Here is a 57,188-nt window from a genome sequence, read left to right as displayed (position 1 = left end):
GCAAACCCCGAGGCGGAAGATGCCAAACCGGCCGCCGTCGGAATTGTGTTTCTGGTCGAAATCATCAGTGGCACATCGCGCCCGCCGCGAAACAAATCCGCAAACGCAAGCGCCTTGCGCGCGAACCCCGAGGTCGGCGGCAAAGGCTGACCGTCCAGCAAGACCTGATCCGACCCGCTCTGGGATGGCTCGACTGTTGTATGAGACCCCCATTCCGCCAAAGAGATCGACAAGGAACTGTTGAGCGGCAGATTCAAGGCTCTATCCCGTTTGCCCCAATATTTCGACAACGCGATGTTGCTTGGGGCATAGGCGCTGAAGGTTTGAGCCTCGCCCGCCTCTCGCATCGCTTGGTCAATGAGGGTCTGAACGGCGTCAGTCATGTATGATCAGTCCTTCGCTGGCCAGTGTCACCGGAGTGAACCCGTCAGGCGGCGCTCCTATGGCCAGAACGCAATCGCCCAAGCCAGAGCCCGATATCTTGGCCGCCATGACACCTTCGGCCTGTCGGGCTGATGTGATGATCTGGTTCAAGGTTTCATCGCTCACGCCCAAATCCTCCATCCGGGTTTGGTAGTTTGTGAGGGCGTCTGCGAACGCCTCCCAATCGCGGTCCTTCGCGGCGCTGATTGCGTGATCGGCCAAGCCGCCCATAACCGCATAAAGTTCGTCGAACTCGGCCTCTCTTCCGATCATCCGTTCCGCAACCTTTTGCAACACGACCGAGGTGGGTGTCTTGTAGCCGCAGTATCGCAGGCTGATCGTCGGAGGGTGGGGCAGTGCCACCATCTCTGGATTTGGCGGGGCGCGATAGGCCAGCATACCACCCTGCAAGCTGGCTGCTAAATCGGCGCCACTGCCACGGCCCTGAATGTCCTGAATGATCTGATAGGCCTTGGAGTGAATACCGTTCAGCGGCTGACCCGTGAAGGTCAGAACGGCCCCCAACGCGGCAATGGTCACGGCGGCAGATGACCCAAGCCCGAGCGTCGGGTCAATCTCCGACGAGATTGAGATATCCATCCCAGTGTCAATCGCATCCCGGTGCATGGCGATTGCGGCGAGGACAAACTTGTACGGCCCCACTGCTTGCAGTTGATCCAAATCGACCATTTGCGTTTCGGCAATCTCGGAGGACAGACGCACCAATTGATCGGTACGTGGTCGCAGCGTCACCGTTAGTCTTTGTTCAATCGCGACCACGATGGCTCTGGAGCCATAAACGACCGCATGTTCTCCGGTAATCATGACCGATCCCGGTGCGCTGGCCCGTATCATGGACTGGCCTCGTCTGAGCTGTGATTAGGTGCCCTGCCCATCGCTGCACCAGTCGAGGTCAGACGCAACGCGGACCATTGCATCTGAGGATAGCCCGACATGAAATGGGCCATTTTGTCATGGTCTTCCAAATGTACCAGAACCACCCCGCCAAAATCACCTCGTACAGACCCCGCGCCGCAGATTTTCGCCGCGCCACCAATGACTTCGATCTGTCTGATAAAAGTTTGGCACAGGTCTGGCACGACACCGATCATCTCCAGCAATCGCTGGTTTTCCGAAATCGCGTCGTCCGGGTCATGCCCCGAGGCGATCGCGGTCAAAAACGCGGTCGTACAGTCGCCAAAGCGTTGCCAAAGGGCGTCGTTCTGCGCGTGTTCGGCCTTGACCGCACTGACGCATTCGCCTGTGCTGCTTTCGGGCCGACCGTGCAGGACCCAATACCACCCGTAACCCGTCAGCAAACCATGATCCGACGGCAACTCCGGCGCCGCGATATCGGTTTCGCCTGCACGCACAAGGCCGCCGCGGACAACTGCGGCGGCATCAATCGGCCCCGCGCGCCCGTGCTTGAGACGCTCGCAAAACCGGACCCGCTCATATCTCTCTTCAAGCGTTTTGGGCCGCTCCAACAGGTTTTCAAACAACACCGTTGTTGCCGCGACGATGGCGGCAGACGACCCCATACCCGCGCCAATCGGCAGCTCTGACCTACTGGCTAGCTGTCCGGGGGCCAGTTTGCTGTACATCGCACCAATGCCGGGGATCGTAGACCCGGGCGTTGCGAGGCTGTCATGCAGCAGCGAGGCAAGCGTATAGACCGCCAGATCATCAGGGCGCGTTAGGATCTTGTGGACATCCAACTCACCGCGCGTGAATTGATCAAAGCGCTGATCCAGTGACGCCTTGAACTGAGACAACAGTTTCAGAGGGTAGTATTCGCCTGACGATAGGTTCTCGAACGCGGTTTTCAAACCTTCCCCCAAGCCCAGCGGCTGAAACGACACTTCGGTGTAGCGGGCCACGGCCATTGCCAGTGCAGGCATGCCATACAGAACCGAATGCTCTCCGGACAGGATCAGCTTACCGGGCGCGTGGGCCCAGACTTTATCATGCGGTCCGGTCAACGTAGATGCGCTTGTTGTCGTCAATGCTTGCCAGTCTGTAGCGCCCTTTTGCCTCATCGGGCATGGGGGTGTCTGTCCCGTCCTCGCCATTCCTCGCGTGCCAGAGGGCAACATATTCATCATATGAGAGGGCGGTCCGGTCCTCCAGAATTTTCCGGTGGCGGGGGGCAAACAGATGGTCTTGGTAGCCTTCGACCACCTTGGCATCAAAGAACTCACCGGTCGCGCCGGACCCGTAGGAAAACAGTCCCAAGGACTTGCCCGCCAGATCGCTTTCACTGTTCTCCAGCGTTGACAGGATCGCGAGGTACATCGAGGCAGTATAGCTGTTCCCGACCTGACGATTGTAGATCATCCCCGGTAAAGCGGCCTGCATATCCGCCTCGGCTTTTGCCTCTTTCGCCAGACGCAGATGCGCCTTCTCGCCCATACGCGAGAATGGCAGGTGATAGCAGAACTGCGCAAACCCATCATAGGGCAAGCCGCCATTCGCCTGATAATCGCGCCAGGACTCCACCAGCGCCCCGAGATAGCGCAGCGCCGAGTATTTACCGTCAACCAAGGGTGTGCGCCGGTGGTTGGGGCGCCAGAAATCCATGATGTCTTCGGTAAACAGGCCCGAGACTGTACCGATCTCCAACAGCGTCGGATTGGCCGTGACCAGCATCGCAACGGCAGAGGCCCCTTGCGTTGCCTCGCCCGAGCTGTCCAGATCATAGCGCGCTATATCCGAGGCGATCACAAGCACCTTGCGATCCGGCTTGCGCGCCACATGGGCGCAGGCCATTTGCAGGGCGGCGGTGGCAGAATAACAAGCCTGCTTCAGCTCCACATTGCGCAGGTTCGAAGGCAGCCCGAGAAGCCGCTGCACATAGATACCCGCCGATTTCGACTGGTCGATCCCTGTTTCCGTTGCAAACAAGATAGTGTCGATCCCGTCTGCGCCAAATTGATCAATGATCGGCTTCGCGGCCTCGGCGGCCAAGGTCACAACGTCTTCGTCATGCCCCGGCATAGCGATCTTTTCCTGCCCGATCCCGCGTGAGAACTTGGCCGGGTCGATGCCGTGGTGCTGGGCCAGAGTGTCCAGCGAAATATAGCGATGAGGCGTAAAAAAGCTCATCGCGCTGATACCAGTAGAGATTACCAAAACTTTGACCTTGATCGGATCAGTGAGACATTTGCGTTCAGCTGAGATACATCGGCGCAGCCCAAAAGAAACATCGCCGTCTGAAATTCGCGACGTAACTTTTCAATTTGGCGGATGACCTGCGCGCTCGATTCCTGCGCTGCGGCCAAAAACGGCGCGGCCATTCCGCACAGATCTGCGCCCAGAATAATAGATTTGGCCATGTCCACACCGTCTCGTAAACCGCCGCTGGCGATGAGTGTTGTTGGATCGGTCTTTTTGACCAAGACGTCCCGAGTTTCAAGCAGACTTTCGACCGTCGTCAGGCCCCAATCCTGAAAAACCAGCCCTAGATCGTCCTCCTCATCCGCGCGGCGGTGATATTCGATCCGGCTCCAGGACGTGCCGCCGCGTCCGGCCACATCGAAATGGCGAATACCGGCGGCATAGGCCAGCTCGACATCGGAGCTGGACAGCCCGGCACCGACCTCTTTGATCAGCACGGGCACCGGCATATTCGAAACGAGATCAGAGATCTTGCCAGACAGATTGGAAAAGTCGCGGTCCCCTTCGACCTGCACGGCCTCTTGCAGCGGGTTGAGGTGTAGATACAGCCCGTCGGCTTCAAGCGCCTGAACGGCCTGAAGACAGTGGCCTGCATTTAGCCCCGCGTTCAGCTGCACGGCGCCGATATTGCCGATCAGAGGTATGCTCGGCGCGGCATCGCGCAGTTGAAAACTGCCCTTCGAGGCAGGATCCGTGAACAGCACGCGTTGTGAGCCGACCGACATTGCCACCCCGGTCGCCTCGGCCGCCTCTGCGAGGTTGCGATTGATCCTTGCGATCTCGTCCCCGGTTCCGCCCGTCATCGACGAAATCAGCAGTGGAAAGCTTAGCGGCTTGTCCAGAAACCGGGTGCTGGTGTCAACCGCATCCAGATCCAGTTCAGGCAAGGCGCGATGGGTCAGAGAGATCGTGTCAAACCCGCTGCGCCCGCGTTCGACATCGGGGTCCTCCAGAACGGCGCGCAGATGGTCCAGCTTTCGCCCGGCCACGCTGCGGTCGGCGGGTTTGGGTTTGGTCATCGTTCCAGTTCCATATGGGTGCGCACAAGCTCTCCGGGATTGGTTTGCGCGGCCATCAAGGACAGCTCACCGCACAGCACCGCACCGGCACAGATGCCAGCCAAGCGACGGGCGTTTTCGCCCGCCTCGCGTTCCTCTTTGCACCCCATCAGGCGCAGGTTTTCTTCGACCTGTTCATTGCCTTTTCCCGCCCCGACCGAACCAACGATCAAGTTCGTCAAAGTACATGAGAAATACAGGTCTTCACCGCGCGCTTCGCAATGAACGATACCTTGGCTACCCTCAATGATATTCGCAGCGTCCTGTCCCGTGGCCAGATAGAAGGCCAACAGAATGTTTGCGAAATGCGCATTGGCGCTGCGCAGAGACCCCGCGAGATTTCCGCCAATCAGGTTCTTTTCGAGATTGAGCGTGACCATCTGCTCGGGCGTTGTGCGCAACATGCGCCGCAGCAGTCGACCCGGGATTTCCACTTCGGCAATGACGTATTTGCCCCGCCCCAAAAGCCCGTTCGCAGCGGATGCCTTCTTGTCGGTACACAGGTTGCCAGAGATCGACGCGTAGGCCAAATGCGGCTGGTCATCCAAAACCCAATTCAACACCGCCTCGGCCGCCTTTGTCACCATATTGTGACCCGAGGCGTCCCCGGTGGAACACTCAATCCGAATATACAGCAGGTTCCCGGCGATCTGACGATTCAGCTTGATCAGGCGGGCAAAGCGGCTGGTCGAGGAGATGATCTCGGCCACCTTGTCCGTCTGTGCCTCGATCCGTTGCCAGGCTTGATGCGCCGAGGCCGCGTCCTTCGCACGTACAGCGATGGAGCGTGTCATCCGCTCATCAACCAGGGTGACCTGAATGCCGCCTGCATGTCGTGAGACACCCGCGCCGCGCGCTGTGGAGGGCCATAGTGGCGTTTCGAACGTCGCCAGAGGGACGCTGACCTCACCGGACACCAGATCCCCCCTGAACAGAATCGGCCCAACCCATTGGGTTGGAAGCGGGGTCACGAACGTAGATTTGGCGCGCACCTGGGTTCCCTTTTCAGTTTCGGTCAACAAAAGCGTCTGATCCGATGAGGGGTATCACCAGACCAAAGGGCCAATGTCAAACTGCGAAAGCCAAACATAGCGGCCATCGCGGCGATCCCAACGGGTAAACTCATCCCGCATCGGCGACATGATGTCGTCGCGCGCTTCCAGTACTGGTAATCAGCCCTCGGCTAGGCGGGCCGACAAGACCTCGATCCCTTGGACCAGATCGTCATAGGTGTTGCGATCGGCCATGTACTCTCGCAACTGCTGGTTCAGCCCGCCCGGCGTGTTCAACGAGTCGACAAGATCGGCCATCGCGTTCTCGGTCTCCATCGGCGCGGCCATGATCGACCCTCCGATCAACAGGCGCAGGAATTTCTCAGCCTCATGGGCGCTGCCAGTTTTGCGGCCCAGCCAGTCAATCCCGACGGCCAGCGATTTCGCCACCACCGACAACAGGGCTTGAGCGGCCAGAAACTCGTTGAAATCACTCTCGGACTTCATGGTGATCACAGTGTTTGAACCACCATAGAGGGCCTCAACCGTTGGCGACGCAGGAAAGACCAGAACCGGAGATCCGCCCGAGGCAATGGACGGGAACGGGATCATCAACGTCTCGAACGTGGCCGGTGCAACGAGGTCCTGAACCTGTTCCGGCGAGATACCAACCATAAACGAGATCACCTGCTGGCCTTCGCGAAACCGCAGCGCGGACAGCATCGCCTCGGCCTGTTCGGCGGTTGATCCGACAAAGACCACGTCGCTGGCATCCAAGACACCTTGATTGTCGGCCACGGTCACATTGTCGAAGCGTTCCGCCAGCTCGGATGAGTTGGCCCGGCTTCTTTCGCTGACAACAATGTCATGCCCATCGTTGACCAGACCCTCGGCACAGGCGCGCGCAATGGTTCCAAACCCAAGATAGCCAAGCCTCATGTTTGCCTCCTGTTTTCCGGCAAGTGGTCGAGTCACCCCGTTGATCGCGCTATTTGACGCCGCACGCAAACCAATTCTCCACCGACCAGACATCAAATGGATGGAACACATGGGTTCTTGTCCTGAGTGATTGACGATCAGTTTCCCTGATGCTCAAAAGTTGGAATGATAAAGAACCAAGTCACGCTCAAACAGCTCGAAGCCTTTACCTTCGTGGTCGATATGGGAACCTTCCGCGCCGCGGCCAACGCGCTTGCGACGACGCAGCCTAATATCTCGTCACGCATCGCCACGCTGGAAGATGCGTTGGGCACAAAGCTATTGTATCGCGATGCAGGCTCCGTGCGTCTGACAGCAAAGGGAGAGGCGCTGTTGGAGAAAACCAGAATTGTTCTCCGCGCGACCGAAGCCCTATTGGAGGAAGCCGACCGACAAGATCTGATTCAGGAGCGGCTGCGTCTTGGCGTCACCGAATTGGTCGCCTGCACATGGCTGCAGGACTTTCTGCGGAGCCTCAAACAACACTATCCCAATCTGAGCGTTGAGCTTGTGGTGGACCTGTCCGGCACGATTGATGAAAAGCTGCTGGAAGGGCAGCTTGATCTTGCGGTGCAGAACGGGCCATTCAAAACGGAACTGGACGGGACAAAAGAACTGACCGGCGAAGACTATGTGTGGGTGGCCAACACGACACTCGCCACAGCCTTACCCGAAGGGCCAAGCGTCGACCGGTTTTTCGCATTCTCCGTTCTGACCCATGCCCGCCACACAATTGCAGGGCACAGCCTTCATGCGATGGCGCAGGAACGCGGGCTGGACGCACAGAAAATCGTGCATTCGAACGCTTTATCCGCTTGTGTTCCGATGGTCTCGGAAGGTCTCGGGATCGCGTTGCTGCCGCGCCCTCTGGTCCAGCGCGAGATCGACGCTGGCGCCCTGCTGGAACTTCAATCCGATTGGACGGCCGAGCCGCTGCGGTTTTTCGCCCGCTATGATCCAACGCGGGCCGCCCGTTTTGTGGAACACGCGGCGGAAATCGCCGCGCAGCTCAGGCCACACGCACGATAAAAAAATTCGATCAGTAGTAGAAATTAAAGCAATTTGATTTTTCGTCCCGGGCTGGGTTTTAGTCGCGTTTGACAGGTACTCTTTCAAGCGGGCACGGGCATGACCTCACACTCTATCCGATTGGGCGTTGATATCGGCGGCACCTTTACCGATGTGGTTCTGGAAAAGGATGGACAGACGTTTTCAACCAAAGTGCTGACAACCTATGCCGCGCCAGAAAACGCGATCATCGACGGGATGCAGCAGGTTTGTGCCAAGGCCGGGATCACTCCGGGCCAGATTGACCAGATCATCCACGGCACGACGCTGGCAACCAATGCACTAATCGAACGCCGGGGGGCGAAAACGGCGCTGATCACAACGGAAGGGTTCCGCGATGTGATCGAAATGCGCACCGAAAGCCGGTTTGAGCAGTATGACCTGAACCTCAAACTGCCTGACCCGCTGCTGCCGCGCCACATGCGCTTTACCGTTCCCGGCCGCGTCGATGCCCGAGGCGAGGTTCTGGTTGATCTGACCCGCGCCGATGTCGAAGCGGTTGTGGACAAGATTGCCCAAGCCGGGTTTGAATCGGTGGCGGTGGGTCTGATCCACTCCTACCTCAACCCATCACATGAGAATCTGGTGCGCGAAGTTCTGGCCGAGAAACTGCCTGACGTATCGGTTTCGATCTCGTCCGAGGTTTCGCCTCAGATGCGTGAGTATGAACGGTTCAACACGGTTGTTGCCAACGCCTATATCAAGCCACTGATGGCCTCATACCTGGGTCGGCTCGAAGATCAGTTACGCGCGCAAGGCGTTCAATGTCGGATCTTCCTGATGCATTCGGGTGGCGGCATTATCTCAATCCAGAATGCCGCCGAATTCCCGGTGCGGCTGGTCGAAAGCGGCCCCGCTGGGGGCGCGGTTTTCGCGGCGCATATTGCGGCACGCTACGGTTTGGACAAAGTGCTGAGCTTTGACATGGGCGGCACCACGGCCAAGATCTGCCTGATCAAGAACCAGACGCCCAAAACCAGCCGTGTGTTTGAGGTCGCGCGGACCTATCGGTTCAAGAAGGGTTCGGGCATGCCGATTTCGATCCCGGTGATCGACATGGTCGAAATCGGCGCGGGCGGCGGCAGCCTGGCTCATGTGGACGGGATGCGCCAGATCCGCGTGGGTCCGGAAAGCGCGGGGTCCGAGCCCGGCCCGGCCTGTTACGGGCGCGGTGGCACGCGCCCCGGTGTGACGGACGCTGATCTGGTTCTCGGCAAGCTGGACCCGAACAATTTCGCCGGTGGCTCGATCGTTTTGCACCCGGACAACTCCAGATCCGCGCTGACCGAGCACGTTGGCAGTACGCTAGACATGGACCCGGTTGAGGCCGCCTTTGGCGTGGCCGAAGTGGTGGACGAGAACATGGCCAACGCCGCACGCGTTCACGCCGTCGAGAATGGCGAGGACCTGAGCGACTACACCATGATCGCCTTTGGTGGCGCGGCCCCTCTGCACGCCGGGCGTCTGTGTGAAAAGCTTGGGGTCGAGCGCCTGCTTGTTCCGCCGGGGGCCGGGGTCGGCTCGGCCATCGGCTTCCTGCGCGCGCCCTTCAGTTTCGAGGCCAACCGCTCGGTCTATATGAAGCTCAGCGATTTCGACGCGAACCGGATCAGTCAGCTTTTGTCCGACCTGAGGGACGAAACAACTGGCTTTGTGCGAACCTGCGATGCGACCAGCCCGATCCGGACCGATTTCAAAGCCTATATGCGCTATTCCGGTCAGGGATGGGAAATCCCGATCGAACTGACCGAAGAACAGGCGATGAACCCCAACGCCGCCGCCTATCAGGCGCGGTTCGAGGAAGGCTATACCAAGCTTTTTGGCCGCCCGGTCGCGGGCATGGATATCGAGATCACCGTCTGGTCCGTCAACGCCAGCACCCCGCCCGAAGAGGTCACGCCGATTGCCGTCACGGGCGCAAAAGGCCCGGCTATGTCCGAAGGCACGCGACAGGTATTTGACGCTTCATCCGGTCGCTACCTAGACGCGGATACTGTCGACCGCGCTAGTATGCAGAGCGGGCAGCGCGCCCTAGGGCCCGCAATCGTAACCGAGCATGAAACAACCATCGTTGTCCCCGCCAGCCGGGACGCCATCCGTCAGCCCGATGGCTGTATCGACGTTGTGACAAAAGGAGCCGCGTGATGAGCAACGAGCAGTCCAAAGTCACCTATCAGGTCATGTGGAACCGACTGATCTCGGTTGTTGAGGAACAGGCGCAGGCGTTGGTTCGAACGGCGTTCTCAACCTCGGTCCGTGAGGCCGGGGACCTGTCAGCGGGGGTCTATGACACGCACGGGAACATGCTGGCGCAGGCCGTGACCGGCACGCCAGGTCACGTGAACGCGATGGCAGATGCGGTCGCACATTTCATTCGCCGCATTGGCCGGCAGAACATGCATGAAGGCGACGTCTACATCACCAATGACCCATGGGAGGGCACAGGCCACCTGCATGACATCACCATGGTCACCCCATCCTTTCACAAGGGCGCGCTGGTCGGGTTCTTTGCCTGTACCGCGCATATCGTGGATATCGGCGGGCGCGGCTTTGGGGCTGATGCGCAAAGTGTCTATGAGGAGGGGCTTTACATCCCGATCATGAAGTTTGCCGACCGCGGCGATGTGGATAAAACACTGGTGCGCCTCATCCGCGGCAATGTGCGCGAGCCCGATCAGCTGATCGGAGATATCTACGCTCTGACCACCTGTAACGAAATCGGCCACCGCCGCCTGATCGACATGATGGAGGAGTTCGACCTCGAAACCCTCGATGGGATCGCCGCGTTCATCCTCGACAACTCCCGCCGAGCGACGCTGGAGCGTATCGCTGCCCTGCCTCAGAAAACCGCTGAGGGTGAAATGACGATGGACGGGTTTGATACTCCAATCACGTTGAAGGTCAGGATCAGCGTCGAAGGCAACAAGATCGTGACCGATTTTTCCGGCACTTCGGGGGTGGACAAAAAAGGGATCAATTGCCCACTGGTCTATACCAAAGCCTATGCCTGCTACGCGCTTAAGGTCGCGATTGCGCCCGAGATCCCCAATAACGCCGCATCGCTGGCCCCGTTTGAAGTCTCCGCGCCCGAGAACACCATCGTGAATGCGCTGCACCCGGCTCCGGTCGCACTGCGCCATATCGTGGGCCATTTCGTGCCCGATGCGGTCTATGACGCGTTCGACAAGATCGTTCCCGGCCTCGTCCCCGCCGAAGGCGCGGGATGTTTGTGCAACTTTCAGGTTAGCCTGCGCCCCCGCACCGATGCTCCGGCCCCTGAAGGGGCCCGCCGGTCCGAGGTGCTGACCTTCAACTCGGGCGGTTCTGGCGCGCGGCCGGAACACGACGGGATGAACGCCACCGCCTTCCCCTCGGGCGTCATGACCATGCCGATCGAAGCCACTGAACACGCGGGCCCCGTCATCATCTGGCGCAAGGAACTGCGCCCAGATAGCGGTGGCGCAGGGAAAACGCGCGGCGGGTTGGGCCAGTATATGGAGGTCGGCGCGCAAGAGGGGTACGAGTTCGACATTCAGGCCATGTTCGACCGCAGCCAATACCCCGCGCGTGGTCGGCGAGGAGGGAGAAATGGCGCACCAACAACCATCGCTCAGGACGACGGGTCCGACATGCGGGTCAAAGGTAAACAGTTTGTACCACACGGGCGCAAAGTCGTGATGGCGTTCCCCGGCGGCGCTGGCTACGGTGACCCGTCGGAACGGTCAAAACAGATGGTTAAGCGTGATCTGGCGCTCGGCTATATTTCAGACGAAACAGCATCGCGCGACTATGGCTTGACGGCATCCGAGATCTCCGAGATCCACCGTGCCGTTGCAAAAGGAGAATACGAATGAGCAACCAAAGCCCGGCCCGGCAGAGCTATGACGTGGTGATCATAGGCGGCGCGATCATGGGGGCCTCGACCGCTTGGTTCCTGTCGGACAATGCCGATTTCAATGGTTCGGTTCTGGTGATCGAACGCGACATGAGTTTCGCCTCATGTTCGACCGGGCATACGAATTCCTGTATCCGGCAGCAATTCTCGGCCGAGCTGAACGTGCGGATCAGCCAGTTTGCCGCCGACTTCGTGAAGAACCTACGCGGCTACATGGGCGGTGATGACCGGATACCCGAGCTTTCGATCCATTCCTTTGGCTACATGTATCTGGCGGACAACGAAGGCTTTGCCAACGTGCTGCGCGAGAACCAGAAAGTACAGTTGGCGGCAGGTGCGGCAACGCAACTGATGAACGCGGATGAGATCAAGGCGGCCTACCCGTTCTACAATGTCGATGACATCGTTCTGGGCTCGATCAATCTGATCGACGAAGGCTATTTCGACGGCGCGGCCCTCGATCACTGGTGGCGGCGACAAAGCCGTGATCGGGGCGTCGAATGGGTCCAGAACGAAGTTGTCGAGATCACCCGAAACACCGCAGGCACCAAGGTTGAAAGCGTCACGCTCGCCTCGGGCGAAGTCATTGCGTGCGGACAGGTGGTCAATGCGTCCGGTCCTCGGGCCGCCAGAACCGCTCAAATGGCTGGGATTGACGTGCCGGTTGAACCGCGGAAACGCTATTCGTGGATTTTCAAAGCAGAACAGCCATTAAACCGCGACTTGCCGCTGACCATTGACCCCTCGGGCGTTCATGTGCGCGAGGTCGGGGGCGGCACGTATCAATGCGGTGGGCATTCCGACATCGACCCGGCTGTGGATTTCGATGATTTCAACATGGATCACGCTTTCTGGGAAAACCACGTCTGGCCCGTCCTCGCCACCCGTATCCCGCAATTCGAAGCGATCAAACTGCAAAGCGAATGGGCCGGGCATTATGCGATGAACACCTTCGATCACAACGCGATCATGGGTCCCCATACCGAGTTGTCGAACTTCATCTTCCTGAACGGGTTCTCGGGCCACGGGCTGCAGCAATCTCCGGCGATGGGGCGTGGCACGGCCGAGTGGCTGACCTATGGCGAATACCGCGCGCTGGACATGACGCCCTTCAACTACCAACGTATCCCGGCCGGACAACCAATCATCGAAAAGGCAGTGATCTGATGGAGCTAATACGCAACCGTTTCACCCATGCGATCGCAAATGGCGACAAACAAGTTGGTGTTTGGGTCAGCCTGTGCAGTAACAATGCAGCCGAAATCATAGCCACAGCAGGCTATGACTGGGCGCTGATCGACATGGAGCACAGCGCGAACGACTATCACAGCGTGTTGTCGCAGCTGCAGGCCTTTGAGGCGTATCAGACCACCGCGCTTGTCCGCGTCGAATGGAATGACGCGGTTGTGGTCAAACGTCTGCTTGACCTCGGCGCGCCGGGGCTTCTGTTTCCGATGATCCAATCGGTGGAAGAAGCCGAACGCGCCGTCGCGGCCACGCGCTACCCGCCGCGGGGCGTTCGTGGGATGGCAGGCGCAAGCCGCGCAACGGGTTTTGGGCGGATCAAGGACTATGTGACGCGCTGCGAACACGAGCTGACAGTTCTGCTACAAGTGGAATCCCGCGCCGCTTTGGAGCAGGCCGAGGCTATCGGCACTGTCGATGGTGTCAGCGGCATCTTCTTCGGTCCGGCGGATATTGCCGCCGATCTTGGTCATGTCGGCGACCCCATGCATCCCGAGGTCTGGTCCGAGATCAGAAAGGCCGCGCAGAAACTGATCGCACGCGGGGTGCCCGTCGGCACCCTCGTCACCGACCCGGCCTTTGCGGCCAAGCTGTTGAACGAAGGGTTCACCTTCGTTGCGAACGCTATTGATACGGGCCTTCTGGCGCGTGCGGCTGACACGGCGCTGGCCCAAACGAAAGATCACCTGAAATGAGTTTTGCTGCCTCGCGCCTTGCATTCGTGAAACCCTCGGCCTCGGCTTGGGTCAGCCAGGCCGCGAAAGAGGCCCGCGCGCGGGGTGAGGATGTCATTGATCTGGGCCTCGGAGAGCCTGACTTCGACACACCCGACCACATCAAACACGCCGCACATCAGGCCGCTCTGGCGGGTGAGACCAAATACCCGCCCACCAACGGCACCCTGACCATGCGGCAGGCCGTTACCGACAAGCTGCAGCGTGAAAACGATCTGACCTACGCCCCCGATGAAGTCATCGTCTCGAACGGGGCCAAGCAAGTGCTGTTCAACGCCTTCATGGCCACGCTGGAGCCGGGCGACGAAGTTCTCCTCTGCGCGCCTTACTTTGGGCAGTACAAGGACATCGTGCTGATCCTTGGCGGTACGCCCGTCACCATCGAATGCCCGGCTGAAGAGGGTTTCCGCCTGACCCCCGACAGGCTGGCGGCCGCGATCACACCCAAGACACGTTGGCTGTTGCTGAACCAACCGTCGAACCCTTCCGGCGCAGTCTATTCGGACGCTGAGATTGCGGCCCTTGGCGCGGTTCTGGAACAACACGACCGCATCCTGATCCTGTCCGATGAGATCTACGAACACATCCTGTTCGACAATCGCGTCTTCCGGTCTTTCGCCGCCCTGTGCCCGACGCTAAAAGATCGAACACTGACGGTAAACGGGGTCTCCAAGGCCTATGCAATGACCGGGTGGCGCATCGGCTATGGCGCAGGACCGAAAGAGCTGGTCGCCGCGATGACCAAGGTGCAAAGCCAGATTTCCTCAGGCGCTTGCTCGATTGCACAGGCCGCGGCGGCGGCTGCTTTGAACGGCCCGCAGGATGAGGTACGCCGCTTCTGTGCCGCGTTCGAGGCCCGCCGCGACCTTGTGGTCGAACGCATCCGCGACATTCCTGGCCTGACGCTCGACCCGCCGGGCGGAGCGTTCTACGGGCTGATCGGCTGCGAGGGCCTGATCGGGGCCACGACGCCGGACGACGCAACCCTGACCTCGGATGCCGATGTAACCGCCTTTTTTCTCAGCGCGGCCGGTGTGGCGGCTGTTCCCGGTAGCGCCTATGAGCTGTCGCCCTTTTTCCGCATTTCGACAGCCGCGTCCGAAGACGTTCTCAACACGGCCCTGAACCGCATCGCCGATGCCGTTGCCAATCTGAAAGGAGTTCGCCCATGAAGAAACTAGTCCTCACCGGCGCAGCAGGGCGGCTTGGATCATACTTGCGCGGGCCGCTATCGAAGCTATGCGACGAGCTGGTCTCCTCGGACATTGCCGACGGCGTACCCAACCTTGCGCCGAACGAAAGCTACGTGAAGGCCGACCTTGCCGATCTTGAAGCCATGACAGAGCTGCTGGAAGGCGCGGATATGGTGGTTCATTTCGGCGCCATCGCGGACGAGGCCCCGATGGATGTGCTTTGGGGCCCGAACTTCTACGGCGCCTATACCGTGTGGGAGGCCGCCCATCGCAACAATCTCCGGCGGGTGGTCTATGCCTCGTCGATCCATGCGGTCGGCATGCACAAAAAGACCGATTTCATCGGCATCGACGCGCCACACAGACCAGACACGTTCTATGGGCTTGCCAAATGCTTCGCCGAAGACCTCGCCTCGCTTTACTGGGACAAACGAGGGCTTGAGGCCGTCTGCCTGCGCATCCTGTCCTGCGCGCAGGTCACGAACAGCCGCGCGGTGGGAACGTGGCTCAGCTATGATGACCTGATCCATATGGTGGAACAGGCGGTCAAGACCCCGGTCACCGGTTTCAGCATCGTCTATGGCGTGTCTGACAATGACCGCGCGCCGGTCGACAATTCCAAGGCGCGGCATCTGGGTTTCCGGCCCAAGGACAATGCCGAGCAATTCGCCGATGAGATCTTTGCCAAGGACGGCCCGCTTGATCCCCTTGATCCTGCCAACATCCATCACGGCGGCCCTTTTGCAGCCGTTGATCTGGGCAGCAGCGGTATGGCGCATCTGAACCTGAACGCAGACGATACGGCAAAGGAGTAAGCGCACGCTCGTCCTTCCAGCCACTTTCTGTCCTAATCACACCGGGCCCAATTTTCTGAATACGCCAGTTGCAGTGGGAGCATCGCAATGAGCAACGATCCACTTCTGCAGCCATACCAGTTAAAGCACCTCACCCTGCGCAATCGGATCATGACCACCAGTCATGAACCCGCCTATCCCGAAGACGGTATGACCTCGGTCCCGCCGACGCATCATCACGAAACCGCGCATCGCTACAATCCCAAACTTATGGAGGACTGGGACATCGCGCGGGTCATTCAGGACTATGGCGACGCCGCTGAACGCATGAAGGCGGGCGGCATGGACGGGCTGGAAATCGAGTGCTACGGCCACCTGCCCGACCAGTTCTGGTCCCCGCTGACGAACTTGAGGGACCGTATGGTCCGCAAACGCTGGAAAGCCGCACCCGTTTCGCGCGTGAGGTCCTGGCTAGCATGCGCAATAAGGTGGGTGATGAGTTCCTTCTGGGTGTCCGGTTCTCGATGGACGAAACCACCCCCGGCGGCGTGAGCAAGGAAGAGGGGTTCCGCATCGCGCGTCTTCTCAGGGATGAGGGGCTGGCCGATTTCCTCAACGTGACGCGCGGGCGAATCGACAGTGATGCCGCGGTATCAAAAGTGATACCGCTGCAAGGGTCTCCCGCTGCACCGCATCTGGATTTCGCGGGCCGAGATCGGCCTGCCCACCTTCCACGCCGCTCGCATTCCGGATGTCGCCACCGCCCGCCACGCCTTGGCCGAGGGGCGTCTGGACATGGTCGACATGACTCGCGCTCATATGGCCGACCCGCATCTGGTACAAAGGATCGTCGAGGGGCGCGAGGATGATATCCGGCCTTGCGTCGGGGCCACTGTCTGGATTGCATCTACGAAGGTGGCGACGCGATCTGCATCCACAACGCCGCAAACCGGGTGCGAGCTGACGATGCCGCATGTGGTCCCAGTGGTCGAACAGGGGCAAATCGGTCTAGACCGTTTGGTGCCGCATCGTCGCCAGATGGCGGTACGGAACGGGGATATCCATAGGCTCGCAGATAAACCCGCCCGCCATGTGAAAGCTGGGGCAGGCCTGTGTCAGGCGGGCAAAATTGATCACATCCGCCTCGGTGGTTGACCGGCGGAGGCCATCCAGATCGCGGGTGAACGGCGCGCCCTTCGTGGTGCAAAACACACTCGTGTCCCCGCCCATCGTGAACCCGGTCGAGGGCCCGCGCCCCTGTACCACAAATCTATTGGGCGCTTTGGCGACAAGTTCCATCAGCAGAGCCTGGTCTATCCTCACCCGATCTCCATCGACATCCGCGCCCGGCGCGGCTTTTTACACGCGACATGACACACCACCATCCACAGTGATTTCGGTACCTGTAATGTATGACGCCTCATCGCTGGCCAGAAATACGGCGGCATTGGCCACATCCCAGGGCGTGCCGACACGGCCCAGCGGAATCCGCGCCGCCCGCTGGCGATCCAGAGCGTCCCAGTCGATGGCGCCTGGGTCTTCCGAGTTCTGAACGGTGATGTCCCGCGCCATGGGCGTATCTATGAACCCCGGCAGGATCGCGTTGGCGCGAATGCCATGCGGGGCCACCTCGGCCGCAAGATTGCGCGTATAGGAAATGATCGAACCCTTGGTGGCGTTATAGCCGATATAGGGCGTTCCCAGATAGCGCAGCCCTGCAATCGAAGAGATATTGGTCACCACCCCGGCCCCGCGATCCACGAAGTGGGGCAGGACATGTTTGGTCGGCAAGAAAACAGCCTTCATGTTCACATGAACTAGCGCATCCCAATCCTCGACCGTGCTGTCCATGGCCCCGCCGGTCTTCAGGATGCCGACGTTGTTTTGCAGAATGTCGATCTGCCCCAACGCGCTCAGGCAGTCGGCGACGGCCTGCTTGACCTGATCCTCGTGCGTGACATCTGCAGACAGGGCGATGGCTTTGCCGCCGTCGGCGCGGATGATCTCGCAGGTTTCCTCGGCGGCGGGCAGATGCAGGTCCAGCGCACAGATCGTGGCCCCTTCCTGCGCCAGCCGAATGGCCGTGGCCTTGCCATTGCCCATACCCCCATTCATCGCGCCCGCACCGGTGACCAGCGCGACCTTTCCATACAAACGTGCCATGGGTTATTCCTCGTTCGATTGTAAAAATGCGTTCATGCCGCCATCAACCGCCAGAAGCTGACCATTGATGTAAGAGGCCCCCTCGGACATCAGAAATGCCACTGGCGCTGCGATCTCAGCGGGATCTGCCCAACGTGCGGCCGGGGTGCGGTTTTCGATGCGGCGGACAAAACCCGTATCGCTTAGGATTTTCTTGTTCATCTCAGTCAGCACATAGCCCGGCGCAATGGCATTGGCGCAGATCCCATCGGCCCCGAAATCCGCGGCCAGAGACCGCGTCAGCCCTGCGATAGCCGCTTTGGAGGACGCATAGTTCCCAACCCCCGGCCTCGGGTGGGTCGCGGCGATGGACGAAACCGACACGATCCGCCCCCGGTGCGGGCCGGGATTGGCCAGCATCACCTTGCCCGCCGCCTGTGACAGCACGAAGGGGGCTAAGACGTGCAGGTCATAGATGCTGCGATAGTCCTCGACGGTCTGGTCAAGGACATGCCCGTGATTGGTGATCCCCGCATTGTTGATCAGCCCCCAGATACTGCCGGCCTGGGTTGCAACCTCTTGCACCCACTGCCGACAGACGTCGAAATCCGTCAGGTCAAAGGCGGTGGCCTGCGCATCGGCGCCCTGCCCTCTGAGCGTTTCCGCCGTGCCCTCAACGGCCTCGGCGTTCAGATCCTGCAGCCAGACCTGCGCACCCTGATTCGCGCAGGCCTTGGCCATAGCCGCCCCCAACCCGCGCGCCGCGCCGGTGATCAGGATCGGCTTTCCGGCCAGCGAGAACAGCCCCGCCATCAGGAGGCAAGCGCTTTCTTGTCTTCCTCAAGCGCCGCTTTTACTGCGGGCATTACCTGATCGCAAAACTGCTCGAGCGAGCGCAGCGTGTTGGCAAACGGGATCGAGGCGATCTGCATGAAGACGCTCAGATGCGTGATCCCGAATTCGCGCGCCTCGGCGACGATCCGGCGGGTGACCTCTTCGACGTCACCGATGATGGCCCGCTGCATCACTTCGTCGAGGGTGGGTTCGTTGTCGAAAGGCACGATGTTCAGATCCGCGCCCTGCATCAACGGCTCGGGGCGGCGCATGTTGTTCGCCATGCGGGCATGGATCAGAACCTGCTCGGCCGCGGCGCGGGCGTCGTCTTTGTCCTTGGCGATATACACATAGCGCTGCACGGCAAAGGGATAGTCACTGCCGCTCAGCCCGTTTTCCGTGCGGGTTTCGGTGTAAAGCCGCCGCGCCGTCGACACGATCGAGTTCGGCCCGATGGCCGGAGTGGTCAGCGGCTCGGCCCCATAGTCGATCATCTTCTGACGCATTTCTGGCGCGTTGCCCACCGCCAAGGTGCGGATGCGCTCCTGTACCGGTGCGATGGACAGCGCGGCATCGTTGATCTGGATATGTTCACCCTGATAGTCGATCACGCCGGAATAGACGCCCTGTTCGATACAATCCCAGATCTCAAGGCCGCGCATCAGGCGGTCGTTGATCTCGAACCCGAATTTCTTGAACTCGCGCGGCTGATAGCCGGTGCCCAGACCCAGCACCAGGCGGCCTTCGGTCAACTGGTCGGTCAGGCAGATATCCTCGACCAGACGCAGGGGTTCATAGAAGGGCATCACAACAACGGCGGGGCCGACATTGATGCGTTTGGTGTGGGCGGCCATATTCGCAGCCGTCATCAGCGGAGACGGAGAGATGCAGTAATTCGACAGGTGATGCTCGGCAAACCAGGCCACATCGAACCCCGCCTCGTCGACCATCTGCGTCATGTTGCGCATCTGGTTGAACACGTCGGCATGGGTGGACCCGTCAACGGGTTTAGTCATCAGGTTGAAAAGCGAGAATTCCATGGCGGCAAGCTCCGAGGTTATCCGGGTGAATGTGTTTCCTCCACATTTCCTCAATCCTGCCAAACTTCCAAATGGCGAATCCTAGGTCATTGCCAAAGAAATTCTTATGCGCCCGACGCCTCCTGCCGCAACCAGTGTAGAAACGCCTGAACCCGAGGCTGGTTCAACCGGCTGTGGGGGCACAGAAAATGATAGGCAAACGGGCCTTCAACCGCCTCAAACGGCAGCTCGATCAGAGTACCGTTGTCCAGAAAATGCTGTGCAACGACATCCCGCACCACGCCAACTCCGCCGCCAAACGCGATTGCGCCCAGCGTGGCGCTGGAATCGCCGAAATAGGCCCCGTTTTCGAACAGTTCCGGATTGCCGCCATTGCGTTCGATCACCGCGCGCCATTCCGTGTGGTTGGTATCCCTGAAAAACGGGAACCCGGCCAGATCATCCACCCGTTTCACTCCGGCCAACTGATCCCGAAGCGCGGCTGAGGCCACAAGGATATGGCGTTCACCGAACAGGCGTTCCTCATAGACATTCGGCGTGCCGCCCGGCCCCCAGCGAATGGCGACATCCGCATCCTCCTGCCCAAAACCGGTACAGGCCACGGTGGACAGGGTGATCAGATCGATCTGCGGATGGGCCTCAAGAAACCGGGTCGCGCGGATCGCAAACCAGGTCGACCCGAAGGAGGGCAGCAGGCTGACCGTCAACATGGTGCGCCCTGCATCCGGCGCGAGATCCTGAACGCTTTCACTCAGGCTGTCCAACATCGCCCCGACAGAATCGGCGAACTGTTCGCCCTGCTCGGTCAGACTGATCTGGTTGTTCGACCTGCGAAACAGCCGGATGCCAAGGCGATCTTCCAACAGTTTCACCTGCTGGCTGACGGCGGGCTGCGTCAGGTTCAATTCCGACGCGGCGAGGGTGAAGCTCTGCAACCGCGCGGCAGCCTCGAACGCGATCAGCGTCTGCAAGGGCGGCAATCCCCGCCGCATCCGGTTGCTGTCAAAACCAACGGGTTCCATTCGGGACAAAGCGCCCGGACCCAGTTGGTTCAATCGTGTTCTTAAAGCGCGTCGCATGGTGATCCTGCATAAGGAGGGCTTGGCCTGACGGCAAGAAATTCATTCTTGTGATAAAACCTGCCTAATGCAAGCTCTGAGCACCCCAATCCCGGAGCGTAAGATGCTGACCTCGACTGAATTCATCTCGGCCATGCGCAAAGCCCCGACGCCGGTGTCGATTGTCACCACGTCGGGCGAGCATGGTCCCCATGGCGCGACCGTCAGCGCTGTGTGCTCGCTGACGGCGACTCCGCCTGCTGTGTTGATCTGTCTGAACAAGAACAGTCGCATTCTGGGCATGATCGAAGAGCATGGGGTCTATTGCGTCAACTTCGCCGCGCAAAACCACATCGACATGGCGCTGGCTTTTGCCGGTGACCCCGCGCTTGCGGAGCTTCGTACGTTTTCCGAAGATGTCTGGGACATGGATGAACACACCCACTTGCCTGTCCTGAAGGGCGCCTCGGCCATTTTCACCTGTCTGCATATCCAGACGGTTCCGTTCGGCTCTCACCGCATTCTCATCGGCAAGGTCGAGCGTGTGGAGGCCAGCGACAATCCCCCTCTGGCCTATTGGGATGGCGGGTTTCAGTGGCTGCAAGAGCCGCAGGCCTGAGGTTTCCAACACCCATGCAAAAAGGGCGCATGCTCCGATCAGACCATGCGCCCCTTCAATCTTGTGATGCTGCGCGCGTCAGAGAAGCGCGCGCACTTTTTCCAGCAGTGCGGCGTTTACGGCAACGCCTTCGGTTGCTGCCCGCTCGCGGCAGGTGCGGCGGCCGTCGCCCGGCAGGCGCGCGCCATCTTGGTCGCGGAACGAGGCAATCAGCTCACCCAGCTTCTCATGGAAGGCTCCGACCGAGGTCGCCTGCGGATCAATCGCGATGAAGAACTGACCGGTTTTCGGCGGGCCACCCGCCGTGCCCGAGAACGGGCTGGCGACCGAACCCAGTGTTGCGCCGGTCATCGCAGCGGCCATCAGTTCAACCGTCAGGGCGATACCCACGCCTTTGTAGCCGCCCGATGGGACCATGGAGCCTTTCAGGCCAGCCTCAGGGTCTGTGGTGGGCTGGCCGTCCGCGTCCAAAACCCAACCTTCGGGCACGGGCTTACCTTCGCGGGCATGTTTCATGACTTCGCTTTTGGCGATGGTGCTGGCGGACTGGTCGATCAGAAGCGCCGCGTTTCCATCCGCATCGGGGGCCGAGATCGAGAACGGGTTGGTGCCGATGACCGGCTTTGCCCCACCCGACGGTGCGATCGAGGCCGGCGCGTTGGTGAACCCGATCCCCATCAGGCCTGCCTGCGCCAAACGCTGGGTATGCACGCCCAGAACGCCGCAGTTATACGAGTTGTTGATGGCCAGAACCGCAACACCCTGCTCGCGCGCTAGCGGGATCAGCTTTTCGAAGCCAAGATCAATCGCGCTGTGAGCAAACCCTGTGGCTGCATCAACGGTGACAACTGCCGGACGCGGCTGAGCAACTACGGGCTTGGCGGCCCCGTCAACCTTGCCGCATTCCACGTGCTGCGCATAGATCGGGATATAGGCCAACCCGTGCGAGGCAACGCCATCCGCTTCGGTCATTGCGGTCGCAACGGCAAGAGGGCGGGCGTTTTCCTCGGATGTTCCGGCTTTGACAAGGGCGCGGAAGGCCAGATCTTCGATCTCGGCCAGAGACAGGGTTTCGGTGGCGGTCATTCTTCTTTTCCGTTCGTATCTATGTGCCCCTTGTCGCAAGGGGCGAAGTTTCAGTCGTTGTCGCTGAGGCCCGCGCCAGCACCGCGCAGGCGGCTTTCTTCGGTCGCAGGTGCGAATGTGCGGTGGGCAAAGGCGCTGAGCCTGCTCCAGTCTGCCTCGGACACCTCCGCGCGCAGGACCGGCTCGCGGCGGCCTGTCATTTCGGCGGGCGCGCTGAAGACCATCTTGTCTGCGTGGCGGGTCTCAAGCGCCTCGGGCGTGGCCTGCACGCAGATCTGCCGCCCGTCCGTTGCCAGACGCGCGCCTTGCCATTCGGCCGCGACCGGTACACCCAAACGCAGCGCAGCCCCCCCCATGAAGGGCACGGCCAGCAAGGGCAGGCTAACGTTCTCCATCGTGATCGAGCCGCGATCCATCAAACGCACCGCGCAGTCGCTAAGCGAGGCCCCGGCGATCAGCGGGCTCATCCGGCGCGTGGGCGCATGCCAGATCTCGGCGCTTAGCGAGACGGGCGAGACGTCGATCGACGGGATACGGTCGTTCATCTCCAACAGATCGGCCAGCAATTCGGCGCCCGAAAACCCAAACGCCGCCAGCCAGCGCGTTCCCTTGGCGGCCTCTTCGGCCAGACCCCAGGACAGGCCCGCGCCGCGTGCGGCGCGTTTGCTCATAGCCTCGATTTCGTTCAAAGAGTGGCTCATGCAGCGGCCCCTTCAAGTTCCGGGAAGACCCAGAAATCGGCGTTTTCAGATGTCAGTTCATGCGGCAGGGGCGCGTTGCCATACATGCAGATGCGCACCCAGCGATCCGAGCGGGGATCGAACTTGGTCGCCCCAAAGAAGGACAGTTTGCAGCGCAGCATGTCGATGGGCAGCACCCGGTCCGAGATCGTGTTGTCTCGGATCTCGGCATAGGGCGCGCGCCCTACGATCTGAACGCGGCGCAGCACGTGGCGGTGTTCGGGGTGGCGCAACAGGAAATCAGCGACCTGAGCATCATCCGACCAATGGGCCAGCGCCTGAAACAACTGCGCGGCATCCCGACCGGGAGCCAAGGGCTGCTCGTATTCCTCGATCGGTTCCTCGAAACGTTCGCCCAGACGCGGCTCTAGCTTTTCTTCCGAGACATACCAGGCGCGGGCCTTGCTGGCGGGGGTGGCCCAATCGGTCTCAATGGCCCAGCCATAGATATCCTTGAGAAGCGCCCGCAGGTCACCAATCTTCATCGCTCCGGCGATGCGGAACGTGGCGGTGTTGTCTGCCGCCATACCTTCTGCAAAGGCGTCGACCAGTTCCCCATAGGGTTCCAGAATCAGCGAAGCGATCCATTCTTGACCCTCAAGGGTCAGCGACTGCTCGGCCCAGGTATAAAGCGCATCCCAGGGGTGATCCGCGCCAAGATCCGCACTGGAGAGATAGTCCTGCAGCTTGGCGATATCGGCCCGCAGGGCAGCGAGTTTCTCGATCTGGATCGGGTGTTCAGACTGCCAGGTCTCGACGATCTGCATGTTGCGCAGCAGCACATCACGGAACACTGCGATTTCTGCATCGCTGGCCTTTTCGACCCCGCGCACGACCTGAATTGCACCTTCCCGTGCCGCCATCCAGTTGTTGAACAGCACCGGATGGTTCAGCAAGAACGGCGCCATCCCCAGACCGGTTGAGTTGCCGATCCCCATCGACCGTGCAATCCCTGCGTCCAACTTTGCGGCCTGCACTCCGTTGGCCGCAGCGCGGGTATCGGCCATATATTGCACCAGATCGGTCACGAACCAGCGGGTCAGGTAGACCGACAGCATCTCAACCTGGAACGGAGCGCGGAATTCCGGACGGTCGGCAATCATTTCGCGATCCGCAGCGCCCAGCTTGCCGGACCCGTAAACCGCAGTGGTCCGCATAAGGTAACCCACGGCGTCAATCTTCTCGGTCGAGGGCTGACGGCCTTCGGCCAGTTCGCTCACCACATGCTCCCACAAACGCACCGAGCGATTGGCGCGGGACACTGACAATTCAGACCCTGTCACGCGCCCGGCTTCCTGAACGGGGATATTGTGCGAAAGACGCTCGATATCGGCGTCGGTAGGCACACCGTCAAACAGGGTGAAGGTGGCATCCCAAGCCTCGGCGATCACTCGGTCCGAGCGTTTCTCGGGCGGCAGATCATGGGCATAGGCGATCAGGGAATAGGACCGCTCGGGCCCATGCGCGGTATAGACGGCATGGCCAACACCGGTGCTGTCAATCTCGAACGCAGTTTTTTCAAACCGCCAGTTTTCCCGAGCCAGTCGTCGCGTTAGGATACGCATGAACGAAAGACGCGACTGATGCATTGAGCCAAGACGGGCAAGGCGCATCACCATTTTCGGATCACGACGGGAAACGTCTGCCATTCTGTTCACCCTTCTCTGATTGGTAGACTGGTCAAGTTGTACCAGCTTTGTCCGATGACGTCTGCGGTTTGAAGTTCTCGTCAAAGAAACGGTACCAGTTGCGACCCATGATGCCATCAACCTCTTCGTCGTTCATGCCGGTTGCGCGCAGGCCTGCCCGGATGTTGCCGAAATCACGGTTGTCGTTGAACCAGCTCGGCATGGGCGGGAAACCAGGGGCCGAGGCTGAGCCTTCGCCATAGTCGATTTCCTTGGTCCAGCGACCTACGCGCATCCATTCCACGATACTGTCGGGCTGGTCCTGACACAGGTCAGTGCCGATCCCCAGATGCTGCGCACCGTATTTCTCAGCCGTGCGCGCGATCATCTCGCAAAAGCTTTCCAGCGTGCACTCGGACTTGTCTTTCAGGTGGTGCGGGTAAACCGAGAAACCCAGCATGCCGCCGTTTTCCGTCACTGCGCGGATCACCGCGTCACGCTTGTTGCGCAGGGCGGGCGACCAGTCATAAGGGTTCGCATGGGTGATGGCGATGGGACGTTCCGAGATCTCAGCCGCTTCGATGGTCGAGCGGTCGGCCGAGTGGCTCATGTCGACAACAAGGCCCACGCGGTTCATCTCTTTGATGACCTGTTTGCCCATGCGGGTGATGCCGGAATCCTCGGCCTCATAGCAGCCGGTCGCCAGCAGCGACTGGTTGTTATAGGTCAACTGCATGAACCGCGCGCCCAGCGTGTGCAGGATCTCGATCAGGCCGATATCGTCTTCCATCGGGCTTGGGTTCTGGAACCCGAAGAACACCGCTGTCCGGCCGGTTTCCCGCGCTTTGTCGATGTCGCTGGCCCACTGCCCTTTCATGATCAGGTCCGGGTATTGTTCGAACCAGCGGTTCCACTGTTCGAAATTCAACACCGTTTCGCGAAAGTTCTCATGATAGGCGATGGTGACGTGGATCGCGTCCACGCCCCCCTCGCGCAACTGGCGGAAGACCTTTTCCGACCAGTTCACATATTGCAGGCAATCGATCAGCATCAGACGGGGCCTGCGCTGATATAGGCGGTTTTGACCGTGGTGTAGAATTCGGCCGCTGCCTTGCCCTGCTCACGCGGACCGTAGGAGCTGTCGCCACGGCCACCGAAGGGCACGTGATAGTCGGTGCCGGCGGTGGGCAGGTTCACGGTGACAACACCGGTGCGCGCGTTGCGGCGGAAATGCGTGGCGCGGGCCAGCGACTTGGTCACGATGCCCGAAGTCAGGCCAAAGCTGGTGTCGTTGACCACGCTCAGCGCTTCGTCATAGCTGCCAACCTTGATGACGCTGGTCAGCGGCGCGAACATTTCCTCGCGGTTTATCGCCATGTCGTTGGTGGTGTTCAGGAACACGCCGGGCGACATGTAGTACCCGTCATGCGGCATCTCGAGACGCGCACCGCCACAGGCCAGTTCCGCGCCCTCGGATTTGCCCAAATCGACATAGGCCAGGTTTTCGCTCAGCTGCTGCTGGCTGACGACGGGACCCATCTGAACGCCCGCCTCCAGCGCGTGGCCCACTTTCATCGCCTGCGCACCCGCAACGAGCTTTTCGACAAAGGCGTCATGAATGGCAGAGTGGACCACGAGCCGGGAGGAGGCCGTGCATTTCTGACCGGTGCCACCGAACGCACCGCCCAGAGCCAGCGTCACCGCCAAATCCAGATCGGCATCGTCCATGACGGCCAGAGCGTTCTTCGATCCCATTTCCATCTGAACTTTGGTCAGGTTCTGGATGGCGGCAGCGGCGATATCCTTACCAACCGGAACCGACCCGGTGAAGGAAATCGCGTTGACCTTGGGGCTTTCCACCAAACGTTGACCGATGGAGCGGCCCGAGCCCATGACCAAGCTGAACAGACCTTTGGGGATGTCCTGACGGTTGATGATCTCGGTCAGCGCCACAGCCGAAGCCGGGGTGATGTTGGCGGGCTTCCAGACAACCGCGTTGCCATAGCACAGCGCAGGAGCGATCTTCCACGACGCGGTCGCGGTGGGGAAGTTCCACGGGCTGATGATGGCCACAACGCCCACGGCCTCACGGCGGACATCGACCTCGATATCGGGACGTACGGAATCCGCGTTCTCACCGATCTGACGCAGGCATTCGGCGGCGTAGTAGGTGAAGAACTGACCAGCGCGGAAAACTTCGCCTTTGCCTTCGGCCAGCGGCTTGCCTTCTTCGCGGCTCAGCAGCGTGCCCAGTTCCTCGGCGCGGGCCATCAGCTCATTGCCGATCGCGTTCAGAACAGCCTGCTTGCGCTCCAGCCCATAGGCGGCCCACTCACGCTGAGCGGCACGCGCCTGATCCAATGTTGCCTCAAGCTGATCCGCGCTGGCCTGTGCAAACATGCCGACCAGATCGCTCAGGTCCGATGGGTTGCGGTTTTCGATCTCACCTTCACCGGTGACCCACTCACCAGCGATCAGGTTCTTTTGAATGTCAGCCATAGCCGTTTGCCCCATAGAGAATTTGCTGAGCGGGTATGGACTCTTTTTTGTCAATCAATCAAACTAAAATTATTGAAGTTTACTTCAGTAAGATTGAAGCTTCCAACATGACACTCAAGATCGAAATGCTTCGCGGCTTTGTCGCGGTTGCCCGCACCGGCAACCTGACGGATGCGGCCGTTGTCCTGAAACGCACCCCTTCCGCGGTATCGATGATGCTGAAACAGTTTGAAAAGCATCTGGGCGAGCCGCTGTTCGAAACCGACCGCAAGAACAAGCTGACCGCATTGGGTGAGTTCGTGTTCGAGCAATCACAGCTGGAACTACAGCATTTCGACAATACGGTCCGGGCCATTGAAAACTTTGCCGATGCCAGTATGGGACATGTCAGAATTGCGACGGTTCCATCGGTGGCAGGTACGATCATACCACGCGTTTTTTCCAGAAATACCAAGGCTTACGAGAAAGTGAGGGTGGAACTGCGCGACATGGACTCCAAGTCCGTCCTGCACGAGCTGTCGCGGGGGCGCATTGATATCGGCATCGCGACACTGCGGGGAAACGGGTCGGGTCTGCACAGCCAGCTTTTGCTGACCGACTGGTTCGGCGTGCTGCTGACCCCGGACCACCCGCTGGCCCGTGACACCGGCCCCATCGACTGGGACGCGCTAGAGAATGAGCAGCTGATCGCCAACAGCCTGTCCGAAAGCATCTCCGGGCCCGAGGCGGAAAAACTGCACGCGGGCTCTCGGTTTTCGGCACACAACATCACCTCTATTCTGGGCATGGTTCGAGCCGGGATCGGGGTCACACTCCTGCCCGAGATGGCAGCAATTTCGGCCGGGCAATCCGATCTGGTCTTCCGCCCTCTGGCGGACAAGACCGCCAAGCGGCAAATTCACCTAATACGCAAGGCTGATTCTGCACTGTCACCTGCTGCCCGGAGACTGGAAAATGACATTCTCGAAACTGTCGAGGACCTAGTGAAAGAGCAACGCTCATGAAAGATCAGGTCGAGAAAATTTCGCTGGGCATCCTGATCTTTCCGGGGTTCCCGATGGCATGCCTGACATCCTGTATCGAACCGCTGCGCGCGGCGAATGAGATCTCGGGGCAGGAGGCGTTCAGCTGGCATGTCATTGCCGAGCAAGACCAACCGATCCAGTCCTCGGCCGGGGTCACCTTTTTCCCCGACAGTACCTTGGCCGACGCCCAATCCCTGACGCATCTGCTGTTTGCCTCAAGCCCGAACAGCGTGTTCGACAACCCCTCCAAGGCGAATGCAGCGCTTCAGCGTCTGATGCGGAACAAGACCCGTATTGGCGCAATCAGCGGCGGTGTCTTCCCCCTTGCCCGCACCCGGCTGACCCGCGACAACCCTTTGTCGGTGCATTGGTGCTACGAGGCCGCTTTTCAGGCTGAATTTCCCGAAATCCCGATCCATGGGACAGTGATCTGCGAAGAAGGGGCCTTTAGCACGATCTCGGGCGCCTCGGCCGTGTTCGACCACATGCTGGCCCTGATCGAAAAGCGGCTGGGCGGTGATGTCATGGCCGAGGTCGCGTGTTGGTTCCAGCATCCCTTCATTCGCAGCGGGACCGTTACGCAAAAGGTGCCCGCAATCTCGACCGCGCAGAGTCAGGATCTTTTGCCCAAACAGGTCGCAAAGGCCATTCAGCACTTTGCCGAACATATCGGAAACCCCATCCAGATCAGCGAAGTCGCCGATGCGGTGGGCCTTTCCGCGCGGTCACTGGAACGGAGTTTCAAAAAGGCGACCGGGCACAGCCCTTTGACCTACTATCGGCGGATGCGGATGAACCAGGCGCGGCAATTGGTGCTTTATACGAACGACCCAATTGCCGAGGTCGCATACATGGTCGGTTACGCCACACCCAGCGCCTTCATGCGGCACTATCGTGAGACGTTCGGGGTCACGCCGATCAGCGACCGGCGTGCCAAGAACTCGATGCGGGTGGGCAGCGACGATGTGCTGCCCTCGGGCTAAACTTCAGGCGATGGATTTCGCGGCGGCCAGCAGGCCGTGATGCAGCGACGCCGCCGAAGAGCGCGGGCCAAGAACGGCCATGTGATCCTCGGCCAGACGCCATAGGAAGACGCCCAGATGCTCCGCCGTGGTTCGGATCGCCGTGCCCGACCCCATCGTGCGGACCGGCGCGTTGCTGAGCCGTTCGAACAGATCGCACAGACCCGCGCCCTGCACGTCGAACCGGCACCAGCCATCCGTCTGCTCGGAAACCGATGCGGTATCAGCGACGATCTGCTTCAACTCGGCGGCCAGCAATTCGTGACTGTCATGCGGGGCCATGACCATCCATTGCTCCGGCCCCATCCAGAGCGCGGCATAGGGCGCAGCCTGAGAGGATTGACCAACCTCGGGTAAGCTCAGACCGATCTTGTCGGCCAGCGCCTTTTGCACGGCACCAGCCTGATCGTTGCGGGCCGCGACCGACGCCAGCGCCTGATCCACGACCTCGGTGATCGTGATCGAACCGACCGTATCGACACGCGGCGTGTCGCCGCCCAGCGGGGTGATGGGTTTCAGTTTATGCACGAAGCTTCTCCCCTTCCGGGTCCAAGAAATGAGCGCTGACGATTTCAACCATGACTTCCTGGCTTTCCAGGGGGTTCACCAGTCGCAGTTTTTCACCCATCCGGTCAGAGCCACCTTTGACAAATCCGAGCCCGATTGAGCTTTCCAGAATTGGCGAATAAGCAGCCGAGGTGACATAGCCCTGATCATGTGCCGCATCGACCGGGCCGGTCGCGTTCATCAGGTGCCCGCCCGCCGTAACGGTCTCATTCGTGTCCACTGGTTTCAACCCCACCAGAGCCAATGCGTCCGGGGTGTTCAGCCCTTCCCGACGGCTGAGAACATTGCCGATGCAGTCCTTCTTAGCGCTGACCATGCGTGCCATGCCAAGGTTCAGTGCTGTGGTCGTACCGTTCAGCTCATTGCCGGTCGCATGACCCTTTTCGATCCTCATGACGCCTAAAGCTTCGGTGCCATAGGGCACAACGTCGAACTCCTCACCCGCCTCCATCAGCGCGCGCATCAGCCCGTCGCCATAGCGCGTGGGTACCGCGATCTCATAGGCAAGCTCGCCCGAGAACGAGATCCGGAACAGCCGGGCCCGCAGGCCACCGCAGACAGTGATCTCTCCGCACCCCATGAAGGGGAACGCCTCGTTCGAGATGTCAAAGTCAGGGTCTACGATCTTTTGCAGCAGTTTGCGGCTGTTGGGACCGGCCACGGCATATTGCGCCCAGGCCTCGGTGGTCGAGATCAGCTGCACGTCCATATCCGGACACAGGCATTGGCGGACGAATTCCATGTTGCGATAGACCAGAACCGCGTTGGCGGTGGTGGTGGTCACGACGAAATGGTCCTCGGCGAAGCGCGCGGTGGTACCGTCGTCATAGGCGATGCCATCCTCGCGCAGCATCAGGCCATAGCGCACCTTGCCCACGGGCAGTTTGGCAAACGCATTAGAGTAGACCATGTTCAGGAACGCCGCTGCATCCGCGCCTTGAACGTCGATCTTGCCTAGCGTCGTCACATCGCACACACCGACCGAGTTTCGGGTCTGCAGCACCTCGCGGTCCACCGATTGGCGCCAATGGGTTTCGCCCTTGCGCGGGAACCATTGGGCGCGCAGCCAGTTGCCGACCTCGACAAACACAGCACCCTGTTCCTCGGCCCATTTGTGGCTGGGCGTCAGGCGGGTCGGGTGGAAGTCCTTACCCACTGCACGGCCACCGAACGCACCCATCGCCACCGGCGTATAAGGCGGGCGGAAGATGGTTGTGCCGGTGTCCCGAATGGACTTGCCGGTCAGTTCGGCCATCACCGCCAAGGCACCCACGTTCGAGGTCTTGCCCTGATCGGTCGCCATGCCCAGCGTGGTATAACGCTTGAGATGCTCGACCGAGGTAAAGTTCTCTTGGTGAGCCAGCTTGACGTCTTTGACGGTCACGTCGTTCTGGTAGTCCAGCCATGCGCGTTTTGCGCCTTTGACGTGCCAGAACGGGCTGATCGAGACCGGCGCATCGGCTGCCGCGGGCAGATCAACGGGGGATGCAGTGATCCCCAGATCACCCAAAGCGGCCACAGCCGCAGCCGCACCGCCCTGCAGCGCCGCTTCGGTACTCATCTCACCCTTGGCCGCGCCTGCCACGATCTGGCCAACGGGTAGGCCCTCACCCGGAACAAAGGCGTGGATGTCCGCGCTCCAGACCGGGCGACCGCGCTGATGGCAGGTTAGGCCCAGGTTCGGGTTCCAACCGCCGGACATCGCCAACGCCTCGCAATAGAGGTCCGTCGTATAGCCTTTCTCGGTGCGCACCTGCACCGAGGTCAGGCCCAGGCGGCCCGAGGTATTGATAATCTCGGCCCCTTTCAGAACTTCGATGCCCTCGACATCCGCAGCATCCGGGCGCGTATCCACAATGGCGGGGACCTTAATGCCTTGCGCCATCAGATCGCGTGCCGTCTGGTGCGCGTCGTCATTGTTGGCAAAAACCACAACCGATTGCGCGGGCGTCGCGGCCCAGCGGTTGGCGTAAGACCGAACCGCTCCGGCCAGCAGGATACCGGGGCGGTCGTTATTCTCAAAAGCGATGGGGCGTTCGATGGCCCCGGTCGCGATCAGCGCGCGCTTGGAGTAGATGCGCCACAGAGTCTGGCGGGGTTTGTCCGCTTCAGGCGCGATAAGGTGATCCGCGTTGCGTTCGACCGCACCGTAAATACCGTGGTCGTAGGCCCCGAACACGGTTGTACGCGGCATCACCCGTACGTTGTTCATCGATGCGAGCTCGGCCAGAGCCTGATCGACCCAGTCCGCGCCGGAGATATCGGCCAAAGCGCCAGTCTCAGCAATCAGACGCCCACCCATGCGGAAATCTTCATCCGCCAGAATAACCTGAGCGCCCGCACGTCCTGCGGTCAGCGCCGCCGCCAGACCGGTCGGACCCGCGCCGATGATCAGCAGATCGCAATGCAAGAAGCCCTTGTCATAGTGATCGGGATCATCCTCACCCGTCAGGCTGCCCAGACCGGCCGCCTTGCGGATGATCGGCTCATACAGCTTCTCCCAGAACGCCTTGGGCCACATGAAGGTCTTGTAGTAAAACCCCGCGGTCAGGAAGTTCGAGAACCGGTCGTTGATCGCCATGAAATCGCGTTCCAGCGACGGCCAGCGGTTCTGGGAATTGGCGCTCAGCCCGTCATACAGTTCGGCCACGGTGGCGCGGGTGTTCGGCTCCTGCCGTCCGCCCGAACGCAGCTCGACCAAAGCGTTCGGCTCTTCGCTGCCCGCGGTAAGCGGGCCGCGCGGACGGTGGTATTTGAAGGACCGGCCCATCAGGCGCACTCCATTGGCCAACAAGGCCGAAGCCAGCGTGTCGCCCTCATAACCTTGATAAGACTTGCCATCGAAGGTGAAGCTGAGGCTGGCGTCCCGGTTGATCAGCCCGCCATTCAGTCGATTGCTCTGTGTCATTGTGCAGCCTTCCCTGCCGCTTTGGCCACATCACGGGCCAGTTCGACCTTCAGGATTTCATGGGTCAGCGTGTTGCGCGTGACCACCAGCCACGACCGGTCGCCCTGTTCGTGATACCAAAGCTCGCGATGCTCGCCCGCCGGGTTGTCACGCAGGTAAAGATAGTCGTGAAACGCTTCCGCCGCGTCCTCGGCCTGCCAGTCGGGACGATTGAGCAGTGAGGCATCGCCCAGATAGGTGAACTCCTGCGCGTCGCGCGGGCCAAGCAGGGGGTGATTGATAATCATCGGATACGCCCTCTCAGTGCAGGTTTGGTTGGGCGCCCTGCCCTTTTTCGTCGATCATGTGACCGGTCATGAACCGGTCCAGCCGGTAGGCCGTGGCGGTTTCATGCGGACGGTCGGTTTTCAGAAGATGCGCAAAGCAATAGCCAGAGGCAGGCGTTGCTTTGAACCCGCCATAACACCATCCACCGTTGAAATAGAGCCCGTCGATGTGCGTCTTGTCGATGAACGGAGAGCCATCCATCGACATATCCATGATCCCGCCCCAACTGCGTAGCAGGCGCGCGCGTCCCAGTGCAGGGATCAGCGCCATACCGCTTTCGATCACATCCTCGACCACTGGCAGGTTACCGCGTTGGGCGTAGGTGTTGTACATGTCGATGTCTCCACCGAAGACCAGACCACCCTTGTCGGACTGGCTGCAGTAGAAGTGCCCCGCCCCATAGGTGATGACGCCGTCGATGAATGGCTTCAGTCCTTCGGAGACGAAAGCCTGCAACACGTGGCTCTCAATCGGCAGGCGCATTCCTGCCTTCTCCATCACGCGGCTGGAACTGCCCGCAACAGAGACACCGACCTTTTTGGCCCCAATAAAGCCGCGGGTGGTCTCGACACCCAGGACTTTGCCATTTTCAATGCGGAAACCCGTCACCTCGCAGTTCTGGATGATATCCACGCCGCGCATATCCGCACCGCGCGCGTATCCCCAAGCCACCGCATCGTGGCGCACCGTGCCGCCGCGACGGTGTAGCAGGCCACCTTTGATCGGGAACCGGGCGTCGTCGAAATTCAGGAACGGGTACATGGCGCGAACGCCGTCGGTGTCTAGCAGCTCGGCATCTGATCCATTCAGAATCATCGCATTGCCCCGCCGCCGCGCCGCATCCCGTTGCGCATCGGTGTGGACCAGGTTCAGAATACCGCGCTGGCTGACCATGGCGTTATAGTTGAAGTCCTGTTCGAGGTTTTCCCAAAGCTTCAGAGAGAACTCGTAGAATGGCTCATTCCCGTCCAGCAGATAGTTCGAGCGGATGATCGTCGTGTTCCGACCCACATTGCCGCCGCCGATCCAGCCTTTTTCCAGTACCGCGATACGCGCGGCACCGAATTCCTTGGCCAGATAGTAGGCTGTGGCCAGACCGTGGCCGCCGCCGCCCACGATGACATAGTCATAAGCATCCGCAGGCTCCGGGTCGCGCCATTGCGGGCCCCAGCCTTTGTGGCCGGTCAGGGCCTCTTTGAAAAGTCGCAGCGCCGAGAATCGCATGTAGGCTCCTATTCGTTGCAGCTTACTTTATGCACCCAGGTCGCCCACGTTTTCAGTGTCGATTTCGGACAGAAGCTATCTCAGATGCGACAGATGCCATCAGAGTGTCGCCGTTTTGGCGTTTCAAGCTCTAACAGCGGCCTGATGCAAAATTAGGTAACTTTTCCTTATCTGTTTTTTATTGTTCATCATTATTCTTTACCGTTTTGAGAATCACGGCTACGACACCCCAAAGCGCGATACAGGAGGAGCGAGAGATGTTCGACGCCAGCACCACGGATAAAGTTGTTTTGGGAGTGATCGGCGCAGATTGCCATGCCGTAGGTAACAAGATCCTCGACAGCCTACTGACCCGGGCCGGGATCGAGGTCGTTAACCTCGGCGTCATGGTCAGCCAGAGCGAATTCGTCGCCGCAGCCGTTGCTCAAAAAGCCGATGCGATCCTTGTCTCATCCATTTACGGGCACGGTGAGATCGACTGTCAGGGCCTGCGCGACCGGTGCGAGGCTGCGGGGATCGGGAACATCTTGCTCTATGTCGGTGGGAACCTCGTGATCGGCAAACAGGATTTCGCAACCGTCGTCACCCGCTTCAAAGAGATGGGCTATGACCGCGTCTTCCCGGCCTCGGCCAATATCGACGAGGTCGTGGCACTGCTGAAAGACGACATCGACATGAATCGTCTTCCGAATATCGGCCACAACTCGGGCGCCTTCGCAACCGGGTTCGCCGACTGGGCCGCAATCTAGCAAAGGCAGATGGTGACATGACCGGCACGCCAGAAATCACGAATTCCAAGCTGCCCGATTCCATTTTCGACGCCGAGCGTGAGGGCGTTCTGCAATCCTGGCACACCGGAGCCGATGTGGATTTTGACGCGGGCCTTGCCCGTCAGCATGCGCTGCCCTCGGAAAAGCGGTTCTCGGCGGCCTTGGCGGATGCGGATGAAACCGGCAAGACTCTGCTGCAACCCCGTGCGGGCGTTGCGCTGTTGCGCGAGCACACCGCACTGATGGAGGGGCTGGCCCCCTATTGCGATGTGCTGCCCACCACCATCGACGCCTATACCCGTCACAACCGATATGATGAGGCGCAAGAAGGCATCGACCGGTCCCGCGCGGCGGGCACTTCGCTGCTGAACGGGTTCCCGGCGGTCAACCATGGTGTGGAAGGCTGCACACGGCTGGTCGAGGCCGTCTCAAAACCCATTCAGGTCCGGCACGGCACACCGGATGCACGCCTGCTGGCCGAAGTGACACTCAGTTCAGGTTTTTCGTCCTACGAGGGCGGCGGGATTTCCTATAACATCCCCTACGCAAAGAACATTCCGCTGGAACAGTCGATCCGCCATTGGCAATATTGCGACCGCCTGGTGGGCCGGTTCGAAGAACATGGTATCCGCATCAACCGCGAACCCTTCGGCCCTTTGACCGGGACGCTGGTGCCGCCTTTTGTCTCGCATGTGGTTGCCATCATCGAAGGTCTGCTGGCGCTGGAACAGGGCGTGCGCTGTATCACACTGGGCTATGGTCAAGCGGGCAATCTGGTGCAAGACGTCGCCGCGCTGCGCTCGCTGCGGCGGCTGGGACATCACTACTTCCAGAACGCGGGCTATGACGACTACCAGCTGACCACCGTGTTCCACCAATGGATGGGCGGCTTCCCCGAGGATGAGGCCAAGGCCACCGCCGTGATCTGTCTGGGTGCGCTGGCCGCAAAACAGGCGCGGGCCACCAAGATCATCGTGAAAACCCCGCATGAGGCTAGCGGCATCCCCTCGCTTGAGGCGAACCAGGCCGGGCTCAAGGCGACTCGCCAGATGGTGAACATGATCGCGGACCAGAACCGCAACGACGGCAACGAAATCCTGACCGAGGTTGAGGTGATCGAGGCCGAGGTTCACGCCGTCATGCGCGCCGTTCTGAAACTGGACAAGGGCGACATCGCACGCGGAGCTGTTCTGGCCTTCGAGAGCGGCGTCATGGATATCCCCTTTGCCCCTGCCATCGGGAACGCAGGCAAGCTGACACCGGTCCGCGACAACCACGGCGCGCTGCGGATTTTCGAGACCGGAAATGTGCCGTTGCCCAAGGACGTCATGGCCTTTCACCGGGACCGCATCGCGGAACGCGCCCGGTCAGAAGGGCGCGAGGTGTCCTTTGACATGGTGGTCGACGACGTCCGCGCCATCTCGGCCAGCAAACTCATCGGTCGGCCTTCGGTTGCCGCCTAACGCACAGAGAGTGTCATGAAGATCAAGAACGTTGTTTTCGCGCCGGGGCTGGCCTCGTACTATTTCGACGATCAGGCAGCGATCAAACAGGGGGCCAAGCAGGACGGGTTCGTCTATTGCGGGCAGGCCCTGACCGACGGCTTTGCCCGCGTCCGGCAATATGGGGAAAGCGTCTCGATCCTGCTGGAGCTGGAAAACGACCAGATCGCTGAAGGCGACTGCGCGGCCGTGCAATATTCAGGGGCCGCCGGGCGCGACCCGCTGTTTCTGGCCTCCTCTGTCATTCCGTTCCTGCAGGAACATCTGACGCCGCAGTTGATCGGGCATGATGTGCGCAGCTTCCGTGAAAGCGCGGAATTCTTCGACACGCTTGTCGTTGACGGCCAGCCTCTGCACACCGCCGTGCGCTATGGGCTGTCGCAGGCGCTGTTGTCGGCGGCCTCGATTGCCAAGGGCAAGATGAAATTCGAGGTCATCTGCGACGAATGGGGGCTGGAGGCCATCGCTTCCCCTCTGCGCCTGTTCGGGCAAAGCGGCGACAACCGCTATGAGGCCGTGGACAAGATGGTGTTGAAACAGGTCGATGCCCTGCCCCACGGCCTGATCAACAACATCCCCCAGAAACTGGGCCAGACGGGCGGGAAACTGGCCGAATACGTCACATGGCTGTCGCGCCGCATTCAGGATCTGCGCACGGATGAAAGCTATCATCCGGTGCTACATATCGACGTCTACGGCACGGTCGGCATGATCTTTGACAACGACGCGGTGAAAATCGCCAACTATCTGGCGTCGCTGGAACAACGCGCGGCACCGTTTGATCTGTATATCGAAGGGCCTGCGGATGCGGGTTCAAAAGACGGACAGATCACCCTGCTGCGCGATATCCGTGCCTCGCTGCAGGCGCTTGGCAGCAACGTCAAAATCGTCGCTGACGAATGGTGCAACACCCATCAGGACGTAGTCGATTTCGTCGACGCCGATTGCTGTGACATGGTCCAGATCAAGACCCCCGATCTGGGATCGCTGCACAATACAGTCGACGCGGCGCTCTACTGCAAAGCCAACGGCGTCGCCGCGTATCAGGGCGGCACTTGCAACGAGACCGATATCTCGGCCCGCGCCTGTCTGCACGCCGCCATGGCCACCAGACCCGACCGCGTGCTGGTGAAACCCGGCATGGGCTTTGACGAAGGCATGACCATCGTCGCCAACGAAATGCACCGCACCCTTGCGCTTTTGAACACACGAGCTGCCGCATGACCGATACCCCTCTCAAACCCTACGAAGGCCTGCTGGTCGTATCTCTGGAACAGGCCGTCGCTGCCCCCCTCGCGTCGTGCCACTTTGCCCAGGGCGGCGCGCGCGTCATCAAGATCGAGCGTGACACCGGCGATTTCGCCCGCAAATACGATGGCGCGGTGAAAGGCTCGGCGTCCTATTTCGTCTGGGCCAATCACGGCAAGGAAAGCCTGTGTCTGGACATCAAGAACCCCGAGGATGCCGCCCTGCTGCACCGTATTCTGGACGAGGCTGATGTGTTCATCCAGAATCTCGCCCCCGGCGCCATCGCCCGCGCCGGGTTTGGTGAGGATGTCCTGCGCAAACGCAACCCGCGCCTGATCACCTGCGATATCAGCGGATATGGTGAGGATGGGCGTTATAGCGACATGAAAGCCTATGACTTTCTGGTGCAATGCGAAAGCGGGCTGGTCTCGGTCAACGGCGCCCCCGGACATCCCGGCCGGATTGGTGTTTCGGTCTGCGATATCGGTGCCAGCATGAACGCGATCATCGGCATACAGAAAGCTCTGATCGCGCGCAGCATCAGCGGCAAGGGCAGCGCGGTGAAGCTGTCCCTGTTCGACACCGCTGCCGATTGGATGACGGTGCCTTTGATGCACACCGTTTACGCGGGCAAGGCCCCTCAGCCGGTTGGTCTGCACCATCCCTCCATCGCGCCTTATGGCGGGTTTACCACAGCGGATGATGAGATTCTGGCAATCTCGATCCAGAACGAACGCGAGTGGAAACGCCTCTGCGCCGATGTAATTGGTCAGCCCGAACTGGCCACCGATCCCCGGTTCTGCGACGCCGCCCAACGGGTTGCCAACCGTGCCGAACTGGACGCCATCGTGGCCGGGTTTTTTGCCCTCCACAGCCGGGCCGAGCTGGAAGGCAAGCTGTTCGCGGCAGCCATCGCCTATGGGGCCGTGAACTCGGTCGGCACCTTTGCCGAACACCCGCAGCTGCGCCGCACGCCGGTCACGCTGGAAAACGGGGATGAGGCGCATCTGGTCGCGGCCCCCGTGCGCCACAGCTTTGACCCGGAAACACCGCGCTTTGGCCGTGTGCCCGCGCTTGGCGAACATACCGATACCATTCGGTCCGAATTCGCCGAGACCGCCGCGGCATGATCCGGTCCTACCTGTTCACTCCGGCGCACCGGCCCGAGCTGATCGCCCGCGCGCATGAACGGGGCGCGGATGCGATTCTGCTGGACCTAGAGGACAGCGTCCCGCGGGACCGCAAACAGGCCGCGCGGGATGGGTTGGCAGAGGCGGTCTCTGTGCTGACCGCCCGCGCTGTGCCGGTTGTGATACGTGTCAATGCCGATCTGGGCGAATGCGTCCGCGATCTTGAGACAGCCATCCTGCCCGGCGTCGACGCGATCATGCTGCCCAAGGTCATCGGAGCGGATCACCTGCGCCTGGTGGCGGACTATCTGTCGATGCTGGAGCGACAGGCCAAACTGCCCGAGGGCCAGATCAAACTGATTGCGTTGATCGAAACAGCCCAAGGGCTGATGAACGCCGCAAGCATCGCAAAAGCAACCCCTCGGCTGACCGCGCTTGCGTTCGGGACTGAGGATTTCTCGACCGATTGCGGCCATGTGCCTTCAATCGAGGCGCTGAAGGGCCCGGCGCAGTCCTTGATCCATGCGGCCAAAGCGGGTGGCCTACAGGCCATCGGCCTACCGGGCAGCATTGCCGAGATCCACGATATGGACAGTTTCCGCGCCTGCGTCGACCTTGGGCGCGCGATTGGTTTCGACGCTGTCCTGTGCATCCATCCACGTCAGGTCGAAATCGTCAACGCGGTCTTCACGCCCAGCGCCTCCGAGATCGAACAGGCAACCCGCGTGGTCGAGGCGTTTGATCGGGCCACTCAACAGGGGCTGGGTGCCGTCATGCTGGATGGCAAAATGATTGACCCGCCCATCGTGGCGCGGGCGCACTCTATGTTGCAATCCCGGCGTCTTTGAAGAAATCCTCCATGAAGGCCGGGCCTTTCTGATCGACGAAATCCCGAAAGGCCCGCGCCGCCGGACGCAGCGGTTTGTTGCGCATATGCAGAACGAACCAGTCGCGATATTCCGGCATCCCTTCGACATTCAGGATCTTCAGTTTTCCGGCCATCGCCTCTAGCGCGATCGTGTGCGCCGATATAAAGGCCAGCCCCATATTCGCCATGACCGCCTGTTTGATATTGGCGTTACTGTCCATTTCCTGCGCCTTGGGCTGCGGCAGGCCCGAGTCCGAGAAAAAGAACTCATGCACCATGCGCGTGCCCGACCCCCGTTCTCGGACGATGAACTGATGGTGCGATAAATCCGAGCGTCGGATGCGGCTGGAACGCACCAGCGGATGATCCGGATGGCCGATCAACACATAGGGGTGTTTGGCGAATTGATGTGCCGTTGTCTCTATCCGGCGCGGCGGGCGACCCATGAGCGCAAGATCGATCTGATCGGTATCCAGCATCTCGATCACACTGCTCCGGTTGGCGATTTTGAACTGAAGATCGCATTCCGGGTGTTCTTGCTGAAACTGCGCCAGCAGATGCGGGCCGAAATTGCGCGCAGTGGTCACCATGGCCACCCGAACCCGGTGGTCCAGTTTGCCCTGCATGATCTGCACAACATCCACCGCCTCGGCCAGCGTTTCGGTCATGCGTTCGGCATAGGGCACCAGGGCCGTTGCAACCTCGGTCGGGATCACCGAGCGGCCAGATTTCTCGAACAGCGGCGCGCCGAATTCCTCGCTCAACCGGCTCATCTGCATCGACACTGCGGGCGGGGTCAGTGACAGGCGCTCAGCCGCGCGCACAAAGCTGCGCGTCTCGATCGCCACCAGAAATATCTGCAACTGGCGCAGGGTAATCTTGTCCGAAGTCGGCGGCATTGCGGCTCCTGTGCGCTAGAAGGCGGGTTTGCGGGTAAAGAAGTCTCCTCCTTTGTCGTCAATAATCACAAATGCCGGGAAATCCACGACTTTTATGCGAAAGACGGCCTCCATCCCGAAGTTGGGAAAATCCAGCGTTTCGATGTTCTTGATAACGTCCTTGCCCAGAACCGCCGCCGCCCCGCCGACCGAGCCCAGAAAGAACCCGCCATGCTCCTTGCAGCTTTGCACGACCGAGGGCGCGCGATTGCCCTTGGCGATCATCACACGGGACGCGCCCAGCGCCTGCAGTTCCGGCACATAGGGGTCCATCCGCGCGGCAGTGGTTGGCCCGAACGAGCCTGAGGCATAGCCTTCGGGCGTCTTGGCCGGGCCCGCATAGTAGACCGGGTGATTGCGGATGTAGTCTGGCAGTTCCTGACCCTCTCGGATCATCCGGGCCAGTTCGGCATGCACCAGATCGCGCGCGACAATCATGGCGCCGGACAGCAGAACCGGGCTTGAGACGGACAGCTTGGACAATTCGGCACAGATATCATCCATCGGCTGGTCCAAGTTAATCCGAGTCGCGGATTGCGCCGCGACATCCTGCGCGGGCAGGAACCGAGCCGGATCATGCTCCAACTGCTCGACCCAGATCCCATCCCGGTCGATCCGCCCTTTGATCTGGCGATCCGCCGAACAGCTGACACCCATGCCAACCGGCAGGCTTCCTCCGTGGCGTGGCAGGCGAATGACGCGCACGTCATGACAGAAGTATTTCCCACCGAACTGGGCACCCAGCGACATTTTGCGGGTCAGCTCCAATATCTGCGCCTCAAGCTCCAGATCGCGAAAGGCACGCCCATCGGGGCTACCGGTCGTGGGTAGATCATCCAATTCCTTGGCCGAGGCTTTCTTGACCGTTTTCAGACAGTGTTCAGCCGACAGCCCCCCAATGACAATCGCCAGATGGTATGGCGGGCAAGCCGTAGTACCCAAGGTCCGTATCTTCTCATCAAAGAACGCCAGTATCCGCTCGGGTTCCAGCAGTCGCCGAGTTTCCTGATACAAAAACGTCTTGTTGGCCGAGCCACCCCCTTTAGCCATGAACAGGAATTCCAGAGCCGCCCCGCTGAGGGCCTCGATGTCGATCTGCGCAGGCAGGTTGGTGCCGGTGTTCAGTTCGCGGTACATACTGAGAGGGGCCATTTGCGAAAAGCGCAAGTTGCGCGTTTCCCACGTGTCCTTGACCCCCTGCTCGACCGCCGCGTGCAGATCGCCCTGGACCAGAACGTTCTGGCCCTTCTTACCGTGAATGATCGCCGTTCCAGTGTCCTGACAACTCGGGAATTCTCGCTCGGCAGAGATCACCGCGTTCTTCAGCAACTCCAGCGCCACGTAGTGATCGTTGGCCGAGGCATCCGTGTCATCGAGGATCTCGCGTAGCTGGGCAAGATGGCTGGTGCGCAACAGATGCGAGACATCCGCAAAGGCGGTTGAGGTCAAATTGCTGACCGCCTCGGACGAGACCCGCAGGAAAGTTTCATCATCGAACCGGGCGGTTTCCAGCCCTTCATTGCCGAGATGGCGATAGCAGGTCGTGCCGATTGTTTTCGTTGTCTGGGTCATGGCGCGCACCCTAGTGAGATACCAAGGAGCACTCAATAGTTCTTAATTTAAATGCTATTTTATTCACCAAAAATTACCAAAAGAGAATCGCGCCAGAATACTCGATTTCAGCAACCGCGAATTCACACCACGCAACGCATCACTTCCCATAATCGAACCGGCTCAGCATTCGGAGACTCAACAGCCCTTCGTTCAGCGCGGGTCGATCTTGAGCAACATCAATGCCTAGATCTAGCTTTACGGTCCGCGCGCGGACCCGTGCAAGGATCAACGCGAAATCAGGCTGACCAACTGGTGTCTAAGCTCTTTGGCGTCGATGGGTTTGTGTATTAACTCCAACCCGTTCGCCTTGCATTCTTCCGTCGTTTCAGGAGAGCGGTTGGCCGAGATGATGCAGGCGGGCACATCGCTGAATTCCGCTCTGATCCGACGCACCGCCTCGGTCCCGGTTTTTCCGCTATCCAGCTGGTAGTCCGCGACGATCGCATCGGGTGTGATACCGATCTCGCGCAGCAGGTCCACGGCCTGATCCTCACTGCTACATTCCAGTACATGAACGCCCCAGGATTCGAGCGTCAGCGTCAGCGCATTTCTGAGATTTGCATCATTTTCAATCAGCAGAACGATCATGTCCGCCAGTTGACCCGTTTTCCTGTCGGCGGCAGCGGGACGGCCTTCAATGAACTGCCCTTGGTCCTGCACCATAGGGATTTCGACGGAGAACACCGTGCCTTTTCCCAACTCAGAGCACAGATGAATCGGGTGGTTGAGCAACCCGCAGGCGCGCTCGACGATGGTGAGACCAAGGCCCATACCTTCGGCGGCGCTTGCGTCGGATTGTACCCGCTTGAATTCCTGAAAAACCATATCGCGCTGATCTGCGGCGATGCCTATCCCGGTATCCAGAACCTCTATCGACACGCGGTTTTTGCGCCGCTTCACCCCAACCAGAACCTTGCCGGTGTCGGTATAACGGATTGCGTTGGACAGCAGGTTTTGAAGGATGCGCCGCAAATAGCTGGCATCACTGGCCACAAGCGCACTGGTGGGCACCACCCGCAATTCCAATCCTTTGGCCTGCGCAACCGGGCGGAAAGCGTCCTCCATCTGCTTGAACATATCGCCAACCGATACGGTCGAGAGGTGGACCGTCGCGCTACCGGAATCCAGTTTCGAAATGTCCAGCAGTGCCTCAAGGATATGTTCCACGCTGTTGAGCGCACTTTCCGCCTTTGTGGCCACATCATGCGTTTCCGCCTGATCCAACCCGTTTTTCAGCGAAGCCACATAAAGCTTGGCGGCGGACAGAGGTTGCAACAGATCATGACTTGCGGCGGCAACAAAGCGGGACTTTGACGCATTGGCCCGTTCCGCTTCGCCCAGTGCGTCGGCCAATTCAACTGTACGCGCTTCAACACGTTTCTCTAGCAATTCCTTGGCGTCCTGAAGCGCCTGCGCCGATTTTCGCTCCGCCGTCACATCGGTAAATGAAATCACATAGCCCTTGTCGGGCATTTCCTGCGCAAAGACAGACAGGATTTTCGACCGCCCCCGATGCAGCAGAAACCGCAAGGGACGCCGGGAGGTGTGCCGTTTGGTCCAGTCGGACAAATCACCCCAGCTCATGCCCGGCTGGAAACTCATATTCGAACCGAGCCGGTCATAGAGCGTTTCAAATTGCGTACCCATCTGGAATTGCCCGACCGGGATCGCCAGCAGCTCGCTGGCCCGGTTGTTCCAGCCAACTAAACGGTGCTTATTGTCGAAGATGCAGACACCCTGGTCGATATGTTCCAGCGTGGCGCGGATCAGGCGCGATTTGTCATCCAATATGCGGTCGCGCTCCAGCCGCTCGACCCGCATGATATCTGTTACATCCGTCTGCAGGATAACTGTGCCCGCATCCTTCGTGCGATGTTCCGAGACCTGCATCCAGCGATTCCCGCTCAGGCCCACATTGAACACCACGTGGTCATCCGCATGACGCGTCAGTCGAAGCTCGGCCCAGTCCACGGGCGCAACACCTTCCGGCAGCAGCAGTGAGCTCGAGCGGCTGACGAGTTCGACATATTCGGTAAAACGCAGACCTGGTTTCAACCGACCCTGGATATCGGGCATATGTAACCCGAAGCGACTGTTGCACAGCACCAGTTTTTCATCGCGCCCAAACAGGGCAAAGCCATCCTGCACCGCCTCGATCGCATTCGCCAAATTGGCCCGAGCAGCCTCGGTTTCCTCATTGGCCTTGGCCAATTGCGCGTTGGACGCGTTCAGCAGGTCCAGAGCGCGCTCTAGATCATCCGTGCGGGTGCGTATCTCTTGTTCCAACACGGCGGCGCGCTGGAATTGCGCATAAGCAGCACCCGAGGCATCGGTGGATTCCTCGACCCGGCGCATTAGCGCCTCGACGATCCTCAGCAGTTTTTCATTCTGGCGTTCGATCGGATCCAGCGGGTCGGTCAGATGCTCGATCATCCGCTAATCGTCCTTGGGCGGGTAGATCGCCACCCCGGTCATCGTCTGATTGACGTGGATCGAGTTGAACTGCTCACCATAGGTCGAGAACCCGACCACATGATTGTCCGACAGGATGCGCGAGATTTCGTGCGTTTTCTGTTTCTCCTGCGCCTCGAGCCGCCGCAGGATACAGTCGCAGGCCAGGATCGTATCGGGTTTTTGCTTCTCGTTCAGCGCTGCGATCTCTTCCCGCAGATGCACCGCCATGTCGCGCGGTTCTGCCAGAGTCAGAACCAACCCCTCATCAATGGCCGAAAAGAACACCAGATCGCCATTGCCCGCGACCTGCTGAATGGCCCGCACATGGTGCTGACCTCCAATCTGGACGACGACTGGATGGGCCGCAAAGGTAAAGGGGGTCAACTGTTCGGGGTCTTTGCCAAGGATGCGCGCATATTCCCGCGCTGCGGGTTCCGCGTTGATTTCCTGAACGATGCGGTTGACCGGGTCGGCTTTGGTCACGACCATGCGATGCGCGGCCGGAACAAGGTGATCGGTCTTGAACACCTTGATCGGGCAAGAGGTTCGCACTTGCACCAAAATGGCTGCGTTCTCCAGCGCCTGTGATCCATGCAGAACATAGGTGTGGCCGAACTCGGTCCCGTCGCCGGCTGACCCGCCAAACAAAGGTACCGGCCCCAACCCCATCGCCAACTCGGATGTCAGTTCGTCTTCTTTCGTGGACAGCCCGTCGATCATCAGGAAGGTGAATTCGTTTTCCCAAGCGGGAAAGCTGCGCGTCATTGCCGTTCGGTTGTGGATCATTTCGGCAATGATGTCTTGCGCGCTAAAAACATCCAGATCCGGTACCAGAATGGTACGCGTTTCAAAATGTGAGCGCGGCAAGGCAAGCGCGACGATCTGATCCTCGTTATAGCCACCTTCGGCAAGCTCTCCGGCGGTGGTGCATCCGACTACCATCGTGGGCGCAAATTCCTGTTCAGCCTCGGCGATCACCGCCTTAGGATCGGCATTGGGGCTGACAAACAGAATGACAAGCGCCATGGGGTCATCCCCCAGCGACTTGGACAGTTCCCTGACTGCGTTGTCGGCGCTGCATTCCGCAAATGCCGTCTTTACGATGCCTGGCCTGACGGACTGGGCGCTGGCCCATCCGAATGCTTGGTTCATCGCGACTCCTCCCTAAAGCCCGACGATTGCTGAGAGGTTAGAGTATCTGACCCTAGTCTTGCAATACGCTGGCAAAGGATGCTTTCTTGGCAATCAGAACCGCCTGAGTGCGGCTTTGAACGCCAAGTTTCCGCATGATTGCAGTGACATGCGCCTTAACCGTGGTTTCGGCAATCGACAGGTCATAGGCGATCTGCTTGTTCAACTTGCCCTCACAGATCAGTTGCAGAATGCGGCCCTGTTGGTTGGTCAACGCGGCAAGCCGGTTGACCGCATCGCTATGTTCATCCTCTTCCTCATCTTCGATCAGAACGCAGCCATCGGGGACAAAGATTCCCCCCGCATGCACCGTCTCGAATGCGGTACGGAACACATCGCGCTGGCTGTGCTTGGGTACATACCCCGATGCACCTGCCTTGATCACTTGGCTGATCACACGGTTGTCGGTCAACGAGGACACAACGATCACAGGCGCGTCCGCCGCGGATTTCAAGCGCACCAAACCATCCAGGCCATCCACATCCGGCAGGTTCAGGTCCAGCATCACCGCATCTGGCTTCAGCCCCTTGGACACAAGTTCCATAGCGTTTTCCAAACGGTCTGCGGTGTGAATTTCGCCGATCTCGGCCACGCTGCGCAGGGTCATCGACAAGGCGTCGCAGAAGAGCGGGTGATCGTCGACAATCAGAACATTCTCAAAGTCGGTCTGTCTGGCGGGTTGTGCAAGCATCAAGGTCGCCTTTGCATTGAAACTCTCTTTGCTCTGAGTCTAGCAACACCTTTGGCAAACGCCTACTGGCGGAAGGTCGTAGACCAAAGAAAACGCGCGCCCGGATGCCGAGCGCGCGATCTTTGGGGTCAGAACCCGCCTCAGTTCGCCGAGGCCAGCTCTTTCGGCAGGCGGAAGGTCCACAGGGTACCGCCCTGGTTCAGATAGTTGACCTTCTTGGCCACTTCACCGCCCCACAGCGGAACCGCGCCGCCCCAGCCGGAGATGATCGAGACATACTGCTCGCCATCCTGTTCCCAGGTCACAGGCTGACCGACGATGCCGGAGCCGGTCTGGAACGACCACAGTTTCTCACCGGTTTCGTCATCGAGCGCGATGAACTCGCCCTCGGGGGTGCCGAAGAAGACCAGACCACCAGCCGTGGTCATCACGCCCGACCACAGCGGAGCGTCGTTCTTGTATTCCCACTTCCACTCGCCGGTATCGGGGTCGATGGCCTTGAGCGAGCCGATGTGATCTTCGTAGTTCGGCTTGATGGTAAAGCCCGCGCCCAGATAGGCGGCCCCTTTCTTGTAGGTGATAGGCTCATTCCAGATATCCATGCCCCATTCGTTCGAAGGCACATAGAAATTGCCGGTGTTCTGCGAGAAGGCCATTGGCATCCAGTTCTTGCCACCCAGGAAGGACGGCGAGGCAAAGATGACCTCACCCTTGTTGCCATCAGCCGCAGCCGCCGGATCACCGGGGCGGTTGTTTTCCACAAAGATCGGGCGGCCGGTCTCATCAATACCATCGGCCCAGGTGATGTCCTTCACAAACGGAGTGGCCGAGACAAAAGCACCATCCTCGCGGTTCAGGACATAGAAATACCCGTTCCGGTCGGCGGTCGCGAAGCGCTTGTTGCCTTCGCGGTCGGTATAGGCGACCACTTCGTTGACGCCATCATAGTCCCAGCCTTCGCGCGGGGTGGTCTGGAAATGCCACTTGATCTCGCCGGTTTTGGGGTCGATCCCGATGCGGCTGGCGGCATAGAGGTTGTCGCCCTTGTTGCCTTCGGTCGGGGTGCCCGCATTGCGCAACCAGCTGTTCCAGGGGGCCGGGTTGCCTGCGCCAAAGACCAGCGTGTCGGTGTCAGCGTCGTAAGAGCCGCCCAACCAGGTCGCGCCGCCGCCGGTTTTCCACATGTCACCGGGCCAGGTTGCGTTCAGCTCACCCGTCATGGTGCTTTCTTCGCCATTCAGCGTACCCATATGGCCTTCGATCACGGGGCGTTCCCAAACCAGATCGCCGGTATTGACGTCCCGCGCCTGAACCGCGCCGACGATACCGAACTCACCGCCCGAGTTGCCGGTGATGACCAGACCATCAACAATCAGCGGGGCAGCCGTATAGGAATAGCCGGCTTTGTAGTCGGCAATCTTGTCGCGCCAGACCACATCGCCCGTGTCCTTGTTCAGCGCCACGATCCGTGCGTCCAGCGTGCCGAAGATGACCTTGTCGCCATAGATGGCAGCACCCCGGTTGACCACGTCACAGCAGGGCAGAATGCCTTCGGGAAGGCGGGCATCGTATTGCCAGACCTCTTTGCCAGTCTCCAGATCAATCGCATAGAGGCGTGAATAGGACCCGGTGATATACATCATCCCGTCATAAATCAGCGGCTGGGTTTCCTGCCCGCGCTGCTTTTCTCCGCCAAGACTGAAGGCCCAGGCCGGAAGCAGGTTCTTGACGTTGTCCTTGTTCAGCGTGTCCAGCGGGCTGTAGCGCTGCAAATGCCGTCCCATACCATTGGTCACAACCTGAGTGGTGATCGTTTGGTCATTGGCCAGATCGTCTTCGGTAACTTCTGCATAGGCTGCGCCGGTTGCGACAATGCTCGCAGCGGCGGCCATGATAAACCGGTTCATCGGTATCCTCCCTAGACTTATGTCTTTCCTCCACGCCGAATCTCCGACGCGTCGGGATTGTTGGCGAGAGTATTATTCGCAGGCAGGCACCGGTGTTGGAATTGCACATTGGTCGTAGGGCGCAAACGGGCGATTTCAACTAGGTTGAGCCATCTTTTTTGATGCGCGAGGCTATGATGCGGCGGCTTTTCACTTGGTTTTTTCCTGCGGTTTTGATCTGCACGCAGCCTACGCTGGCCGATCCTCTGTCCGGGCAAAAGGCCATTTCTCTGGTCAACGGAGAAGGCAACAAGCTATTGATCGGAAAGGTGACTTTCGAAGCCAATGGCGACGCCACAGCCTATCAGATCGACCTGAGCGCAGGCCCCTTCGCAGACCATTTCCTGTCCATGCGCCCGTTTCGCTGTCTTGAGGGGCCGGACAAACTCTGGTGCCATGTGCCATACCCTTATACTCTGCGACGCGAGGTCTCGGACGATGATCTGACCGATCTGGAATACGACCTGCTGTTTATCCACAAGGGCGCCACCGAATACGGCATTGATATGTGGAACGGGGTCTACTACCGCCTGCAGCGCGACGGTGACCGCCTGATCGGACAGTTGCACGAAATGGATATGGGCCTCCTATCGGCCCCACCTGAAGACGGAGATCTCCGGCCCGTATCCGAGGCAGACATCCATGAGGCCGATCCCGACAGTCACTGGCTACCGCAGATCGTGATCGACTAATCACTGGTCTGAGATGCTGCTCAGATAGGCCAGAATGAAGTCCTGCACCGTCCGGTCCTCGATCCCGACATGACGCATTTTTGTGCCGGGCATGAATCCGTCATTGTCTTCCATCCATGCGCGCAAAGCGGCGGGTGTCCAGACGATGCCTGATCCGGCCAGAGCCTCGGAATACTCATAGCCGTCGACCGTGCCCGCCCTGCGCCCGACGACACCGTCCAGCGGAGGGCCATAGCTGGGGTCGGTCGCGCCCGGCGCGTGACAGCGGCGGCACTCCGATAGGAAAAGTGTTTCCCCCGCCTCGACCTTGACGCGGTCAAAGGTGGATTGGGCATATGCAGGTGCGACTGAAACAGCACTGGCAGCAAGGCCAAGGGACAAGACGATGTGTTTCATTTGATCCTCCGAATGTTTGTCGGAGTATAGGCCCGCACCCGGGGGCCCAGGCTTGACGCAAATCAAGAATTCAGGCGCGCGGCCTCATCCTTTGGTCGTAGAAAACGCAGAAAATCAGGTTTTTTTCAGAACAAGGGCGCGTATTTCCACTCATCCGCGTCCGGGGTGACCTCGTTCGGATCATAGCCAGACTCTTGCAGACGTTTGGCGATCTTCAGGCCGTCGCTTGCGGCTTCATCCACATAGGCGCGGCCCAGTTCGGGGTCTTGCGCCACCCCGTGGCCGCGCAGCAGGTTTAGGCCGTAGTTGAACTTGCCCACCGGATCGCCCAGATCAGCGGCGCGTTTGTCCCATGCGGCGGCGGCATCGGGATCGTAGTCTCCACCCAGCCCGTTATTGTCCAACTGCCCCATCCATGTCATCGCGCCTGTATACCCGGCATTGGCGCAGTTTTCGAACAGCTTGCGCGCCATCTCATGCCGGCCGGATTTGGTGATGTAGTAGCCGGTCGCGCAGGTCGTCATATCGGTGACGCCATTGTCAATATTGCTCATGACGCGGCCAAATCCCGTGTCCTGCGGATTGAGCGTGCCGTATTCATCCTCGACCGTCTGAGCCGAGGCGGCTGTGCCCAGAAACAGTAGTGCAATTGCGATACGGATCATGAAAGAACCCTCCGTTTGAAAGGCATACTAGCGCATCGGGGGGCGCATTTCACCTCTGCCATGGTCGTAGACGGCTTAGCGACCGGGGCGTTTGATCCCGCGGGCCGGGTCATAGCCCCACAGCGCGAGGCCCAGAAAGGCCAGTCCGGCGAGGATGGTCCAGCCAAGGGCCGAGCCGTTGAACTGACCATAGAGCGCAAATCGGATCAGCTCGACCGCATAGGTAAAGGGGTTGAGCGCGCAGATATCGCGCAACAGGGCCGAGCTTTCGGCCATCTTCCACAGCGGGTAGAGCGCCGAGGACAAGAAGAACATCGGGAAGATGACAAAATTCATCACCCCCGCAAAATTCTCAAGCTGTTTGATGGCCGAGGACAAAGCCAAACCCAGCGCCCCGAGCATCAGCCCGGCAACGATCAGCGCGGGAAAGACGCACAGATACCCGTACCAGGGCATATCAATCCCGTAGATCGCGGCTACCGCCAGAAAGGTATAGACCTGCAGGATCGAGATCGTGGTGCTGGCCAGCAGGCGGCAGAACAACAGCCACCATCGCGGCAGAGGGCTGGTCAGCAGCAACCGCATCGACCCCATCTCGCGGTCGTAGACAAGGCTAAGAGAGCTTTGCATGCCATTGAACAGCATGATCATGCCGCACAGGCCCGGAACGATGTAGATCTCATAGGTGATATAGGTCTGATAGGGCGGCGTGATCGACAGGCCCAATGCCGCGCGGAACCCGGCGGCAAAGACGATCAGCCAGACCAGCGGGCGTACCAAAGCTGCGATGAACCGGCTGCGCTGGCGGGCAAAGCGCAGCGCCTCGCGGATCAGGATCGCGCGCAGGGCGATCAGCGCGCCACTCATGTGGCGGCTCCGGTCATCGACAGGAAAACTTGTTGCAGGGGCTGGTCACCCTTGATGTCGCGGCAGGTCCCTTGTGTCAGCATTTTCCCCCGATGCAGAATGGCAAGCTGATCGTCGGGGGTGATCTCATCGGTCAGATGGGTGGCCCACAACACGGTCAGCCCATCCTGTGCTGACAGATCATGCACATGTTGGGTGATAGCGCTGCGGGCTGCTGCGTCCAGCCCCACCGTCGGTTCGTCCAGCAACAGGACCGAGGGCGCATGGATCAGGCAACGCGCGATCTCCAGCCGTCTGCGGTGGCCACCATTCAGATCGCGGGTGCGTTCGCTTGCGCGTTCGGCCATATCCAGACGCTCCAGCGCGGCGGCGATGCGGCTCTCGGCTGTGCGACCTGACAGGCCATGCAAGGCGGCGAAATAGCTGAGGTTGCGATGAACCGTCAGGTCCAGATCCAGCGTCGGCTGCTGAAACACGACCCCGATCTGCGCCAAGGCCTGACGGGGTTGTTGCGAGATATCGAACCCCGCCACCTCAATCACCCCCTGCGCGGTGGTGAACAAGCGGGTCAGCAGGGAAAACAGCGTCGATTTCCCTGCGCCATTGGGCCCCAGCAACGCGCAAAACGCGCCCTGCGGGACGTGAAAGCTCACGTCATCAAGGGCGCGTTTGTCGCCATAGGCGTAGCTGACATTGCGGACCGAAAGCCCTGTCACTTAATGGTAATCTCCAGCCGCTGCGTTTCGCCGGTGCTGCCCGGCACTTTCAGATAGTAGCTGCCCGGCTTGATCGCGACAAAGCCTATTTCCATCTCGCCCGCCTCATCGAATTCAACGGAATCGACGCCCAGAGGCCGGATTTCCAACCCTTCGACCACGATCTCATCGACCCAGATCGCGCGGAAGAACTCCGGCCCGACCAGAGCCAGTTCCTGACTGCCGTCGCCCTGAATTTCGAACTCATAGTAGGTGCCGGATTTCAGCTCCCATGGGGCCTCGGCCAGTGGCACACCGGCAGAGAGCGTAATCGGCGGCAAGTCTTCTTTGTTCTTGGCCGACAGCAGCCCCGCCAGACCAAAGCCATCGTCGTCATCATCGTCGTCAGCCAAGGCTGCTGTTGGCAAGGCCAACGCAAGCATCGCAATCACGCGTACCAGTCGATTCATCTTTCTGTCTCCTCAAGTATTATCAGTTGGTCGGACGGAAGGCCGCGCCCCAGGGGAAACGCCCAACCTTGATCGTCTTGATCGGTTCGCGCTTGGCCACATCGATCACGGTCACATCGCCAGACACGCCGTTGGTGGTGAACAAAAGCGACTTGTCGGCGTTGAAATCCATATGCCAGACGCGTCGGCCTACGAGGATGTAATCCTCAACCTCATAGGTTTCGGCATTCACGGCCGCCACATGGTTCGACGGCCCCAGCGCGACAAAGGCGGTCTCATCCCCGTTGGACAACTCAAAGCCCACGGGCTGCACCCGGTCGGGGTGAACGCCTTCGACCTCAAACTCGATCTTGGCCTTTTCGGTCTGGGTTTCCACGTCGAACACGGTGATCGTACCGCCGATTTCTGAGCTGACCCACAGCTCGGTCCCGTCCTTCAGGAACTCGGCATGGCGCGGGCGGGAATCGACCAGAGTATTGGCGAACAGCTCTTGCGTCTCGGTGTCGATCCAATGGGCCATGTTGGTGGTCTCAGACGTGGTGATGGCAATCTTGCCATCGGGGGAAACCGCCATCCCTTCGGGTTCGATCCCCACGTCGATCTGAGCGATCACCGTGCGCGATTCCGTATCCACCACCGTGGTGATCGCGTCGTCTTCGTTGGCGATGTAGAGATGCTTGTCATTGGGGTGCAGCACAAACTGCTCAGGGTCCTCGCCCGAGGGCAGGTCATGGAGAATCTCGCCCGTTTCCGGGTCCATCACCTGCACCGAGTCACTGTCGGACGCGCAGATATAGAGAACCGAGTAATCCTTGGAGAACGTGATCCCACGCGGGCGTTCTCCGGTCTCGATCGTGCGGATCACCTCAAGCGTTTCGATGTCGATCACGCTGAGCGTGTCGTCCTTTTCATTGCTGATCCAGATTTCATCCGCAGTGGCCGGAGCGCAGAGCGCGGTCGCTGCCAGAAGTGCTGCTAGTCTCATCACTGTTACTCCTTGAATGCCTGACACTGGCTTTCGGCTTCATCAATGCCAAGCGTGTCCAGTTCGGTACGTTGATGCAGAAACCCCTCAAGCGGGGCCATCGCCACCACGGCGCGATCCGTGACCAGAGGGATGGGTTGCCGCAACTGGCCGTTCCAGGCCCGGAAATTCATCGCGCGGCCTTTGAAGCCCGCCAGTTCGAAATCGTCCGACAGGATATAGTCGCGCAGAACCGCCGGATCGTCGGATTGGGTGCGCGTCACCGCCTCGCCCAAGGCCCGGTAAGCCGCCCACGCGGCATAGTCCTTGGGACGCATCGCCCGCCCCGCCTGATCGGCAAAACGGTTCTGCATCTGCACAGCGCCCCATTGTTCAACCACGCGCGACCAAGTGACGGGCTGCAACCCTTCGGACCCGGCAACGGGGCGCGGCTCCCATGTGTTGAAGGGGATGTAGCGGCCGAAATCGTCCAGCTCATCGGCGATAAGCAGCACGTCATAGTCGCCGAACTCCTGCGTAAACAGTGGCACCTCTTGCGCTGCGTTGCGTCGCAGATCGGCGTCGAACACCCATGTCTTTTCCGCTTGCAGCTCCAAACGGAATTTTTGCAGAGACCGTTTCAGCGCCTCGGCAAAAGCCTGATCCCCCGGATGCTCGCCCGCGATCAGCACGATTTCGTCCCACCGGCGTTTGACCAGGAATTGCGCCAGAGCGTCTGTGCGCATCACGTCCGATGGCAAGGTGTGCAGCAGGTTGGCGCGGCACTCGGCCTCGCGCAGCGATAAATCGGGGGCCGAGGCGTTAAACAGCACTGCACCCGCCGCTTCGGGCAGATCGGCGACCTCAAGCTGCGCTTGCACAGGTGCGTCCAGAATGACGAAGGGACTATTAGCCAAAGCCTGCCGAGCGGCTTGCGCCCAGTCCGCGCCCTCGGGCACCGTGGTCACCGTCAGATCGTATTTGTGCCCCAGAAACTTGGCCGTTGTCAGGTTGTCGGCCAGGCCCAGCTCGGCCCCCGCCATGCCCAGATCTTCGGGAATCGGATCAAGGTTGGACAGCACCGGAGGGCGCTCGACCTCTTGCTGCAGGTAGGTCACTGAAATCGCGACCTCGGCCTGCGCAGCGCCAGATGCCAGCGCCAAACCTGCAAGAACAAAAGATAATCTGAACATGTCTGCGCCTCCTCCCCGGCCCTTAAAGTAAAAGCCGGACGAAAACGGGAAAGCCATTCGACCTTAGTCGCAGATTTGACCCATCTGCAACCAAGGTCGAATGTCGCGATGATTTGGCCTGCGTTATGACCGGGGAAAGCATCAATAGGAGGATGAGATGCGTCTTGGTTTTTACAGCGCGGCGCTTGCGGCAACGGTGACAGCGGGAATGGCGCTGGCACATGGAGATGTCGCGCCCCAGCCGGTAAATACGGATGCCCTGCCCGACGTGAGCGAGGAATGGCTGATCGAAAACCCCTATCGCGATCAGGGCGAAGAGGTCTGGCAGGCTGCAATCGAAATCGGCGATTCCGGCTATAACCAGAACTGCGCGCGCTGCCACGGTCTGGGCGTCGTATCGGGCGGCCTGGCCCCGGACTTGCGCTACCTCGAGGCCGAAGAATACGGCGATGAGTGGTATATCGAACGCTTCCGCGAGGGCTATACCCAAAACGGTATCACCAAAATGCCCGCCTTTGGCGATCTGCTGGGCCAAAAAGCAGCTTGGGCCATCCGCACCTATATCGAAACCCGCCCCGATGACGGCGCGCTGGACGATCACTCGGACCGGTTGAAGGAAATCCGCGACGAGCTGGTCGCTATGGCCGAGGGCGCGGATGGGGACACTGCTGCCCTGCAATCCGAACTGACCGAGATCGCAGGCACAATCGAAACAGGCTCGGGCGCGCCTGTTGCCGACTCGGTAGCCCTGCGGGCCGCCGTGCTGATCTCGGGCGAGACCCCGGATTTCGCACAAGCGGCAGAGCAGCTGACTATCGGATTGTCTGCCGCGCAATAGAACGGCAGACTGGGGCACATGATCGGACGCCATTTCATTCTCTCCCTGTTGGTCGCCGCCCTGTCCGCCGGGTCGGCTCTGGCCAGGTGTGAAGACCATGTGCCCCAACCCAAACCCCAGAATGCCAGCCGTGATATCGTGGGCGCGGACCTCGATACCATTGTCGAGCGGGGCTATATCGAGTTCGCAGCCTACGAAGATTTCGCGCCCTGGTCCTTTGAGAAAGACGGCAAGATTCAGGGCGTGGACATCGAAATCGGCAAGCTGATCGCGCAGGATCTGGGGGTCGAGCCTCGGTTCAATCTGGTCGCAGCGGGAGAAAACCTTGAGGCCGATCTGCGCAACTGGATCTGGAAAGGCCCGCTGATCAACGGGCGCGTGGCCAATGTCATGCTGCACATTCCCTATGACAGCGAATTCGCCTGCCGCGTCGAACAGGTGGTGTTCACCGGCCAGTATCATGACGAAGAAATCGCCATCGCCTTTCGCCGCGATGCCTATCCCGAAGACCCTCCGGTTCCGGCCTATTTCCGCTTTGACACCGTCGCGGTCGAAAACGATTCGATTGCCGATTTCTACCTTTCATCTTTTCCCGGTGGGCAACTGTCGCAGAATGTCAGCCGGTTCCCAACCGCAGATCAGGCGATGGAGGCTTTGGCCGCAGGCGAAACGATGGCCGCAATGGGCCCGCGCGCCCAGCTAGAGGCCGGGCTGACCCCCGATCTGGATATCCACACCCCTCCGCTGCCCGGCTTTGCCGTCAGCACCTGGACCAGCGGCGTGGCCGTGCATTTTGCCTATCGCGGCCTCAGCTATGCGGTCGATGACGCGATCTATGCGGCGCTTCAGGATGGCCGCATCGCCAAAATCTTCGCGGATTACGGGCTGACGCACACCCCTCCGGAACTGCGCTGACTACGCCCAAGGTCGCATATGCTTTGCGGCCCCGACGCCCTAGGTTGGAAAAAACTCTGGAGGAGTGACATGGAGTTACATGACAGCCGCACAATAGCCGCGTCCCGGTCCGAGGTTTGGGATGCCCTGCTGTCGGCAGATGTTCTGCGCGAATGCGTCCCCGGCTGCCAGGAGATGACCGGCACCGCCGAAGACGGATTCGACGCCACCGTGGTACAGAAAGTCGGCCCCGTCAAAGCCACGTTCAAAGGGAAAGTGACCCTGTCCGACATGGTGTCCGGCGAAAGCCTGAAACTGTCCGGCGAAGGCAAGGGCGGCGCTGCCGGTTTTGCCAAGGGCGCAGCAGATGTCACGCTGTCCGACGTCCCCGAAGGCACCTTGCTGACCTACAACGTGGACGCGCGCGTGGGCGGCAAGCTGGCCCAACTGGGCGGTCGTGTCGTGGACGGGTTCGCCAAGAAAATGGCGGATCAGTTCTTTCAGAATTTCCAAAGCGCGGTCGAGGTCGAGCCAGAGGCCCCCGCCGACGAAGCGGCAGCTGAACCCGAACATCAAGCGGAAGAGGCAACCGAAAAGAAAGGCTGGCTCAAGCGCGTATTGGGCGGTTGAGCTACGGATTTAAGGGAGGAAAATGTGATGAATATATCGCTGACTGTGAATGGTCTGTCTGTGAGCGGTGATGTTGAGGGTCGGACGTTATTGTCTGGTTTTTTGCGGGATCATTTGTCTTTGACGGGAACGCATGTTGGCTGTGATACGGCGCAATGCGGGGCCTGTGTGGTGCATGTAAACGGCGAGGCCGTGAAGTCGTGCAACATGCTGGCGGTTGAGGCCGACGGGGCCGAGGTCGGCACGATCGAGGGTC

54 protein-coding genes and 1 pseudogene (1 of these 55 running past the window's edge) are annotated in these 57,188 nt (G+C 60.1%); 21 read left to right on the top strand and 34 right to left on the bottom strand.

Annotated features, from left to right (window positions below):
• From mvaD to J7394_RS11895, 7 genes are all read right to left on the bottom strand, one after another.
• Positions 1-383, bottom strand: the 5' portion of a protein-coding gene (gene mvaD / locus J7394_RS11925; protein WP_209253281.1) for a diphosphomevalonate decarboxylase. 622 nt of this gene lie to the left of the window's left edge; the window shows 383 of its 1,005 coding nt (coding positions 1-383); its start codon is at positions 381-383; its stop codon lies beyond the left edge, outside the window.
• On the bottom strand, positions 376-1,278 hold the full coding sequence (gene mvk, locus J7394_RS11920) for a mevalonate kinase (RefSeq protein ID WP_209253279.1): 903 nt from the start codon (positions 1,276-1,278) through the stop codon (positions 376-378). Before mvk ends, mvaD begins: the two co-directional genes overlap by 8 nt.
• Entirely contained in the window at positions 1,275-2,405 is a 1,131-nt protein-coding gene (locus J7394_RS11915; RefSeq protein ID WP_209253278.1) for a mevalonate kinase, read from the bottom strand. Before J7394_RS11915 ends, mvk begins: the two co-directional genes overlap by 4 nt.
• Positions 2,389-3,555, bottom strand: a complete 1,167-nt coding sequence (locus J7394_RS11910; protein ID WP_256439823.1) for a hydroxymethylglutaryl-CoA synthase — start codon at positions 3,553-3,555, stop codon at positions 2,389-2,391. Before J7394_RS11910 ends, J7394_RS11915 begins: the two co-directional genes overlap by 17 nt.
• Positions 3,549-4,619 (bottom strand): type 2 isopentenyl-diphosphate Delta-isomerase, encoded by a 1,071-nt coding sequence (gene fni, locus J7394_RS11905; protein WP_209253274.1) that lies wholly within the window; start codon positions 4,617-4,619, stop codon positions 3,549-3,551. The genes J7394_RS11910 and fni overlap by 7 nt, the downstream gene beginning before the upstream one ends.
• Positions 4,616-5,650, bottom strand: coding sequence for a hydroxymethylglutaryl-CoA reductase (locus J7394_RS11900; RefSeq protein ID WP_371812003.1), 1,035 nt, complete (start codon positions 5,648-5,650; stop codon positions 4,616-4,618). Before J7394_RS11900 ends, fni begins: the two co-directional genes overlap by 4 nt.
• A 180-nt stretch (positions 5,651-5,830) precedes the next feature.
• Positions 5,831-6,589 carry an NAD(P)-binding domain-containing protein gene (locus J7394_RS11895; protein WP_209253269.1) on the bottom strand — a complete coding sequence of 253 codons (759 nt, stop codon included), beginning with the start codon at positions 6,587-6,589 and terminating at the stop codon, positions 5,831-5,833.
• A gap of 165 nt (positions 6,590-6,754) precedes the next feature.
• Here J7394_RS11895 and J7394_RS11890 point away from each other — a divergent pair, with 165 nt between their 5' ends.
• The 8 genes and pseudogenes from J7394_RS11890 to J7394_RS11855 all read left to right on the top strand — a co-directional run.
• Positions 6,755-7,657 carry a LysR family transcriptional regulator gene (locus J7394_RS11890; protein ID WP_209253267.1) on the top strand — a complete coding sequence of 301 codons (903 nt, stop codon included), beginning with the start codon at positions 6,755-6,757 and terminating at the stop codon, positions 7,655-7,657.
• 99 nt (positions 7,658-7,756) lie between these two features.
• The gene (locus tag J7394_RS11885; RefSeq protein WP_209253264.1) at positions 7,757-9,841 is read left to right on the top strand and encodes a hydantoinase/oxoprolinase family protein; all 2,085 of its coding nucleotides are present in this window, start codon (positions 7,757-7,759) and stop codon (positions 9,839-9,841) included.
• The gene (locus tag J7394_RS11880; protein WP_209253262.1) at positions 9,841-11,550 is read left to right on the top strand and encodes a hydantoinase B/oxoprolinase family protein; all 1,710 of its coding nucleotides are present in this window, start codon (positions 9,841-9,843) and stop codon (positions 11,548-11,550) included. Before J7394_RS11885 ends, J7394_RS11880 begins: the two co-directional genes overlap by 1 nt.
• Positions 11,547-12,758 (top strand): FAD-binding oxidoreductase, encoded by a 1,212-nt coding sequence (locus J7394_RS11875; RefSeq protein WP_209253260.1) that lies wholly within the window; start codon positions 11,547-11,549, stop codon positions 12,756-12,758. Before J7394_RS11880 ends, J7394_RS11875 begins: the two co-directional genes overlap by 4 nt.
• Positions 12,758-13,531, top strand: coding sequence for an HpcH/HpaI aldolase/citrate lyase family protein (locus J7394_RS11870; protein ID WP_209253258.1), 774 nt, complete (start codon positions 12,758-12,760; stop codon positions 13,529-13,531). Before J7394_RS11875 ends, J7394_RS11870 begins: the two co-directional genes overlap by 1 nt.
• Positions 13,528-14,742 (top strand): pyridoxal phosphate-dependent aminotransferase, encoded by a 1,215-nt coding sequence (locus J7394_RS11865; protein WP_209253256.1) that lies wholly within the window; start codon positions 13,528-13,530, stop codon positions 14,740-14,742. The genes J7394_RS11870 and J7394_RS11865 overlap by 4 nt, the downstream gene beginning before the upstream one ends.
• The gene (locus J7394_RS11860; RefSeq protein ID WP_209253254.1) at positions 14,739-15,578 is read left to right on the top strand and encodes an NAD(P)-dependent oxidoreductase; all 840 of its coding nucleotides are present in this window, start codon (positions 14,739-14,741) and stop codon (positions 15,576-15,578) included. The genes J7394_RS11865 and J7394_RS11860 overlap by 4 nt, the downstream gene beginning before the upstream one ends.
• 87 nt (positions 15,579-15,665) lie before the next feature.
• Positions 15,666-16,550 (top strand): annotated as a pseudogene (locus J7394_RS11855) (N-methylproline demethylase); the annotation flags it as partial.
• A 15-nt stretch (positions 16,551-16,565) separates the two neighbouring features.
• Here J7394_RS11855 and J7394_RS11850 read toward each other — a convergent pair.
• The 5 genes from J7394_RS11850 to J7394_RS11830 all read right to left on the bottom strand — a co-directional run bounded on the left by J7394_RS11850 (position 16,566) and on the right by J7394_RS11830 (position 20,628).
• Positions 16,566-16,880 carry a trimethylamine methyltransferase family protein gene (locus tag J7394_RS11850; RefSeq protein ID WP_209253251.1) on the bottom strand — a complete coding sequence of 105 codons (315 nt, stop codon included), beginning with the start codon at positions 16,878-16,880 and terminating at the stop codon, positions 16,566-16,568.
• 36 nt (positions 16,881-16,916) lie between these two features.
• Positions 16,917-17,720, bottom strand: coding sequence for an SDR family NAD(P)-dependent oxidoreductase (locus J7394_RS11845; RefSeq protein ID WP_209253248.1), 804 nt, complete (start codon positions 17,718-17,720; stop codon positions 16,917-16,919).
• A 3-nt stretch (positions 17,721-17,723) separates the two neighbouring features.
• A complete protein-coding gene (locus J7394_RS11840) occupies positions 17,724-18,512 on the bottom strand; it encodes an SDR family NAD(P)-dependent oxidoreductase (RefSeq protein ID WP_209253246.1) in 789 nt (262 codons plus the stop codon).
• Complete coding sequence (locus tag J7394_RS11835; RefSeq protein WP_209253243.1) at positions 18,512-19,573, bottom strand: LLM class flavin-dependent oxidoreductase; 1,062 nt, start codon at positions 19,571-19,573, stop codon at positions 18,512-18,514. The genes J7394_RS11840 and J7394_RS11835 overlap by 1 nt, the downstream gene beginning before the upstream one ends.
• A 104-nt stretch (positions 19,574-19,677) precedes the next feature.
• A complete protein-coding gene (locus tag J7394_RS11830; protein ID WP_209253240.1) occupies positions 19,678-20,628 on the bottom strand; it encodes a LysR substrate-binding domain-containing protein in 951 nt (316 codons plus the stop codon).
• A 127-nt stretch (positions 20,629-20,755) separates the two neighbouring features.
• Here J7394_RS11830 and J7394_RS11825 point away from each other — a divergent pair, with 127 nt between their 5' ends.
• Positions 20,756-21,250 carry a flavin reductase family protein gene (locus J7394_RS11825; RefSeq protein ID WP_209253237.1) on the top strand — a complete coding sequence of 165 codons (495 nt, stop codon included), beginning with the start codon at positions 20,756-20,758 and terminating at the stop codon, positions 21,248-21,250.
• Positions 21,251-21,328: 78 nt separating this feature from the next.
• Here J7394_RS11825 and J7394_RS11820 read toward each other — a convergent pair whose 3' ends face one another.
• From J7394_RS11820 to J7394_RS11800, 5 genes are read right to left on the bottom strand one after another with little or no spacing between them, the layout of a single operon-like run.
• Positions 21,329-22,336 carry an Ldh family oxidoreductase gene (locus J7394_RS11820; RefSeq protein ID WP_209253235.1) on the bottom strand — a complete coding sequence of 336 codons (1,008 nt, stop codon included), beginning with the start codon at positions 22,334-22,336 and terminating at the stop codon, positions 21,329-21,331.
• Between the two features lie 50 nt (positions 22,337-22,386).
• Positions 22,387-23,037: a DUF3726 domain-containing protein gene (locus J7394_RS11815; RefSeq protein WP_209253233.1), complete on the bottom strand. Its 651-nt coding sequence runs from the start codon at positions 23,035-23,037 to the stop codon at positions 22,387-22,389.
• Positions 23,034-24,725 carry a hypothetical protein gene (locus J7394_RS11810; RefSeq protein ID WP_209253231.1) on the bottom strand — a complete coding sequence of 564 codons (1,692 nt, stop codon included), beginning with the start codon at positions 24,723-24,725 and terminating at the stop codon, positions 23,034-23,036. The genes J7394_RS11815 and J7394_RS11810 overlap by 4 nt, the downstream gene beginning before the upstream one ends.
• A gap of 31 nt (positions 24,726-24,756) precedes the next feature.
• The gene (locus J7394_RS11805; protein WP_209253229.1) at positions 24,757-25,755 is read right to left on the bottom strand and encodes a membrane dipeptidase; all 999 of its coding nucleotides are present in this window, start codon (positions 25,753-25,755) and stop codon (positions 24,757-24,759) included.
• The gene (locus tag J7394_RS11800) at positions 25,755-27,203 is read right to left on the bottom strand and encodes an aldehyde dehydrogenase family protein (RefSeq protein ID WP_209253227.1); all 1,449 of its coding nucleotides are present in this window, start codon (positions 27,201-27,203) and stop codon (positions 25,755-25,757) included. The genes J7394_RS11805 and J7394_RS11800 overlap by 1 nt, the downstream gene beginning before the upstream one ends.
• Positions 27,204-27,310: 107 nt before the next feature.
• Here J7394_RS11800 and J7394_RS11795 point away from each other — a divergent pair, with 107 nt between their 5' ends.
• Positions 27,311-28,207 (top strand): LysR family transcriptional regulator, encoded by an 897-nt coding sequence (locus J7394_RS11795; RefSeq protein ID WP_209253225.1) that lies wholly within the window; start codon positions 27,311-27,313, stop codon positions 28,205-28,207.
• Entirely contained in the window at positions 28,204-29,211 is a 1,008-nt protein-coding gene (locus tag J7394_RS11790) for a GlxA family transcriptional regulator (RefSeq protein WP_209253223.1), read from the top strand. Before J7394_RS11795 ends, J7394_RS11790 begins: the two co-directional genes overlap by 4 nt.
• A gap of 3 nt (positions 29,212-29,214) precedes the next feature.
• Here J7394_RS11790 and J7394_RS11785 read toward each other — a convergent pair whose 3' ends face one another.
• The 4 genes from J7394_RS11785 to J7394_RS11770 are packed head-to-tail and all read right to left on the bottom strand — an operon-like array spanning position 29,215 to position 34,276.
• Positions 29,215-29,778, bottom strand: coding sequence for a sarcosine oxidase subunit gamma (locus tag J7394_RS11785; RefSeq protein WP_209253221.1), 564 nt, complete (start codon positions 29,776-29,778; stop codon positions 29,215-29,217).
• Positions 29,771-32,725, bottom strand: a complete 2,955-nt coding sequence (locus J7394_RS11780) for a sarcosine oxidase subunit alpha family protein (RefSeq protein WP_209253218.1) — start codon at positions 32,723-32,725, stop codon at positions 29,771-29,773. Before J7394_RS11780 ends, J7394_RS11785 begins: the two co-directional genes overlap by 8 nt.
• The gene (locus J7394_RS11775; protein WP_209253217.1) at positions 32,722-33,012 is read right to left on the bottom strand and encodes a sarcosine oxidase subunit delta; all 291 of its coding nucleotides are present in this window, start codon (positions 33,010-33,012) and stop codon (positions 32,722-32,724) included. Before J7394_RS11775 ends, J7394_RS11780 begins: the two co-directional genes overlap by 4 nt.
• Positions 33,013-33,025: 13 nt before the next feature.
• Positions 33,026-34,276 (bottom strand): sarcosine oxidase subunit beta family protein, encoded by a 1,251-nt coding sequence (locus J7394_RS11770; protein ID WP_209253216.1) that lies wholly within the window; start codon positions 34,274-34,276, stop codon positions 33,026-33,028.
• A 257-nt stretch (positions 34,277-34,533) separates the two neighbouring features.
• Between J7394_RS11770 and glmS the strand changes: the two genes are divergently transcribed.
• From glmS to J7394_RS11745, 5 genes are read left to right on the top strand one after another with little or no spacing between them, the layout of a single operon-like run.
• Entirely contained in the window at positions 34,534-35,025 is a 492-nt protein-coding gene (glmS, locus tag J7394_RS11765) for a methylaspartate mutase subunit S (protein WP_209253215.1), read from the top strand.
• 17 nt (positions 35,026-35,042) lie between these two features.
• Positions 35,043-36,509, top strand: a complete 1,467-nt coding sequence (locus tag J7394_RS11760) for a methylaspartate mutase subunit E (RefSeq protein WP_209253214.1) — start codon at positions 35,043-35,045, stop codon at positions 36,507-36,509.
• Positions 36,510-36,524: 15 nt separating this feature from the next.
• Positions 36,525-37,772 (top strand): methylaspartate ammonia-lyase, encoded by a 1,248-nt coding sequence (locus tag J7394_RS11755; RefSeq protein ID WP_209253213.1) that lies wholly within the window; start codon positions 36,525-36,527, stop codon positions 37,770-37,772.
• A complete protein-coding gene (locus J7394_RS11750; protein WP_209253211.1) occupies positions 37,769-38,926 on the top strand; it encodes a CaiB/BaiF CoA-transferase family protein in 1,158 nt (385 codons plus the stop codon). Before J7394_RS11755 ends, J7394_RS11750 begins: the two co-directional genes overlap by 4 nt.
• Positions 38,923-39,774, top strand: a complete 852-nt coding sequence (locus J7394_RS11745; protein ID WP_209253209.1) for a CoA ester lyase — start codon at positions 38,923-38,925, stop codon at positions 39,772-39,774. The genes J7394_RS11750 and J7394_RS11745 overlap by 4 nt, the downstream gene beginning before the upstream one ends.
• Here the strand turns inward: J7394_RS11745 and J7394_RS11740 are convergent.
• The 6 genes from J7394_RS11740 to J7394_RS11715 all read right to left on the bottom strand — a co-directional run bounded on the left by J7394_RS11740 (position 39,749) and on the right by J7394_RS11715 (position 48,589).
• On the bottom strand, positions 39,749-40,693 hold the full coding sequence (locus tag J7394_RS11740; protein WP_209253207.1) for a LysR family transcriptional regulator: 945 nt from the start codon (positions 40,691-40,693) through the stop codon (positions 39,749-39,751). The two genes, J7394_RS11745 and J7394_RS11740, sit on opposite strands and share 26 nt — an antisense overlap.
• Positions 40,694-40,708: 15 nt before the next feature.
• Complete coding sequence (locus tag J7394_RS11735; RefSeq protein WP_209253205.1) at positions 40,709-42,304, bottom strand: FumA C-terminus/TtdB family hydratase beta subunit; 1,596 nt, start codon at positions 42,302-42,304, stop codon at positions 40,709-40,711.
• 267 nt (positions 42,305-42,571) lie between these two features.
• On the bottom strand, positions 42,572-44,779 hold the full coding sequence (locus J7394_RS11730; RefSeq protein ID WP_209253203.1) for a PAS-domain containing protein: 2,208 nt from the start codon (positions 44,777-44,779) through the stop codon (positions 42,572-42,574).
• 3 nt (positions 44,780-44,782) lie between these two features.
• Positions 44,783-45,952, bottom strand: coding sequence for an FIST N-terminal domain-containing protein (locus tag J7394_RS11725; RefSeq protein ID WP_209253201.1), 1,170 nt, complete (start codon positions 45,950-45,952; stop codon positions 44,783-44,785).
• Between the two features lie 52 nt (positions 45,953-46,004).
• Positions 46,005-46,682, bottom strand: a complete 678-nt coding sequence (locus tag J7394_RS11720; protein WP_209253199.1) for a response regulator transcription factor — start codon at positions 46,680-46,682, stop codon at positions 46,005-46,007.
• A 140-nt stretch (positions 46,683-46,822) separates the two neighbouring features.
• A complete protein-coding gene (locus J7394_RS11715) occupies positions 46,823-48,589 on the bottom strand; it encodes a PQQ-dependent methanol/ethanol family dehydrogenase (protein WP_209253197.1) in 1,767 nt (588 codons plus the stop codon).
• Positions 48,590-48,762: 173 nt separating this feature from the next.
• Here J7394_RS11715 and J7394_RS11710 point away from each other — a divergent pair, with 173 nt between their 5' ends.
• Positions 48,763-49,320, top strand: coding sequence for a hypothetical protein (locus J7394_RS11710; protein WP_209253195.1), 558 nt, complete (start codon positions 48,763-48,765; stop codon positions 49,318-49,320).
• Here the strand turns inward: J7394_RS11710 and J7394_RS11705 are convergent, their stop codons facing one another.
• The 7 genes from J7394_RS11705 to J7394_RS11675 all read right to left on the bottom strand — a co-directional run bounded on the left by J7394_RS11705 (position 49,321) and on the right by J7394_RS11675 (position 54,570).
• The gene (locus J7394_RS11705; RefSeq protein WP_209253193.1) at positions 49,321-49,716 is read right to left on the bottom strand and encodes a cytochrome c family protein; all 396 of its coding nucleotides are present in this window, start codon (positions 49,714-49,716) and stop codon (positions 49,321-49,323) included.
• A gap of 125 nt (positions 49,717-49,841) precedes the next feature.
• Positions 49,842-50,381 carry a sel1 repeat family protein gene (locus tag J7394_RS11700; RefSeq protein ID WP_209253191.1) on the bottom strand — a complete coding sequence of 180 codons (540 nt, stop codon included), beginning with the start codon at positions 50,379-50,381 and terminating at the stop codon, positions 49,842-49,844.
• 75 nt (positions 50,382-50,456) lie between these two features.
• A complete protein-coding gene (locus J7394_RS11695; protein ID WP_209253189.1) occupies positions 50,457-51,248 on the bottom strand; it encodes an ABC transporter permease in 792 nt (263 codons plus the stop codon).
• Positions 51,245-51,964 (bottom strand): ABC transporter ATP-binding protein, encoded by a 720-nt coding sequence (locus J7394_RS11690; protein WP_209253187.1) that lies wholly within the window; start codon positions 51,962-51,964, stop codon positions 51,245-51,247. The genes J7394_RS11695 and J7394_RS11690 overlap by 4 nt, the downstream gene beginning before the upstream one ends.
• On the bottom strand, positions 51,961-52,413 hold the full coding sequence (locus J7394_RS11685) for a hypothetical protein (protein ID WP_209253185.1): 453 nt from the start codon (positions 52,411-52,413) through the stop codon (positions 51,961-51,963). The genes J7394_RS11690 and J7394_RS11685 overlap by 4 nt, the downstream gene beginning before the upstream one ends.
• A 22-nt stretch (positions 52,414-52,435) precedes the next feature.
• Positions 52,436-53,398 carry a YVTN family beta-propeller repeat protein gene (locus J7394_RS11680; protein WP_152460706.1) on the bottom strand — a complete coding sequence of 321 codons (963 nt, stop codon included), beginning with the start codon at positions 53,396-53,398 and terminating at the stop codon, positions 52,436-52,438.
• Between the two features lie 5 nt (positions 53,399-53,403).
• A complete protein-coding gene (locus tag J7394_RS11675) occupies positions 53,404-54,570 on the bottom strand; it encodes an ABC transporter substrate-binding protein (RefSeq protein ID WP_209253183.1) in 1,167 nt (388 codons plus the stop codon).
• 157 nt (positions 54,571-54,727) lie between these two features.
• Between J7394_RS11675 and pedF the strand changes: the two genes are divergently transcribed.
• The 4 genes from pedF to J7394_RS11655 all read left to right on the top strand — a co-directional run.
• Complete coding sequence (gene pedF / locus J7394_RS11670) at positions 54,728-55,408, top strand: cytochrome c-550 PedF (protein ID WP_209253181.1); 681 nt, start codon at positions 54,728-54,730, stop codon at positions 55,406-55,408.
• 18 nt (positions 55,409-55,426) lie between these two features.
• Positions 55,427-56,323: an ABC transporter substrate-binding protein gene (locus J7394_RS11665; protein WP_209253179.1), complete on the top strand. Its 897-nt coding sequence runs from the start codon at positions 55,427-55,429 to the stop codon at positions 56,321-56,323.
• Positions 56,324-56,392: 69 nt separating this feature from the next.
• Positions 56,393-56,932: a CoxG family protein gene (locus J7394_RS11660; protein ID WP_209253177.1), complete on the top strand. Its 540-nt coding sequence runs from the start codon at positions 56,393-56,395 to the stop codon at positions 56,930-56,932.
• A gap of 27 nt (positions 56,933-56,959) precedes the next feature.
• Positions 56,960-57,188 (top strand): (2Fe-2S)-binding protein (locus J7394_RS11655; protein WP_247748187.1); only part of this gene is annotated, 229 nt, incomplete at its 3' end.

Origin of the sequence: Ruegeria sp. R13_0 (genome assembly GCF_017743995.1) — a bacterium.
In the GTDB taxonomy this organism is placed as follows: domain Bacteria; phylum Pseudomonadota; class Alphaproteobacteria; order Rhodobacterales; family Rhodobacteraceae; genus Ruegeria.
This window is presented reverse-complemented; position numbering and strand designations above follow the sequence as displayed.

What these genes read in the sequence shown, in the direction of transcription:
- J7394_RS11860 (WP_209253254.1), top strand. Translation starts at nt 14,739, where the DNA reads ATGAAGAAACTAGTCCTCACCGGCGCAGCAGGGCGGCTTGGATCATAC.
- J7394_RS11810 (WP_209253231.1), bottom strand. Translation starts at nt 24,725, where the DNA reads ATGGCAGACGTTTCCCGTCGTGATCCGAAAATGGTGATGCGCCTTGCC.
- J7394_RS11730 (WP_209253203.1), bottom strand. Translation starts at nt 44,779, where the DNA reads ATGATCGAGCATCTGACCGACCCGCTGGATCCGATCGAACGCCAGAAT.
- J7394_RS11865 (WP_209253256.1), top strand. Translation starts at nt 13,528, where the DNA reads ATGAGTTTTGCTGCCTCGCGCCTTGCATTCGTGAAACCCTCGGCCTCG.
- J7394_RS11835 (WP_209253243.1), bottom strand. Translation starts at nt 19,573, where the DNA reads ATGGAATTCTCGCTTTTCAACCTGATGACTAAACCCGTTGACGGGTCC.
- J7394_RS11780 (WP_209253218.1), bottom strand. Translation starts at nt 32,725, where the DNA reads ATGACACAGAGCAATCGACTGAATGGCGGGCTGATCAACCGGGACGCC.
- J7394_RS11675 (WP_209253183.1), bottom strand. Translation starts at nt 54,570, where the DNA reads ATGTTCAGATTATCTTTTGTTCTTGCAGGTTTGGCGCTGGCATCTGGC.
- J7394_RS11680 (WP_152460706.1), bottom strand. Translation starts at nt 53,398, where the DNA reads ATGAGACTAGCAGCACTTCTGGCAGCGACCGCGCTCTGCGCTCCGGCC.
- J7394_RS11885 (WP_209253264.1), top strand. Translation starts at nt 7,757, where the DNA reads ATGACCTCACACTCTATCCGATTGGGCGTTGATATCGGCGGCACCTTT.
- J7394_RS11760 (WP_209253214.1), top strand. Translation starts at nt 35,043, where the DNA reads ATGACCGGCACGCCAGAAATCACGAATTCCAAGCTGCCCGATTCCATT.
- J7394_RS11770 (WP_209253216.1), bottom strand. Translation starts at nt 34,276, where the DNA reads ATGCGATTCTCGGCGCTGCGACTTTTCAAAGAGGCCCTGACCGGCCAC.
- J7394_RS11870 (WP_209253258.1), top strand. Translation starts at nt 12,758, where the DNA reads ATGGAGCTAATACGCAACCGTTTCACCCATGCGATCGCAAATGGCGAC.
- J7394_RS11815 (WP_209253233.1), bottom strand. Translation starts at nt 23,037, where the DNA reads ATGAGCCACTCTTTGAACGAAATCGAGGCTATGAGCAAACGCGCCGCA.
- J7394_RS11795 (WP_209253225.1), top strand. Translation starts at nt 27,311, where the DNA reads ATGACACTCAAGATCGAAATGCTTCGCGGCTTTGTCGCGGTTGCCCGC.
- J7394_RS11665 (WP_209253179.1), top strand. Translation starts at nt 55,427, where the DNA reads ATGATCGGACGCCATTTCATTCTCTCCCTGTTGGTCGCCGCCCTGTCC.
- J7394_RS11805 (WP_209253229.1), bottom strand. Translation starts at nt 25,755, where the DNA reads ATGCTGATCGATTGCCTGCAATATGTGAACTGGTCGGAAAAGGTCTTC.
- J7394_RS11820 (WP_209253235.1), bottom strand. Translation starts at nt 22,336, where the DNA reads ATGACCGCCACCGAAACCCTGTCTCTGGCCGAGATCGAAGATCTGGCC.
- J7394_RS11660 (WP_209253177.1), top strand. Translation starts at nt 56,393, where the DNA reads ATGGAGTTACATGACAGCCGCACAATAGCCGCGTCCCGGTCCGAGGTT.
- J7394_RS11755 (WP_209253213.1), top strand. Translation starts at nt 36,525, where the DNA reads ATGAAGATCAAGAACGTTGTTTTCGCGCCGGGGCTGGCCTCGTACTAT.
- J7394_RS11890 (WP_209253267.1), top strand. Translation starts at nt 6,755, where the DNA reads ATGATAAAGAACCAAGTCACGCTCAAACAGCTCGAAGCCTTTACCTTC.
- J7394_RS11725 (WP_209253201.1), bottom strand. Translation starts at nt 45,952, where the DNA reads ATGAACCAAGCATTCGGATGGGCCAGCGCCCAGTCCGTCAGGCCAGGC.
- J7394_RS11800 (WP_209253227.1), bottom strand. Translation starts at nt 27,203, where the DNA reads ATGGCTGACATTCAAAAGAACCTGATCGCTGGTGAGTGGGTCACCGGT.
- J7394_RS11845 (WP_209253248.1), bottom strand. Translation starts at nt 17,720, where the DNA reads ATGGCACGTTTGTATGGAAAGGTCGCGCTGGTCACCGGTGCGGGCGCG.
- J7394_RS11700 (WP_209253191.1), bottom strand. Translation starts at nt 50,381, where the DNA reads ATGATCCGTATCGCAATTGCACTACTGTTTCTGGGCACAGCCGCCTCG.
- J7394_RS11880 (WP_209253262.1), top strand. Translation starts at nt 9,841, where the DNA reads ATGAGCAACGAGCAGTCCAAAGTCACCTATCAGGTCATGTGGAACCGA.
- J7394_RS11695 (WP_209253189.1), bottom strand. Translation starts at nt 51,248, where the DNA reads ATGAGTGGCGCGCTGATCGCCCTGCGCGCGATCCTGATCCGCGAGGCG.
- J7394_RS11715 (WP_209253197.1), bottom strand. Translation starts at nt 48,589, where the DNA reads ATGAACCGGTTTATCATGGCCGCCGCTGCGAGCATTGTCGCAACCGGC.
- J7394_RS11790 (WP_209253223.1), top strand. Translation starts at nt 28,204, where the DNA reads ATGAAAGATCAGGTCGAGAAAATTTCGCTGGGCATCCTGATCTTTCCG.
- J7394_RS11775 (WP_209253217.1), bottom strand. Translation starts at nt 33,012, where the DNA reads ATGATTATCAATCACCCCCTGCTTGGCCCGCGCGACGCGCAGGAGTTC.
- fni (WP_209253274.1), bottom strand. Translation starts at nt 4,619, where the DNA reads ATGACCAAACCCAAACCCGCCGACCGCAGCGTGGCCGGGCGAAAGCTG.
- J7394_RS11735 (WP_209253205.1), bottom strand. Translation starts at nt 42,304, where the DNA reads ATGACCCAGACAACGAAAACAATCGGCACGACCTGCTATCGCCATCTC.
- J7394_RS11745 (WP_209253209.1), top strand. Translation starts at nt 38,923, where the DNA reads ATGATCCGGTCCTACCTGTTCACTCCGGCGCACCGGCCCGAGCTGATC.
- J7394_RS11740 (WP_209253207.1), bottom strand. Translation starts at nt 40,693, where the DNA reads ATGCCGCCGACTTCGGACAAGATTACCCTGCGCCAGTTGCAGATATTT.
- J7394_RS11895 (WP_209253269.1), bottom strand. Translation starts at nt 6,589, where the DNA reads ATGAGGCTTGGCTATCTTGGGTTTGGAACCATTGCGCGCGCCTGTGCC.
- J7394_RS11705 (WP_209253193.1), bottom strand. Translation starts at nt 49,716, where the DNA reads ATGAAACACATCGTCTTGTCCCTTGGCCTTGCTGCCAGTGCTGTTTCA.
- J7394_RS11720 (WP_209253199.1), bottom strand. Translation starts at nt 46,682, where the DNA reads ATGCTTGCACAACCCGCCAGACAGACCGACTTTGAGAATGTTCTGATT.
- J7394_RS11710 (WP_209253195.1), top strand. Translation starts at nt 48,763, where the DNA reads ATGATGCGGCGGCTTTTCACTTGGTTTTTTCCTGCGGTTTTGATCTGC.
- J7394_RS11825 (WP_209253237.1), top strand. Translation starts at nt 20,756, where the DNA reads ATGCTGACCTCGACTGAATTCATCTCGGCCATGCGCAAAGCCCCGACG.
- J7394_RS11875 (WP_209253260.1), top strand. Translation starts at nt 11,547, where the DNA reads ATGAGCAACCAAAGCCCGGCCCGGCAGAGCTATGACGTGGTGATCATA.
- J7394_RS11685 (WP_209253185.1), bottom strand. Translation starts at nt 52,413, where the DNA reads ATGAATCGACTGGTACGCGTGATTGCGATGCTTGCGTTGGCCTTGCCA.
- pedF (WP_209253181.1), top strand. Translation starts at nt 54,728, where the DNA reads ATGCGTCTTGGTTTTTACAGCGCGGCGCTTGCGGCAACGGTGACAGCG.
- J7394_RS11750 (WP_209253211.1), top strand. Translation starts at nt 37,769, where the DNA reads ATGACCGATACCCCTCTCAAACCCTACGAAGGCCTGCTGGTCGTATCT.
- J7394_RS11840 (WP_209253246.1), bottom strand. Translation starts at nt 18,512, where the DNA reads ATGGCGGGGCTGTTCTCGCTGGCCGGAAAGCCGATCCTGATCACCGGC.
- glmS (WP_209253215.1), top strand. Translation starts at nt 34,534, where the DNA reads ATGTTCGACGCCAGCACCACGGATAAAGTTGTTTTGGGAGTGATCGGC.
- mvk (WP_209253279.1), bottom strand. Translation starts at nt 1,278, where the DNA reads ATGATACGGGCCAGCGCACCGGGATCGGTCATGATTACCGGAGAACAT.